This window comes from Enterobacter sp. DTU_2021_1002640_1_SI_PRY_ASU_LCPMC_013 (genome assembly GCF_032389435.1).
GTDB classification, from domain to species: Bacteria; Pseudomonadota; Gammaproteobacteria; order Enterobacterales; family Enterobacteriaceae; genus Enterobacter; species Enterobacter hormaechei_C.
Map to the genome: position 1 here is coordinate 4423674 of NZ_CP135594.1, position 56673 is coordinate 4480346.

Below are 56673 nucleotides of genomic sequence, written 5' to 3' on the forward strand. Positions count from 1 at the left end.
GATAAAAGAAGACGCTTGCCAGTTCATGACCGGCATCAAGCAGCGCATGGGCAAACTGTAGCGCGCTGCTGGCCTGCTGGGTACCGTACGCCGGGCCCGTCACCATTAACGCAAAACGCATTACTTGTCTTGTCCCAGGAAGTCGCCGCTTTTGAACTGGCGAATATAGAGGTAAACCGTGTGTTTGGAGATATTCAGGCGATCGGCCACCTGGTTGATGGCATCTTTGATATCAAAAATCCCTTTCTCATAGAGGTTCAGGACGATCTGACGATTCTTGGCGTTGTTGGATACGTTGCGATCGGCATTCACCTCTTCAATGGTGAACTCCAGCGTCTGGGTCACGAGATCCTCAACCGAAGAAGCAAAGTTCACCGATGAGCCCACGTCCGGCGTTTCGGGCGGGATGAAGGTGCTCATGATTTGCGAGAATGGCACATCAAGGTTCATGTTGATGCACAGCAAACCGATTACCCGGTGTTCGCGATTTCGAATCGCGATCGTTTCTGATTTCATCAGCACGCCACTTTTGGCGCGGGTGAAATAGCATTTTGAGACGCTGCTGTCCGCGCCGGTCATGTCATGCAACATACGCAATGCAAGGTCGGTGATTGGCGAACCAATTTTACGGCCAGTGTGCTCACCATTCGCAATGCGGATAGCGGAACACTTAAGATCTTGCAGGGAATGCAATACGATTTCGCAGTGGGAACCAATGAGCATCGCTAACCCGTCCACTACCGCTTCGTAGGATTTCAGAATATCGAAGTCGGTCTGGTCAAATGGACGTTGATCCAGCAAATCAAGTTCACTGGTTTCGTTGGTTAAAAGCGACCTGGACATGAAAAAAACACTCCTTTTCAGGAGCCTGTCGTTAGGTTTTCAGGGCAGGCTCATTATCTACACGGACAACTAAATTAATACAGCGTGTATAACGCTTTCCAGTGTTAATTATATCTGCCCCACAATAAAAAAACCGCCGCCTGTAAAGGCGGCGGTTTTTTTCAGGATTACTTCTTAGCTGCTGCGGCTTTGTCGTCAGCCGGTGCGTCTGTTTTCGCATCCGCTTTCGGCGCCGGTTTGATGTCCAGCAGTTCTACATCAAATACCAGCGTGGAGTTAGCCGGGATACCCGGAACGCCGGTTTTGCCGTAAGCCAGATCCGGTGGGATGACCAGCTTGATTTTACCGCCTTTCTTGATGTTCTTCAGGCCTTCGGTCCAGCCCGGGATCACACCATCCAGACGGAAGGAGAGAGGCTCACCGCGGGTATAAGAGTTATCGAACTCTTTACCGTCGATCAGCGTACCTTTGTAGTTCACCACAACGGTGTCGCTGTCTTTAGGCGCGTCGCCGGTACCTTCTTTCTCAACTTTATAGATCAGGCCAGTAGAAGAGGTTTTAACGCCTTTCTCTTTAGCGAACTTGTCGCGGTAGGCTTTGCCTTTCGCTTCGTTATCTTTAGCGTCTGCTTCCATCTTGGTCTGAGCGGCGCCTTTCACGCGCGCTTCAAACGCTTGCAGAGTCTGCTCGATTTCCTGGTCAGACAGTTTGCTCTTGTCTGCGAACGCATCCTGAACCCCTGCGATCAGCTGGTTTTTGTCCAGTTTGATGCCCAGTTTCTCTTGTTCTTTCAGAGAGTTTTCCATGTAACGACCCAGAGACGCGCCAAGTGCGTAGGCGGATTTCTGGTCGTCATTTTTGAATGCCGCTTTGCTGTCTGTAGTCGCAGCAGGCTTCGCAGCAGTATCAGCAGCGAAAGACAGCGGCGCATTGAGCGCTACAGCCATAGTGGTCGCCAGCAGCGTAACTTTAAACAGTGATTTCATCCATATCTCCAGGACCTGAGGTCTCTCACCCCAGTGTTAAACGTAAATGAGTGACGTACTATAAAACGTTGTGGAAGAAATCTACAGACAGACTCCCCCGAATGTCGCTTCTTTTCAGACTATTTTTGTTTAAATAAGTTTCTTGTCAGGGAGATGGATACTGTACTTAAGGAAAAAGTCAGCTAAACTTCGCCGCCGCTGGTCCATTATGGCGAATGAGAGATAAACGAGGTGAATGATGAAGGATACAACGATCGAAGCGAGACTGGCTGAGCTGGAAAGCCGCCTGGCTTTTCAGGACATCACCATCGAAGAACTGAACCAGACCGTGACGGCCCATGAGCTTGAAATGGCAAAACTGCGCGATCACATGCGCCTGCTGACGGAAAAGCTGAAGGCCACGCAGCCGTCAAACATTGCCTCTCAGTCAGAAGAGACGCCACCACCTCATTATTGAGGCGTAAAAAAAGCGGGATTATCCCGCTTTTTTATTTTCCGGAGTACGGAATCAGTGGCAACCGCAGCCGCCGTTACCGCAACCACCTTTACCGTGGCCGTGGTCATGACCATGGTCGTGGCCGTGACCACCGCAGCAGCCGTCGTGGCCGTGATCGTGGTCATGGTCGTGACCGTGCGCACCGTGAACGTGGCCATGAGCCAGCTCTTCTTCGGTCGCTTCACGGATCGCAACAACTTCTACGTTGAACTTCAGGTTCTGACCCGCCAGCATGTGGTTGCCGTCAACCACAACGTGGTCGTCTTCCACTTCAGTGATTTCAACCGGAACCGGACCCTGGTCAGTTTCCGCCAGGAAGCGCATGCCAACCTGCAACTCGTCGACGCCCATGAATACGTCTTTAGGAACGCGCTGAACCAGGTTGTCATCATACTGACCGTAAGCGTCGTTCGCGCCTACAGCAACGTCGAATTTGTCGCCAACTTCATGGCCTTCCAGCGCCGTTTCCAGGCCGGAAATCAGGGAACCGTGACCATGCAGGTAGTCCAGCGGCGCACTCACCGGAGACTCATCAACCAACACACCGTCTTCTGTACGTACCTGATAGGCCAGGCTGACCACCAGGTCTTTTGCTACTTTCATGATATCTCCTGAGCGTGGGAAAATTGCTGGCGCAGATTGTAGCGGAAATCTGCACCCGTGTACCCTTAAGCTTAAAAAAACTCAGAGCATATCGCTAGTCTGGATGAAAAATGCCGATCACTTGCTCTTCTTTGCGAACGTGATCGCGGGCTTCTTTGTCGGCCTCACGCATCTGGTGACCGCACTTAACACATTCAACGATATCGATATTATTTTCACGCCACATGGCCAGCGTATCTTGCGCCTGGCAGGAAGGGCATTTTGCGCCCGCGATAAAGCGTTTACGTACAGCCATCTTTCGTTACCCTTTATTCAAATTCATCCCAGCCGTCGAGCTGGCGTCGTTCCTGTTGCATCTCACGCTGGAAGATCTCCTCCAGTTCACGACGCGCTTCCCGCACGCGGGAGATCTGCGCCGTGTCGCTGTGCACGGGCATCAGTTCACGCAGCATTCGCATATCCAGCCGACGGAAATGCATCTGGGCGCGTTGCGCCTGGTGAGGATGCATGCCCAGCGAAACCAGCGCCTTGCGTCCCAGCTCCAGCGCGCTGGAGAAGGTTTCGCGGGAGAAGTGTTTCACACCCGCCTGCAAAAGTTCGTGAGCCTCCACACGTCCACGCGCACGCGCCAGAATATGCAGATGCGGGAAATGCTGCTGGCACAGCTCCACCAGCTTCATCGTGTCTTCCGGATCGTTGCAGGTGATGACGATGGACTCCGCAGCCTCTGCCCCCGCCGAGCGCAACAGCTCAAGCTGTGTCGCATCGCCGTAGTACACCTTATAACCATATTTGCGCATCAGGTTGACGGCGCTGATATCGCGCTCCAGCACCGTGATGCGCATTTTGTTCGCCATCAACAGGCGACCAATCACCTGTCCGAAGCGACCAAAGCCCACGACGATCACCTGCGGTTTATCATCTTCCACCCACGGCGCTTCGTCTTCATCGTCTGCGGGATTCAGGCGGCGCGACAGCAGTTTGTCCACCAGCTTCATCAGCAGTGGCGTGGTCATCATCGACAGCGTGACCGTCACCAGCAGCAGCGCCATCTGGTCATCTTTGAACAGCTTCTGAGACGACGCCGTGGAAAACAGCACAAACGCAAATTCTCCACCCTGGCTTAACACGCTGGAAAACTGCATTCTTTCCGAACTGCGCAGCCCGTAAATCCTCGCGAGGAGATACAGCACCAGCGTTTTGACCGCCACCAGCACGGCGACACTCGCAATAACCCACAGCAGATGGGTATAGAGCACGCCAAGATTAAGCGCCATACCCACCGAGATAAAGAACAGCCCTAGCAGCAGCCCCTTAAACGGATCGATGGCGGTCTCCAGCTCGTGGCGGTACTCGCTTTCCGCAAGCAGCACCCCGGCGATAAACGTCCCAAGCGCCATCGACAGCCCCAGCGCATCCATAAACAGCGCTGAGCCAAGCACCAGCAGCAGCGTTGCGGCGGTGAATACCTCGCGCACGCCGGATGCGGCAATAAACCGGAACACCGGACGCAGTAAAAACCGTCCGCCGATCAGCATCCCCGCGAAGGCCAGCACCTTCATGGAGATCTTCATCCAGTCGAAATGATCGTCTCCGGAGCCCGCCAGCAGCGGCACCAGCGCCAGCGCCGGGATCACCGCTAAATCCTGGAACAGCAGCACCGAAAAACCCAGCTGCCCCGCCTCGTTGCGGTTCATCCCTTTGTCGCGCATCAGCTGAAGCGCCATCGCCGTCGACGACATCGCAAGACCGATCCCGCCAATCACCGCGGCCTGCCAGGAAAACTGCGTCAACATCAGCAGTCCCGCGAGAATGGCCGCGCTGAGTAACACCTGCGCCGCCCCGACGCCAAAAATAGATTGCCGCAGTTGCCACAGCTTGGCGGGGTTCAGCTCCAGCCCGATGATAAACATCAGGAAGACCACGCCCAGCTCGGAGAAGTGGAGAATTTCATCCACATCGCTAATAAACCCAAGCCCCCAGGGGCCAATGGCGATCCCCGCCAGCAAATAGCCCAGCACCGCGCCAATGCCGAGACGCGCGGCAAGCGGGACCGCGACGACGGCGGCAAACAAAAACAGCACCCCGGCAAGGAGTAAATTCGAACCGTCCATTAGCGTCCTCCCGCCGGAATCGGTGACGCCAGCCATTCGCCATAGGCCCTGGCATGGCTCGCCAGCGCTTTCGGATCCTGCCGCCGTGCCCAGTAGATAATAATCGGGCTCATCCAGTGCATACGGCACATCGCCGCCGTCAGCTCAAACGGCCGCAGAATGTCGCTCATGGGGTAACGGTTCAGCCCGTCGTGACGGTAAGCGCTTTCCGGCTCACCGGTGGTAATGACACTCCGCCAGTACTTTCCCGCCAGCTGGTTGCCCCCCACCCCGCTGGAGAAGCCCCGGCTCAGCACGCGGTCCAGCCACTCTTTGAGCAGCGCCGGACAGCTGTAGGTATAAAGCGGATGCTGGAACACAATCACGTCGTGCTGACGCAGCAGTTCCTGCTCGTAAGGGATATCGATAAAAAAATCAGGATAGTGCGCGTAGAGATCGTGCACCGTTACGTTACTGAGCTGTGTGGCCGGCTTAAGCAGCACCCGGTTCGCCACCGAGTCCTGTGATTCCGGATGGGCATACAGCAGCAGCACTTTCGCTGTCTGAGACATCACTCCCCTCCCGGTTCTGTTTTTGTGTATTGTTGTCGTTTTGGGCTACCATGGCGGCCCGGTGGGGAAAATGGCCCACACCTTACATTATCATAATGACAAATTAACATAGTCGGAACATACGGCGCTTCTATGATTGTTTTCTCCTCGTTACAAATTCGTCGCGGCGTGCGCGTCCTGCTGGATAACGCGACTGCTACCATCAACCCGGGCCAGAAAGTGGGGCTGGTCGGCAAAAACGGCTGCGGTAAATCCACCCTGCTGGCGCTGCTGAAAAACGAGATAAGCGCGGATGGCGGTAACTTTACCTTCCCGGGCAACTGGCAGCTCGCCTGGGTGAACCAGGAGACGCCCGCGCTGAGCGAACCCGCGCTCGACTATGTTATCGACGGCGATCGTGAATACCGCAAGCTCGAAGCGGAGCTCAACGCCGCCAACGAACGTAACGACGGCCACGCCATCGCCACCGTCCACGGCAAGCTGGACGCCATCGATGCCTGGACCATTCGCTCCCGCGCCTCCAGCCTGCTGCACGGTCTGGGCTTCAGCAACGAACAGCTTGAACGCCCGGTGAGCGATTTCTCGGGCGGCTGGCGCATGCGCCTTAACCTGGCGCAGGCACTGATCTGCCGCTCCGACCTTTTGCTGCTCGATGAACCAACCAACCACCTCGATCTTGATGCGGTTATTTGGCTGGAGAAGTGGCTCAAGAGCTATCAGGGCACTCTGATTCTGATCTCCCACGATCGCGACTTCCTCGATCCGGTGGTGGATAAAATCATTCATATCGAACAGCAAAGCATGTTCGAATACACCGGCAACTACAGCTCTTTCGAGCGCCAGCGCGCAACGCGCCTTGCCCAGCAGCAGGCGATGTATGAAAGCCAGCAGCAGCGCGTGGCGCACCTGCAAAGCTTTGTGGATCGCTTCAAGGCCAAGGCGTCAAAAGCCAAGCAGGCGCAGAGCCGCATCAAGATGCTGGAACGCATGGAGATGATCGCCCCGGCGCACGTGGATAACCCGTTCCACTTCAGCTTCCGCGAGCCGGAAAGCCTGCCAAACCCGCTCCTGAAGATGGAAAAAGTGAGCGCGGGCTATGGCGATCGCATTATTCTCGACTCTATCAAGCTCAACCTGGTGCCAGGTTCACGCATTGGTCTGCTGGGACGTAACGGCGCCGGTAAATCGACGCTGATCAAGCTGCTGGCGGGCGAGCTTAACCCGGTCAGCGGAGAAATCGGCCTGGCGAAGGGCATCAAGCTGGGCTACTTCGCCCAGCACCAGCTGGAATTTTTACGCGCGGATGAATCGCCGATTCAGCACCTGGCCCGTCTGGCGCCGCAGGAGATGGAGCAGAAACTGCGCGACTACCTCGGCGGCTTTGGCTTCCAGGGCGATAAGGTCACCGAAAACACCGAGCGCTTCTCCGGCGGCGAAAAAGCGCGTCTGGTGCTGGCGCTGATCGTCTGGCAGCGCCCGAACCTGCTGCTGCTCGATGAACCGACCAACCACCTCGATCTCGACATGCGTCAGGCGCTGACCGAAGCGCTAATCGAGTTCGAAGGCGCGCTGGTTGTCGTCTCGCACGACCGCCACCTGATTCGCTCCACCACCGACGATCTCTATCTGGTGCACGGAGGCAAAGTGGAGCCGTTCGACGGCGATCTGGAAGATTACCAGCAGTGGCTGACGGACGTGCAGAAGCAGGAAAACCAACCGGAAGAGTCAGCGAAAGACAACGCCAACAGCGCCCAGGCGCGTAAAGACCAGAAGCGCCGTGAAGCGGAACTGCGCACCCAGACGCAGCCGCTGCGTAAAGAGATTGCCCGTCTCGAAAAAGAGATGGAAAAGCTCAACGCCACGCTTGCTGCCGTCGAAGAGAAGCTGGGCGACAGCGAACTGTACGATCAGAGCCGCAAAGCGGAGCTGACGGACTGTCTGCAAACTCAGGCGAAAACCAAATCCAGCCTCGAAGAGTGCGAAATGGCATGGCTGGACGCGCAGGAACAGCTGGAAGCGATGCTGCAAGCCGACTAACACGCCGGGAGGGTTATGGGCTTCGATACCACGAGCGAGATTACATTCCGTAAGCTCAGCATCTTCATGACGTTCATGGAGAAGGGCAATATCGCACGTACCGCCGAAACGCTCGGCCTGAGCGGTGTCAGCGTGCACCGCGCGCTGCATACCCTCGAAGAGAACGTCCGCTGCCCGCTCTTTGCTCACAAAGGGCGTAACCTGATTGCCCTCCCCTCCGCGTGGACGCTGCTGGAGTATTGTCAGGAGGTGATGCAGGTGATGGAGCGCGGGCTGGAAGAGTCGCGCAAGATCGCCGGTATCGGCCAGGGACGGTTGCGCGTCGGCACGCTCTACTCGCTGACGCTGGAAACTGTGCCGCGCCTGATAATGGGCATGAAGCTGCGCCGTCCGGATCTGGAGATGGATCTGACGATGGGCTCGAACGAAACCCTACTCCATATGCTGGATGAGGGATCGCTGGATGCGATTTTAATCTCTATTTCCGAAAGCGATATCGACCGTAACAGCCTCGAAGTGCTTCCTCTGTTCCATGACGATATTTTCCTTGCCGCACCGGCCTCTGCCACGCTGAATACCAGCGGCCCCGCCGATCTGCGTGATTATAAAGATCAGAAGTTTGTCGCCCTCGCGGAAGGGTTCGCCACTTACGCCGGGTTTCAGGAAGCGTTTCATATCGCCGGTTTCGAGCCGGAGATTGTGACGCGCGTGAACGATATCTTCTCGATGCTGAGTCTGGTGCAGGCGGGGGTCGGGTTTACGCTGATGCCGGGCAGGATGAAGAAGGTCTACGAGAATTCGGTGCAGCTACTGAAGCTGGCGGAGCCGTACCAGATGCAGCAGCTGATTGCGATCGTCTTTGCCCGCAACCGCGAGCAGGATCCGAGCCTGCGGGCATTGGCCGCGGAAGGGCGGATGTATGCCAGAAGTTTGCAGGACGGAGCCTGAGGCCTTGCCGGGTGGCGACGCGTTGCGTCTTACCCGGCCTACAAAATAATACAACCGAACCCGTAGGCCCGGTAAGGCGCAGCCGCCACCGGGCAAAAAAACTCATGCACGAAGCCGACCCGCCAGATGTACCGCCACGTCTACCCCGCTGCGCTCCAGCGAAATGGATTCGCCTTCCCACGCCGCCTGCCGCGTCAGACAGGTCAGGATGCCCCCTGGCGGCATCTCAATCGCCAGCCGCGCTTCACGCTCATTAGCGGAAATCACCGCCTCCTGCCAGCGCACGGTTCGCGCCATATTCATCGCCAGATCGTCGGCAATTTTCTCCGGCTGCCAGAGCACGCGTCCGGTACTGCCGCTCAGGTACGCACAGCGCGGACGTGAAAGCGTGACCGAATTAAATGCTGCCACCAGCTTCTGCGCCGGTTCCGCCAGCAGTTCACAGTGCGACGGTACGCTCACCGCCAGCCGCTTAGCCTTGCTCGCGCCTTTTGCCAGGGCGCGCTCCGCCACCTGCGCCATGCCGTCATCGGTTCCGGCAATCACGATCTGCGTTTCGGCGTTCAGGTTAGCAATATAGGTTCCTGTCCCCTGAATCAGGTTTTCCACCTGGGGCAGGGTCAACCCCATAATCGCCGTCAGGCCGTAACCGTGCGGGTAAGCCTGCTCCATCAGATCGCCGCGCAACGCCACCAGCTTCAGCGCGTCCGTAAAGTCCAGCGCACCGGCGATAACCGCCGCAGGATAAGCGCCAATGGACAGCCCGCTGACGATATCCGGCGACACGCCGCGACGTTCCAGCTCGCGCGCCCACGCCACGCCGGCAATCAACAGCGAAAGCTGAACCGCACGGGTGTGGGTTAACGAGCATGCGCTGTCCAGGGTATCGACTTCCGCCCCCAGCACAGCACGGGCCTGCTCCAGCTCCGTTCCCGGCAGGTTTTGCAGCATACCTTCATGCTGTGTGCCCTGCCCCGGAAAGGTAAACAGTATTTTCATTACTCCTCCCTGTGCCATGGATCCGCCACCAGGCGCGGTCCACATTGCGTTTTTAGCAGCGTTTTGCCGTCGCGTAACCATTCCGCCAGCGCGAATCCGCCCTCGGGCGTGTCCACCTGCGTATCCGCCCGGCACAACGCACGGCTGAGCTGAGCCTGCCAGCCAGTAAACGCCTCAGGGGAAACGGCACGCGGGGCGCGGATGAGCAGATCGAGATCGCTGTCGGCGTGGATCACCGGAATGCCGGTCGCCAGCGCGTAACCCGTACTGCCGGTTATCCCCCACGTCCACGGCCACGACTGCTGCGCAAGCTGAAGCGCCACCTGAACCGGCGGCTGAGTGATAAACGGCGAACGCAGCAGGTCGGCGGCAACGCTCAAATCTTCGGGCGACACCACGCGCAACACGTTCTCAGGCTTCACCCATCCGGCCGCCCGCTGGTCGCGGCGCAATCCGCGCACGCCAACGGGAATACGGCCTTCATTATCAACATCACGCCGCACCACTACCGGTAGTCCGGCATGCCAGGCCGCGTCCACCCAGGATTCGGTAATCCCTTCCAGGGCGTCGCGCGCGGTAAGCCAGATGAGGTCGTGTGGGCGTAATGTTGTGGTCATGATTACATTCCTGAAGTCAGCGAGATAAACAGCGGCAGCGACAGGATACACAGTACGGAGCTCAACAGCAGCACGGCTTCAGCATCCGGCGACTGCACGCCAAAGCGGTTACCGAACACCACGCCAAAGAAGCCCGCGGACAGCGCAATCATCAGGATGGCGGTGATCGCCACAGAACCGTGCAGACCGAAGATTAAAACGATACCCCAGGCGATCGCTGGCTGGATCAGCAGCTTGGCGATAGTGGAAGTGATCACCATGGTGTTGATCTGAAGTTTACGCGCGGAGAGGATCACCCCGGTCAGGAACAGCGCCGCAGCGGTCGCAGACAGTCCCAGCGGTTTAATCGCCGCCAGTACCAGCTCCGGCATTTTGATGCCGATAGCGGACAGGATCACACCCAGCAGCGGGCCCATCACGATCGGTTTTTTAATGGAACGCCACATAAGCACCGGCAGCATGGAAAGCGTTGAACCCGAGTTATTGCCTTCGGCGCGGGCTTTCTCACGCTCCAGAATCAGCAGGCAGAACGGGGTCATCAACACTGAACCACAGGCGATGGAGACCGCCACGGACAGTGAGGTTGAAGGGCCTTCGCCTAGCACGCTGCCCAGAATCGGCAGGCCAAGCGCCGCGTAGTTTGGCAGGGCGACGGTAAGCGTCAGCACGGCCGCATCCTGCGGGGATTTTTTAAACACTTTCGTCGCGAGGAAGTAGATGACCGCATAGGTGATCCACATCGCCAGGGTGAGCACCAGGATCAGCGGCGACTGCGCCACGATGCCGGTCCACGGGGTTTGCACGGTGGCGCTGAACAGCGCAGCCGGGAGTGCAAAATCCATCACGAAGATATTCAGCAGGGAAACATTTTTGTTATCGACCATCTTTGCCTTACCGGCCCAGAATCCCAGCAGCATGATGACGAAAATCGGTGCAAGAGCATGAACAATTACGTAAGTCATAAATCACCTGTAGTAAAAAAGTTTAAGCACTGGCGCGATGTTTATTATTTTCAGGATGCAGGTTCCCGCGTGGACGAAACGGGCGCGCCCACGGGGTGATGCATCTGGCAGGTCTCTTTTTACTTACCAGCTGGCTCGCATACGTTCACGTACGAGCGCCGAGCTGCGGCGGTTGTCAGCACCCAGACGGTTTTTCAACGTGGTCTCCTGACGAGCGTCGCTGATGGCCTGTTGCAGGGTGGTTTTCACCCGCGTCAGATCGCTTTCGGTAGGGGCATCCGGATTGCTGATATCCAGCAGGTCGGAAAGCAGCCCCAGCGTGGCGTAGTTGCTGATGTCATACGCCATTGGCGGAATGGTTGCAGCCAGTTTTTCCAGCGCCTCAACGGTACGCAGCGTAATGCGCGCCGCAGACTCTTTGCCCATGGCATGGATCAGCACGCCTTTATCGTTGAAGGCAATCAGACGGTTAGCCTGGTAGCCGTGCGCCAGAAACGCGCCGGACATGGCCTTACCGACGATAAGACCAATCACCGGATGACCCGCCAGCCGCGCATTAGCGTAGGCGGCAGCGGCGCCGGCCAGCGCCTGGTGGATACCAAACGCCTCTTCGCGACGGCCATAGGCCTGGCTTGGGACGTCGATTACCGCCACAATCGGGCGCTTCACGGCTTTATCTGCGTCGGCGGCGACGGTTTCGCTGACCACTTTTGCCAGCGTCCATCCTTCCAGCAGGCCGACTTCACCCTGCGCCGCGCGCGGGAAGTGGTTGTTGGCGTCCGGCACCACGGCGACAAAACGCACCGTTTCACCGTTTAGCTCGCCGTCTGCGGCCTGCACGGACGGGCATAACCCCTCCAGACGTTTCGCGTTCGGGGCCAGAGTTTCCAGCCAGAGTTCGCCACGGCTAATTGCGTTAGTCATCATTTCACCTCCCGGGCAAAAAGCGCTTTAATCTGTTCGGCATCGGCCTGTTTGCGGGTGTCGAAATTCGTCAGACGGTTCAGGTAATCGTCGTAGTTATCGGTGCGATGTTTCGCCGGTACGCCTTTGGCGATGGCTTCGTTCATCGCGGCTTTCACCGCGTTCACGCCGTCGCCCACCAGCGCGTCCACCAGCCCGCTTTCAAAGCGTACTTCGCCGCCGGTCATGCTCCAGATAAACGGACGGTCGCGGGAGTCATACTCTTCAATGCCCGCTTCCTGCTCGATAACCTGCGGACCGTTGAGGCCGAGCCGCGCTTCGCGGGTCACAATCAGGTAGCTGCACAGCGCCGCGGCGATAGACATCCCACCGAAGCAGCCCACGGTCCCGGCGACAATCCCGACGACCGGAGTATAGCGACGCAGGTCAACGATCGCGGCGTGGATATCGGCAATCGCCGCCAGGCCGAGGTTGGCTTCCTGCAAACGTACGCCGCCGGTTTCGAGGCACAGCACCGCCTGAGTCGGAATGCCGTTGCGGTTATCTTCCGCCGCCAGCTCCAGCGCTGCCGCCATTTTGGCGCCGGACACTTCGCCCATGCTGCCGCCCTGGAAGGTGCCTTCAATCGCCACCACCACCGCAGGCTGGCCGTTGATGGTCCCTTTCGTGACCACCATGCCGTCATCGGCCTGAGGAACAATCCCCTGTGGCCCAAGCCACGGAGAGATAATGCCTTCAAACGGATCCAGCAGTTCGCGGTAGCTGCCGTCGTCGAGCAGCGCCTGCGCACGCTGGCGCGCTTTTAATTCGATAAAGCTGCTGTCATCACGCATGGTTCACCCCTTCAAAAACCTGTTCGATACGAATGCGTGCCACGCCCGGCGTCGCGCCGAAGTCGTGGATGGTCAGCTTACCTGCGGGCAGGCTGCTGACGGTTTGCAGGCGGTTGAACAATGCCTCCCAGCGCCCGCGGCTGTTGTCGACGGAGGTGGTGATATCAATGGTTAAGGTCTGGCCCGGTTCGGCGGTGAAAAGCACCTCCATATCCCCGGAACCGACGACCCCTGCCAGCGCCCTGCCGCTTACTTCGCGGCTGGCGGGCACGGTCAATGTGATTTTTTCCATAACATCCTCTTAATGCTTTGAATAGGGCGTTTCGGCGCGGTCAAGAAACAGCGTGGCGGCAAGCAGGTCTGCGGCTCCGCCCGGCGAGGCGTTAAGCGCCAGCATCTGACGGTCTAACCGCGCCAGCGCCTGCTGCCCGGCGAGGGTTGCGCATCCTCCGGCGTTCAGCACCGCACGGGCGCCGTTCTGCATGGCGTCCAGCCCCTCCATGCCGGCGCGCGACAGCACGCAGGTGTCGGTGAGCGAGGTCATGATCGCCATCAGCGCGTCGAGTCTGGCCTGCGTTTCGCTGCTGCCGTTGAGACGGCTGAGGCGAAGCTGCGGCAGCGCGCGCTGCATGATGTGCGGAAACGCCTGCTGAGCCTCTTCACGCGCGCCCGGCACACGGTAGCGGTGCGTAACGCGTAACCCCTTGCTGAACACTTTCGGCGCCGCGTCATCCGGCAGCTTCGCCAGCTGAGCGGCGGTGTTCGCGACGGTTTGCGCCCGGGCATCGCCGCCCAGCATCGCCACCGCGCTCACCAGCAATCCCAGCGCCCAGATCGCGCCACGGTGCGTGTTCACGCCGTCGGTAGCGGCCATCATCTGCCGTTCACCTTCGCGACCAAGGCGGCCAACGGTTTGCCTGAGGGCAATATCCGCCGGACGCTGCCAGCTCTGCTGCGCCAGCGCCTGAAACGTGGGGGTCAGGCTGTGAGCGGAGCGCTCCATCAGCGCAAGCGATAAATCGTGGTGCGCGCCGTTCCCCCGGCTGTCCACCAGACCGGGCTTCGGGCTTAAACGTGCTTCGTCAATCAGACACTGCGTGGCGGTTCGCGCCAGCCATTCGGCACCGCCTTCAACCTGGATCTGGGGCAGAAGTTTCATTACCAGCTCCGGAATTTCGCAGGTGGGTTGTAAAGACCGCCGGACCATTCCACCAGGTCCGCGACGCTACCGGCCGCCAGCAGCGAACGGGTGGCATCGGTGCGGCGAATGCCCATATCTTCCGGATACACAACCTTGCCGCTCTGGCGCAGTTCCGCCACGCGTTTGGCGTCAACGCCCAGACCGATATCGGTGATACCCGCCACGGCGGCGACCATGGCACGACGCTCTTCAAGATCTTTCGCCCGGTAGAGGTAAGCAATCCCCTCTTCCGTCAGCACGTGGGTGACGTCATCGCCGTAAATCATGACCGGCGCCAGCGGCATACCGGAGGCTTTCGCGACCTCAACGGCGTCGAGTTTTTCCACGAAGGTTGGCTTCACGCCCGCCTGGAAGGTTTCCACCATCTGCACAACCAGCTTTTTACCGCGCTGCATCGGGTCAGGCTCGGTGATCATGTTCAGCCAGGCCGGTGTGGCGTGGCGACGACCGTGCGGATCGTGGCCCATGTTTGGCGCGCCGCCGAAGCCGGAAAGACGGCCGCGGGTCACGGTTGAGGAGTTAGCGTAACCGTCGACCTGTAGCGTGGAGCCGATAAACATATCGACCGCGTACTGACCAGCCAGCTGGCAGAAGGCGCGGTTAGAACGCATGGAGCCATCGGCACCGGTAAAGAACACGTCCGGGCGGGCGCGGATATACTCTTCCATTCCCAGCTCGCCGCCGAAGCAGTGGACGCTCTCCACCCAGCCGCTTTCGATGGCCGGGATCAGCGTTGGATGCGGGTTCAGGGTCCAGTGTTTACAGATTTTGCCTTTGAGTCCGAGCTGTTCGCCGTAGGTTGGCAGCAGCAGCTCGATCGCTGCGGTGTTAAAGCCAATCCCGTGGTTCAGGGACTGCACCTGGTGTTCAGCATAGATGCCTTTAATCGCCATCATCGCCATCAGGATATGTTCCTGTTTGATCAGGCGCGGGTCGCGGGTGAAGAGCGGTTCGATAAAGAACGGCTTATCGGCAACCACCACAAAATCAATCCACGAGCCCGGAATATCCACACGCGGCAGGTCGCACTCGTCGTCCACCAGCTCGTTCACCTGCGCGATGACGATGCCGTCGTGGAACGCGGCGGCTTCCACCAGCGCCGGAGTATCTTCGGTACTCGCCCCGGTATAGAGGTTGCCTTTGCGGTCCGCTTTAAAACCGGCAATCAGCGCCACGTTTGGCGATAGGTCGACGTATAAACGTGAGTAGAGTTCGATGTAGGTGTGAATCGCCCCGATTTCGAGCTGACCATCCTCCAGCAGTTGGGAGATTCGCAGGCTTTGCGTACCGGAGAAGGAGAAGTCCAGCTTGCGGGCGATGCCTTTCTCAAAGATGTCCAGATGTTCGCTGCGGCCCACGCTCGGCATGATCATATGCAGATCGTGCACGATTTGCGGGTTCACTTCCGCCAGTGAACGGGAAAGGAAATCCGCCTGCTTCTGGTTGTTGCCTTCCAGAACGACTTTGTCGCCTGGTGCGATCAGTTTTTCCAGCATGGCGACAAGATCGCCGGTTGGCAGTACCTTGCCCTGCACCGGTACGGACGCCAGACGACGCGCTTTCTCACTGCGTCGGGTGTTCCATTGCCGGGTGGGTGTTTGCCCAGATAACATTATTAACCTCCTGATTCAGCACATCATTCTGATTTGCTTAACGTTGAGTAAAGTGTGCGCTCTGGTGAGAAAGGCATCAATTAAGCGTAGAGCCAAATCATTAGCCTGAGAGTAATAATCAAGGTAAATATTTGTGATCGGGATCAGTTCATGTTTCGGAAAAACGGGCTAAACGGGGTACAATTCGGAAGGTATAGTTAATTTCTGACAAGAATCAGCATCGCCCTTATGACCCAAATCATTCCCTCAGACTTCGACATTGCAGCCGAAGAGAGCGCAGAGTTCGTGCCCATGCGCGGTGTGGCTAACCCTCACCTGCAAACCATGCTGCCGCGCCTGATCCGCCGCAAGGTACAGTTCACCCCGCACTGGCAACGGCTGGATTTGCCGGACGGCGATTTTTTGGATCTCGCCTGGAGCGAAGATCCGGATCGGGCCAGACATAAACCCCGTCTGGTGGTGTTTCACGGTCTGGAAGGCAGCCTGCACAGCCCTTACGCACACGGTCTCATTGAGGCGGCGAAAGCCCGCGGCTGGCTTGGGGTAGTGATGCATTTTCGCGGATGCAGCGGCGAGCCTAATCGTCAGAAACGTATTTATCACTCGGGTGAAACCGAGGACGGTACCTGGTTCCTGCGCTGGCTAAGAGACAATTTCGGCGAGGCGCCAACGGCAGCGGTGGGGTATTCGCTGGGCGGCAATATGCTGGCCTGCCTGCTGGCGAAGGAGAGCGACGCCGTACCGCTGGATGCGGCGGTGATCGTCTCTGCGCCCTTTATGCTGGAGCAGTGCAGCTATCATATGGAAAAGGGGTTTTCGCGAGTGTACCAGCGCTACCTGCTCAACCTGCTGAAAGCCAACGCCGCGCGCAAGCTGAAGGCCTATCCGGATACGCTGCCTGTGACGCTGCAACAGCTCAAACGCGTGAAGCGCCTGCGCGAGTTTGATGATTTGATCACCTCGAAAATTCACGGCTTTGCCGATGCGATTGACTATTACCGTCAGTGCAGCGCCATGCCTTTACTGAACCAAATCACGAAACCTACGCTGATTATCCACGCCAAAGATGATCCGTTTATGGATCACCACTCGATTCCGGAGCCCGATCATCTGCCGGCCAACGTGGAGTATCAGCTCACCCAATTCGGCGGACACGTCGGCTTTGTTAGCGGCACGCTGCGTCGGCCCAAAATGTGGCTTGAGACGCGAATTCCCGACTGGTTAACGGCTTATCTGGACGGTAAATAATGATTATTCCCTGGCAGGATCTCTCTCCCGACACGCTCGATAATCTGATTGAAAGCTTTGTCTTGCGCGAAGGCACCGATTATGGTGAACATGAACGTTCGCTTGAACAAAAGGTCAACGATGTTAAGCGCCAGCTTAAAAGCGGCGACGTGGTGCTGGTATGGTCCGAACTGCATGAGACGGTCAATATCATGCCCCGCAACGCGTTTCACGGCTGATCTTTACACTTTTCCAGTCAGGGAGTTGCTATGTCTGCCAGACATCCGGTTATTGCCGTTACGGGTTCGAGTGGGGCGGGAACCACTACCACCAGCCTCGCCTTCCGCAAGATCTTCGCCCAGCTTAACTTACGGGCGGCAGAGGTAGAAGGCGACAGCTTTCACCGCTACACGCGCCCGGAGATGGATATGGCCATCCGCAAAGCGCGCGATCTGGGTAAACACATCAGCTACTTCGGCCCGGAGGCGAATGACTTCGGCCTGCTTGAGCAAACCTTCCGTGAATACGGGCAAAGCGGTACCGGGCAGTCCCGCAGGTATCTCCACACCTACGATGAAGCCGTGCCCTGGAACCAGGTCCCCGGCACGTTCACGCCCTGGCAGCCGCTGCCGGAACCGACTGACGTTCTGTTTTACGAAGGTTTGCACGGCGGCGTGGTGACGCCTCAGCACGACGTGGCGCGCCACGTGGATTTGCTGGTGGGGGTGGTGCCGATTGTTAACCTTGAGTGGATCCAGAAGCTGACGCGTGACATGAGCGAGCGCGGCCATTCGCGAGAGGCGGTCATGGACTCGGTGGTGCGCTCCATGGAAGATTACATCAACTTCCTGACGCCGCAGTTCTCCCGAACCCACATTAACTTCCAGCGCGTCCCCACCGTGGACACCTCCAACCCGTTCGCGGCAAAAAGCATCCCTTCCCTGGACGAGAGCTTTGTGGTGATCCACTTCCGCAACCTGGAAGGCATTGATTACCCCTGGCTGCTGGCGATGCTACAGGGTTCGTTTATTTCGCACATGAATACGTTAGTGGTGCCCGGGGGAAAAATGGGGCTGGCAATGGAGCTGATCATGACACCGCTGGTGCAGCGGCTGATGGAAGGAAAGCAGATCGCGTGAATTGTTTTGCCCGGTGGCGCTGCGCTTACCGGGCCTACGGGCGTGCTTTTGTAGGGCGGGTCAGCGAAGCGCCACCCGCCAAAAAATTAAGCCGCGATCACTTCATACGAATGGGTGATTTTTACCGCTTTCTCCAGCATTAACGCCACAGAGCAGTATTTCTCCGCAGACAGGTCAACCGCACGCGAGACCGCCGCATCCTTCAGTTCTTTGCCAGTGACGATAAAGTGCAGATTAATATGCGTGAACAGGCGGGGCGCCTCCTCGCGACGTTCTGACGTCAGCTTCACTTCACAATCGGTCACGTCATGACGGCCTTTTTGCAGGATCGACAACACGTCGATCGCACTGCATCCGCCCGCCGCCATCAGCACCATTTCCATTGGGCTTGGCGCTTTATCGCCGGAGTTGCCATCCATCAAAACCTGGTGCCCGGAAGCAGACTCGCCCAGGAACGTTAACCCTTCAACCCATTTCACACGCGCTTGCATATTCACTCACTCCAACGTTGCATTTTTTATGACAGATTACGTGTACGTTACATTTCTCGCAACGGAAGGCGACCTGCGTCATGCTGAAGCGAGACACCAGGAGACACGCGGCGAAAGCTATGCTAAAACACTCTGGATGCTACAGTAATACATTGACGTTACACATGTATGCAGAGGACATCAAACTTTACTGGCTGCGAAACGTTACGACAGCCGACTTCCCAGGTATGGGTAAGAATTCGATTGCAACCCCAGAGTCCGGATGCATCTTATGACTCTGGTGACAGCTTATAACAGAGGATAACAGCGCATGGTGCTTGGCAAACCGCAAACAGACCCGACTCTCGAATGGTTCTTGTCTCATTGCCACATTCATAAGTACCCATCAAAGAGCACGCTGATTCACCAGGGTGAAAAAGCGGAAACGTTGTATTACATCGTTAAAGGCTCGGTGGCCGTGCTGATCAAAGATGAAGAAGGGAAAGAGATGATCCTTTCTTATCTGAACCAGGGCGATTTTATCGGTGAACTGGGCCTGTTTGAAGAAGGCCAGGAACGTAGCGCCTGGGTTCGTGCAAAAACAGCATGTGAAGTGGCTGAAATTTCTTACAAGAAATTCCGTCAGCTGATTCAGGTCAACCCTGACATCCTGATGCGTCTTTCTTCCCAGATGGCACGCCGTCTGCAAGTGACCTCTGAGAAGGTGGGTAACCTCGCCTTCCTGGACGTGACCGGTCGTATCGCGCAGACGCTGTTGAACCTGGCGAAACAGCCAGACGCCATGACCCACCCTGACGGTATGCAAATTAAAATTACCCGTCAGGAAATCGGTCAGATCGTCGGCTGCTCCCGTGAAACAGTGGGCCGTATCCTGAAGATGCTGGAAGACCAGAACCTGATCTCTGCCCACGGTAAAACTATCGTGGTCTACGGAACCCGTTAATTTCGGTCAAACGGCGTGCCGCCGCAGGGTGGCACGCCGTTTTTGTCTCTACTCCTCATGTGGCGCAGGCTGATCTATCACCCGGAAGTTAACTACGCACTACGACAAACGCTGGTGTTGTGTCTTCCCGTGGCCGTGGGCCTGATCCTCGGACATCTTCAGCAAGGCCTGCTGTTTTCCCTCGTGCCCGCCTGCTGCAACATTGCCGGTCTGGATACGCCGCATAAACGCTTTTTTAAACGTCTGATTATTGGCGGCTGCCTGTTTGCCGGCTGTAGCCTTGCCGTACAACTCTTACTGGCCCGCGACATTCCTCTGCCGCTGATCCTGACCGTGCTGGCGATGACGCTCGGCGTCACCGCCGAAATCAGCTCGCTGCACGCCCGGCTGCTTCCCGCGTCGCTGATTGCCGCCATCTTCACCTTAAGCCTTGCGGGCAATATGCCGGTGTGGGAGCCATTGCTGATCTACGCCCTCGGCACGCTGTGGTACGGGCTGTTTAACTGGTTCTGGTTCTGGCTGTGGCGGGAACAGCCGCTGCGCGAATCCCTGAGCCTGCTCTACGTGCAGCTTGCTGAATACTGCGAAGCAAAATACACCCTGCTCACTCAACATACCGACCCGGAAAAATCCCTGCCGCCGCTGCTGGCGCGCCAGCAAAAAGTGGTGGATCTGATCAGCCAGTGCTATCAGCAGTTGCACATGCTTGCCGCCAACAAAAATCATGAATACAAGCGGCTGCTGCGAACCTTCCAGGTCGGGCTGGATTTGCAGGAGCATATCTCCGTCAGCCTTCATAATCCGGAAGAGGTGCAAAAGCTGGTGGAGCGCAGCCATGCGGAAGCGGTGATCCGCTGGAACGCGCAGACCGTCGCGGCGCGCCTGCGTGTGCTGGCTGACGATATCCTCTATCACCGCTACCCGACGCGCTTTAACATGGACAAACAGCTCGGCGCGCTGGAAAAGATTGCGCGTCAGCACGCGGATAACCCGGTCGGGCAATTTGCTGCCTGGCATTTCAGCCGCATCGCCCGGGTGTTGCGCACCCAGCGCCCGCTTTATGCCCGGGACCTGATGGCCGATAAGCAAAAACGGCTGCCGCTGCTGCCCGCGCTCAAAAGCTATCTTTCACTGAAATCTTCCGCCCTGCGCAATGCCGCGCGGATCAGTGTGATGCTGAGCATCGCCAGCCTGATGGGAATGGCCCTGCACCTGCCGAAACCCTACTGGATCTTAATGACCGTGCTGTTTGTCACCCAGAACGGCTATGGCGCCACGCGGGTGCGCATTCTGCACCGGGCGGGCGGTACGATGGCGGGGCTGATTATCGCGGGCGTGACGCTGCACTTCCACGTGCCGGAAGGCTACACCCTGGCCGGTATGCTGGCGATCACGCTGGTGAGCTACCTGATCATCCGCAAAAACTACGGCTGGGCGATGGTGGGCTTTACGGTGACGGCGGTGTATACCCTGCAACTGCTCACGCTTAACGGGGAACAGTTTATTATTGCCCGGCTGGTCGATACGCTAATTGGCTGCCTGATCGCCTTTGGCGGCATGGTCTGGTTGTGGCCGCAGTGGCAGAGCGGGCTGCTGAGGCAGAACGCCCACGACGCGCTCGAAGCTGACCAGCAGGCCATTCGTCTTATTCTGAGCGATGACCCGCAGCCCTCTCCGCTGGCCTACGAGCGCATGAAGGTCAACCAGGCGCATAACGCCCTGTTCAACTCCCTTAACCAGGCCATGCAGGAGCCGGGCTTTAACGCGCACTATCTGGCTGACATGAAGCTGTGGGTCACGCACAGCCAGTTTATCGTCGAGCACATCAATGCCATGACGACGCTGGCGCGGGAGCACACGATGCTGACGCCGGATCTGGCGCAGCGCTATTTGCAGTCGTGTGAAATTGCGTTGCAGCGCTGTCAGCAGCGTCTGGAGTATGACGCGCCGGGCGAGTCAGGGGATTCGAACATTCTGGAAGCGCCGGAGACGCTGACCCACGGGCCGATGAGCACCCTTGAGCAGCATTTACAGCGCGTTCTCGGGCACCTGAACACCATGCACACCATTTCGTCGGTGGCATGGCGTCAGCGCCCGCATCACGGGATTTGGTTAACGCGCCGGTTAAAACGAACCGCGTATTAGCCGCTGACGATCTTCGCGACCGCCGCGGCAAAACGGGTTAATCCGTCTTCGATGTCTTTGTCTTCCACCACCAGCGATGGCGCAAAGCGCATCACGTCCGGCCCGGCGTTGAGCACCATGACGCCTTCGTGCGCGGCGGCGTGCAGGAAATCGCGCGCGCGGCCTTTGTACTGCGGCTTCAGTTCGGCGCCGATCAGCAGCCCCATCCCGCGGATGTCGCTGAAGACATCATATTCATCGTTAATCTGCTGTAGATGTTTCACGAACAGCTCACGCTTCGCGCTAACGCCGTTCAGCACCTCCGGGGTGTTAATGATATCGAACGCCGCACCCGCCACGGCGCACGCCAGCGGATTACCGCCGTAGGTGGAGCCGTGTGAGCCCACATGAAATGCGGAAGCGATATCCTGGGTGGTGAGCACCGCACTGACCGGGAAACCGCCGCCGAGCGCTTTCGCGCTGGTCAGAATATCCGGCGTTACGCCGTAGTGCATATAAGCAAACAGGTCTCCGGTACGCCCCATCCCACACTGCACTTCATCAAACACCAGCAGCGCCTGGTGCTCGTCGCACAGCTCGCGCAGCCCTTGCAGAAATTCCGGGGTGGCCGCCGTGACGCCGCCTTCCCCCTGAATGGGCTCGACCACCACGGCACAGGTGTGATCGTCCATCACCGCTTTCACGGCGTGCAGATCGTTAAACGGCACGTGGATGATATCCGCAGGTTTCGGACCAAAGCCGTCGGAATACTTCGGCTGGCCGCCAACGGAAACGGTAAAGAAGGAGCGTCCGTGGAAGGCGTTATGGAAGGCGATGATTTTGGTTTTGTACGGGCTATGACGCGTGGTTGCGTAGTAGCGCGCCAGCTTAAAGGCGGTTTCGTTGGCTTCGGTGCCGGAGTTCATAAACAGCACGCGTTCGGCGAAGGTGGCATCGATGATCTTACGCCCCAGACGCAGCGCCGGTTCGTTGGTGAACACGTTGCTCGTGTGCCACAGCGTTTCGCCCTGCGTTTTCAGCGCGTCCACCAGCGCAGGATGGCAATGGCCCAGCGCCGTCACCGCAATACCGCCTGCGAAATCAACATACTCGTTGCCCTGCTGATCCCAGACGCGGCTGCCTCTCCCTTTCACCGGGATAAACTCAGCCGGTGCATAAATCGGCAGGATCACTTCATCGAATGTCGCGCGGGTAATTGCTGGTTGTTCAGTTGCCATGTCATGACCATCCATTTTTATGTCACATTGATTGTGAAAATATAATCAAAAAATATGCATAAAAAATCACAACAAGGCAACAGATATTCAGCGATTAAGGAAATTGGCCAGCAGCGCGTGCCCCTGTTCGCTGAGAATGCTTTCCGGGTGGAACTGCACGCCTTCCAGATCGTACTCACGGTGACGAATGCCCATGATCTCCTGCGTCTCGCTCCAGGCGGTGACCTCAAAGCAGGCCGGCAGGGTCGGCGGATCAATGATCAGAGAATGGTAGCGCGTCACGGTTAACGGATTGTTTAGCCCCAGGAATACGCCGGTACCGGTGTGCGTGACCGGAGAGGTTTTGCCGTGCATGACTTTCGCGGCACGGACAATGGTGGCGCCAAAGACCTGCGCAATGGCCTGATGACCCAGGCAGACGCCCAGAATCGGCAGTTTGCCCGCATAATGGCGGATCGCCTCCAGCGAGATACCAGACTCCGAAGGGGTACACGGCCCCGGCGAAATCACGATTTTCTGGGGCGCCAGCGCGTCAATGTCAGCCAGCGCGATCTCATCGTTACGGCGGACAACCACCTCTGCCCCCAGCTCACAAAAATACTGGTAAAGGTTCCAGGTAAAGGAATCGTAGTTATCAATCAGCAGAATCATGGCGGCTCCTGAAAAAATGGCCGCCCTATTTTACGCAGATTCCCGCGCTTCGCTCACAACTTTGGCAAAGATGGCGTTCAGGGCGGTCAAATCCCCCATTGCCCCGCTCTGATTGGCGGCTGCCCAGTCGTTCGGGTCGATCCCCTGCCAGTTCAGCACATAGCCCGCATGAATAGCCAGTTGTTCAAAGAAGATCCGCTGGGCCACGCCATTACCGCTTATAAACGGATGTAGCATGTTGATTTCACAGTAGTAATGACTGATTCTGTCTGTAAACTCTTCTTTCTGAAGGCCCACCAGATATTTATCACTTTCCAGCGAAGCCATCAGCTCATTACCCACTTTCTCGATGTACTCGAAATGGCAAAAAGGAATGTCGCCCTTAGAAATATCGGCGGTGCGCAGCTCGCCCGCGCCTTTCATTTCGTTGCGGAATAAATGGCGGTGAATAAGACACAGATGGGGTAAACCCGGTGCGGAAGGCCCCAGTTCCAGCGTCTCGATATCGGGTTCAGCGGGACCCTTACCTTTTTCAAGGAGGCAGCTGGCCTGAAAATTGACCTTACGTTGTTGCTCCCAGAGACGGGATTTTTGCTTGTCGGTGAGTTTTTTCACTACGCCTCCCTGAATAGTCCGTTTGCCACAAGTATAAGCAGCAAAACGCGCTTTCGCAGGGAGGGTGGAAAGACACGGGCAAGATGTGCCCGTGTGGGGGAACGATTACGGCAGCACTTTCGCGGAGAGAATGACGACTGGCTTAGACGGCACATTCTGGTATGGACCGACATCGTGAGTCTGAACCTGAGAGATCTTATCCGCAACGTCCATGCCTTTCACCACTTTGCCAAACACCGCGTAGCCAAAGTCGCGCTGACCGTGGTCCAGGAAGGCGTTATCAGCCACGTTGAGGAAGAACTGGCTGGTGGCACTGTCTTTGTCCGCCGTACGCGCCATGGAGATGGTGCCGCGCTTGTTCAGCAGGCCGTTGTCTGCTTCATTTTTGATGGGCGGGTTGGGCTGTTTCTGCTGCATCTGCTCGTTAAAACCGCCACCCTGAATCATAAAGCCCGGGATCACGCGGTGAAACGTGGTGTTGTTATAAAAACCGCTGTTCACGTAGTCGAGGAAGTTTTTCACCGAAACAGGGGCTTTCTGGCTATCCAGCTCCAGCTCAATATTCCCCGCAGAGGTAGTCAGCAGGACGTGGGGGTCTCCTTTGGCTGCCAGCGCAGCAGGGGAAACGGCAGAAAGAGCAAACACAGCTGCGACAGCCGCCAGTGTTGATTTGAGCATGAGAATTCCTTAACAAAGCGCAGTATAAAAAGCGAATGGCTTGATTCTAAAGAGCAGTATGAACCCAGACCAGTCTTTTACCTAATTTTACCAAATTGAAACAATTATTACCGCGCAAACGATTGTTCACCCCGCAACGTAATGTGATCTACATCACGTTAAAACCTGCAATTGTGCTCAAAATTTTCTGAAAAGATTTAATTAGATCACTTTCGCGACTAAAATCTGCCCGCTCAAACGCAGTCATTGCGTTTTTCTTTACTTTTAACAGGCCAGACATGACTAACAGCAATCGCATCAAGCTCACATGGATCAGCTTCTTCTCTTACGCCCTGACCGGCGCGTTGGTGATCGTCACCGGGATGGTGATGGGAAATATCGCAGACTACTTCCAGCTGCCCGTTTCCAGCATGAGTAACACCTTCACCTTCCTGAACGCGGGGATCCTGATCTCTATTTTCCTTAATGCCTGGCTGATGGAAATCGTGCCGCTGAAAACGCAGCTGCGTTTCGGCTTCGTGCTGATGGTTGCCGCCGTGGCGGGCCTGATGCTGAGCCACAGCATCGCCCTCTTCTCTGCCGCCATGTTCGTGCTGGGCCTGGTGAGCGGGATCACCATGTCGATCGGTACATTCCTGATTACGCACATGTATGAAGGCCGCCAGCGCGGCGCGCGTCTGCTGTTCACCGACTCCTTCTTCAGCATGGCCGGGATGATTTTCCCGATGGTCGCCGCGTATCTTCTGGCGCGCAGCATTGAGTGGTACTGGGTGTACGCCTGCATTGGTCTGGTTTATGTCGCGATCTTTGTTCTCACCTTCGGCTGCGAGTTCCCGGTGCTGGGCAAAAAAGCGCAGACTACGTCCGAGCCGGTTGCGAAAGAAAAATGGGGTATCGGCGTACTGTTCCTCTCCATCGCCGCGCTGTGTTACATCCTCGGTCAGCTGGGCTTTATCTCCTGGGTTCCTGAATACGCGAAAGGTCTGGGCATGAGCCTGAACGATGCGGGTAAACTGGTGAGCGATTTCTGGATGTCTTACATGTTCGGCATGTGGGCGTTTAGCTTTATCCTGCGCTTCTTCGACCTGCAACGGATCCTGACCGTTCTGGCGGGTCTGGCAACCGTGCTGATGTATCTGTTCATCAACGGTTCCCCGGAGCATATGCCGTGGTTCATCCTGACCCTGGGCTTCTTCTCCAGCGCGATTTATACCTCGATCATCACCCTTGGCTCTCTTCAGACCAAAGTGGCCTCGCCAAAGCTGGTGAACTTCGTGCTGACCTGCGGCACCATCGGCACCATGCTGACCTTCGTGGTCACGGGCCCGATTGTTGCGCACAGCGGCCCGCTGGCGGCGCTGCATACCGCTAACGGTCTGTACGCCGTGGTGTTCATCATGTGCTTCGTGCTGGGCTTTGTGACCCGTCACCGTCAACACAACCCGGCAACAGCTACCCACTAATCGCCGTAACCCCTTTGCGTACTGCAAAGGGGTTTTCCCCTGCTCACCCGCCCTGCCCGCCGATGGGTAAAAAACCCCACTATATTTGTGCAAAAAATAAGCAAGCACAAAAATCAAACAATATCCGTCACTTATAAAAATCCTGACAAATCATAGATATACCCACTAAGGGGTAGGTGAAGGCGTATTTGATTTGCATCAATAAGTGCCCCTGCTGAATCGTTAAGGTAGGCAGTAATAGAAAAGAAATCGAGGCAAAAATGAGCAAAGTCAGACTCGCTATCATCGGTAACGGCATGGTCGGCCACCGCTTTATTGAGGATCTTCTCGATAAAGCCGATGCTGAGCAGTTCGATATTACCGTGTTCTGTGAAGAACCCCGCAAGGCGTACGACCGTGTGCACTTGTCTTCCTACTTCTCTCACCATACCGCCGAAGAGCTCTCTCTTGTGCGTGAAGGGTTCTACGAGAAGCATGGCGTAAAAGTGCTGGTGGGCGAACGCGCTATCACCATCAACCGTCAGGAGAAAGTGATCCACTCCAGCGCCGGACGTACGGTTTTTTACGATAAGCTGATCATGGCGACGGGCTCGTATCCGTGGATCCCGCCTATTAAAGGGTCGGAAACCCAGGATTGCTTCGTTTACCGTACCATTGAAGACCTCAACGCCATTGAATCCTGCGCACGTCGAAGCAAACGCGGCGCGGTTGTCGGCGGTGGTCTGCTGGGTCTGGAAGCGGCAGGCGCACTGAAAAACCTCGGCGTTGAAACCCACGTCATCGAATTTGCCCCGATGCTGATGGCGGAACAACTGGACCATATGGGTGGCGACCAGCTACGCCGTAAAATCGAAAGCATGGGCGTGAAGGTTCACACCAGCAAGAACACCAAAGAGATCGTGCAGGAAGGCACCGAAGCGCGTAAAACCATGCGCTTTGCCGACGGCAGCGAGCTGGAAGTGGATTTCATCGTCTTCTCCACCGGTATTCGCCCGCGCGACAAGCTGGCCACCCAGTGCGGTCTGGCCGTTGCGCAGCGCGGCGGGATCATGATCAACGATACCTGCCAGACCTCCGATCCGGATATCTACGCCATCGGCGAATGCGCCAGCTGGAATAACCGCGTATACGGTCTGGTTGCACCAGGGTACAAAATGGCGCAGGTCGCCGTTGACCATATCCTCGGCAGCGAAAACGCCTTCACCGGCGCAGACATGAGCGCCAAGCTGAAACTGCTGGGCGTGGACGTGGGCGGTATTGGTGATGCGCATGGCCGCACCCCGAACTCCCGCAGCTATGTTTATCTGGACGAAAGCAAAGAAGTCTACAAACGTCTCATCGTCAGCCAGGACAACAAAACCCTGCTAGGTGCAGTGCTGGTGGGCGATACCAGTGACTTCGGCAACCTGCTCCAGCTGGTGCTGAACGCCATTGAGCTGCCGGAGAACCCGGACGCGCTGATCCTCCCGGCGCACGCCTCCAGCGGTAAGCCGTCCATCGGCGTGGATAAACTGCCGGACAGCGCGCAGATTTGCTCCTGCTTCGACGTGACCAAAGGCATGCTGATCTCCGCCATTAACAAAGGCTGCCACACCGTGGCGGCGCTGAAGGCGGAAACCAAAGCCGGGACCGGCTGCGGCGGCTGTATTCCTCTGGTCACTCAGGTGCTGAACGCCGAGCTGGCAAAACAGGGCATTGAAGTGAACAACAACCTGTGCGAGCACTTCGCTTACTCTCGCCAGGAGCTGTATCACCTGATCCGCGTGGAAGGCATTAAGTCCTTCGACGAACTGCTGGAGAAACACGGCCAGGGCTATGGCTGTGAAGTATGTAAGCCTACCGTCGGTTCCCTGCTGGCGTCCTGCTGGAACGAATATGTGCTCAAACCAGAACACACTCCGCTTCAGGACACCAACGATAACTTCCTGGCCAATATTCAGAAAGACGGGACTTACTCGGTGATCCCGCGTTCTGCCGGAGGGGAAATCACCCCGGAAGGGCTGGTCGCCGTGGGTCGTATCGCCCGTGAGTTTAACCTGTACACCAAAATCACCGGCTCCCAGCGTATCGGCCTGTTCGGTGCGCAGAAAGATGACCTGCCGGAAATCTGGCGTCAGCTGATTGAAGCGGGCTTTGAAACCGGTCACGCGTACGCCAAGGCGCTGCGCATGGCGAAAACCTGCGTGGGCAGCACCTGGTGCCGCTACGGCGTGGGCGACAGCGTGGGCTTCGGCGTAGAGCTGGAAAACCGCTACAAAGGCATCCGTACGCCGCACAAAATGAAGTTCGGCGTCTCAGGGTGTACCCGTGAATGTGCAGAAGCACAGGGTAAAGACGTGGGTATCATTGCCACCGAGAAAGGCTGGAACCTGTACGTGTGCGGTAACGGCGGGATGAAACCTCGCCACGCGGATCTGCTGGCCGCCGATCTCGATCGCGATACGCTGATCAAATACCTCGACCGCTTCATGATGTTCTACATTCGTACCGCCGATAAGCTGACCCGTACCGCGTCCTGGCTGGATAATCTCGAAGGCGGCATCGACTACCTGAAGTCGGTCATCATCGACGACAAGCTGGGTCTGAATGAACAGCTGGAATCCGAGATGACTCGCCTGCGCGAGGCGGTGATCTGCGAGTGGACCGAAACCGTGAACACGCCAGCGGCGCAGACGCGCTTCAAACACTTTATCAACAGCACCCAGCGCGACCCGAACGTGCAGGTGGTGCCGGAGCGCGAACAGCACCGTCCAGCGACCCCGTATGAACGTATTCCGGTGATGCTGGTGGAGGAAAACGCATGAGCCAGTGGGTAAACATCTGCAACATTAACGACATTCTGCCAGCAACCGGCGTCTGTGCCCTGCTGGGCAACGAGCAGGTGGCGATTTTCCGCCCTCGCCACGATGAACAGGTCTATGCCATCAGCAATATCGACCCGTTCTTCGAGGCCAGCGTGCTCTCCCGCGGTCTGATTGCGGAGCACCAGGGCGAGCTGTGGGTTGCCAGCCCACTGAAAAAGCAGCGCTTCCGCTTAACCGACGGACTCTGCATGGAAGATGAAAGCTTCTCGGTCAAACACTACGACGTCCGCGTGAAGGACGGCGAGGTGCAGCTGAAAGCGTAACCTCTCGCCTTTTCAATAGGAAAGGCTTATGACCCCTTATGGGTAACGGCAGGAAAAACCGTATGTTCTGTACGATTCCTGCTGTTATCCTGACGTCAATTCTTCCCCCGCCATGAATGCTGTGAGGTAACGTCGTGGATCACCTGCCGATTTTTTGTCAATTACGCAACCGCGACTGCCTGCTCGTGGGCGGCGGCGATGTGGCTGAACGCAAGGCACGCCTGTTGTTAGAGGCGGGTGCCCGGCTGACCGTCAACGCCCTCACTTTTGCCCCACAGTTTGACGTCTGGGCGCAGGAAGGGATGCTCACCCAGGTGCAGGGCGAATTTGATGAATCCCTGCTGGATACCTGCTGGCTGACCATCGCCGCAACGGATAACGATGACGTTAACCAGCGCGTCAGCGACGCCTGCGAAGCGCGCCGCATCTTCTGTAACGTTGTGGATGCGCCGAAAGAGGCGAGCTTTATCATGCCGTCGATTATTGACCGTTCACCGCTGATGATTGCGGTGTCGTCCGGCGGGCGCTCGCCCGTTCTTGCCCGTCTGCTGCGGGAAAAACTGGAAGCCGTGCTGCCGCAGCATCTTGGTCAGATTGCCCAATACGCCGGGGAGCTGCGCTCCCGCGTGAAGCAAACCTTCGCAACCGTGGGCGAACGCCGTCGCTTCTGGGAGAAGTTCTTTGTCAACGACAGGCTGGCGCAGTCCCTTGCCAATCAGGACACCAAAGCCGTTGAAGAGACGACCGAACAGCTCCTGAGCGAGCCGCTGGACCATCGCGGTGAAGTGGTGCTGGTGGGCGCAGGTCCCGGCGATGCGGGCCTGCTGACGCTGAAGGGTCTCCAGCAGATCCAGCAGGCGGACATCGTGGTGTATGACCGTCTGGTCTCTGATGACATCATGAATCTGGTGCGCCGCGATGCTGACCGCGTGTTCGTCGGCAAACGGGCAGGTTATCACTGCGTGCCGCAGGAGGAGATCAATCAGATCCTGCTGCGGGAAGCGCAAAAAGGAAAGCGCGTGGTGCGCCTGAAGGGTGGCGATCCGTTTATCTTTGGTCGTGGCGGCGAAGAGCTGGAAACCCTGTGCAACGCGGGTATTCCGTTCTCCGTGGTGCCGGGCATTACGGCGGCGTCCGGCTGTTCTGCCTATTCCGGCATTCCGTTAACCCATCGCGACTATGCCCAGAGCGTGCGCCTGGTGACGGGCCACCTGAAAACCGGCAGCGAACTGGACTGGCATAATCTGGCCGCTGAAAAGCAGACGCTGGTGTTCTATATGGGGCTAAATCAGGCAGCCACGATCCAGGCGAAACTGCTGGAGCACGGCATGGAAGCAGATATGCCGGTCGCGCTGGTGGAAAACGGCACCGCCATTACGCAGCGCGTGGTCGATGGCGTGCTGACGCAGCTGGGCGAGCTGGCGCAGCAGGTTGAAAGCCCGGTGCTGATCGTGGTGGGTCGCGTGGTAGCCCTGCGCGAAAAACTGAACTGGTTCTCCAGCCACTAACGCATAATCTCTCCCGGGAGTAGTCTTTAAGCGGACTACTCCCTTCTTACCTCAGTCGATAACATACCGCCCGCATAATGGAACTTTTCCATTTATTCCCTCGTGTTACATCCAATTTTCGATTTATTGACAAGGAATGCGTATGTTCAAACTGGCAAAAGCTGCCGTTCTGGTCGGCCTGTTATCAACTCTGACGGCCTGCACCGGTCACGTTCAAAATACTAAAAATAATTGCAGCTACGATTACCTGCTTCACCCGGCGATCTCCATTTCGAAGATCATCGGCGGTTGCGGCCCGGCGGCACAGCAGTAAGCGTTTTTCAGGCGTAAAAAAACCGGGGATGTCCCGGTTTTTTTGTTTCGTCAGTTTTGTCGGGTGGCGGCTCCGCCTTACCCGACCTGCACGGTCCCGTAGGCCGGGTAAGCGTAAGCGCCACCCGACAAAGCGGCTTAAGGTTTCGCCACAAACCCAATCGCGTCGTACACCGCTTTCAGAGTTTCGGAGGCGCGCGCGCTGGCTTTTTCCGCGCCCTCTTTCATCACTTTTTGCAGGAAAGCTTCGTCGTTACGGTAACGGTGATAGCGCTCCTGCAACTCGGTCAGCATGCCGGAAACGGCGTCTGCCACTTCGCCTTTCAGGTGGCCGTACATCTTGCCTTCAAAGTGTTTTTCCAGCTCAGGGATGCTCTGTCCGGTCACACCGGAGAGAATGTCCAGCAGGTTAGACACGCCCGCTTTGTTCTGCACGTCGTAGCGCACCACTGGCGGCTCGTCGGAGTCGGTCACCGCACGCTTGAGCTTTTTCACCACCGATTTCGGATCTTCCAGCAGGCCGATAACGTTGTTGCGGTTATCGTCAGACTTGGACATCTTTTTGGTCGGCTCCAGCAGCGACATCACGCGCGCACCGGATTTCGGAATAAACGGCTCAGGCACTTTGAACACGTCACCGTAAAGCGCATTGAAGCGCTGGGCAATATCGCGGCTCAGCTCCAGGTGCTGCTTCTGGTCTTCACCCACCGGCACCTGGTTGGTCTGGTACAGCAGAATGTCGGCCGCCATCAGCACCGGATAATCAAACAGACCGGCGTTGATGTTTTCAGAGTAGCGCGCAGACTTATCCTTGAACTGGGTCATGCGGCTCAGCTCGCCGAAATAGGTGTAGCAGTTCAGCGCCCAGCCCAGCTGCGCGTGCTCTGGGACGTGAGACTGAACGAAAATGGTGCTCTTCTCTGGATCGATACCGCACGCCAGGTACAGCGCCAGCGTATCGAGCGTTGCTTTGCGCAGCTTCTCGGGATCCTGACGCGCGGTGATAGCATGCAAATCCACGATGCAGTAAATGCAGTGGTAGTCATCCTGCATGCTCACCCACTGACGTAACGCACCCATGTAGTTACCAATGGTCAGTTCACCTGAAGGCTGTGCGCCACTAAAAACGATGGGCTTAGTCATTATTCAATTCCTGATGTTCACTGTGCGAGAGCCCGAGTGCGGGCAACAAATCTTTGAAGTGGTCGAACACAACGTCCGGTTCACTCAGCGTAATGGCTTCACCGTAGTTGTAGCCGTAGGTCAACCCAACCGACGGGCAACCTGCCGCTCTGGCAGCCAGAATATCATTGCGGGAATCCCCGACAAAGAGCAGCTCCTCAGGCGCTAAGGATAATTTTCCTGCCACCAGCAATAGCGGTTCCGGATGCGGCTTTTTATTCTGCACGTCATCGCCGCCCACAATTACGGAGAAGTATTTCGCGATATCCAGCGCTTCCAGCAGAGGCGCAACGAACGGTGTCGGCTTGTTAGTCACCAGCCCCAGCGGGATGCCTTTTGCATGTAGCGCGCTCAGCGTTTCAGCGACATCCGGGAACAGGAAGCTGCCCTCTTCGACGGTCTCTTCGTAGAAACGGTCGAACAGTTTGCGCAGAATACGCTGCTGCTCCTCCTGGGGAATATCCGCGTGGTCAACACTCGGTTTCCCTTGCGCGGAACGCTGAGAGGCACGCTCCTGACGAGCCCAGGTCAGCGCGCGCTCCATCAGCACGTCTGCACCGTTACCAATCCACGTCACGACGCGCTCTTCGCCTGCAACGGGGAGTTCAAGGGCATACAGCGCCTGATCGACGGCGCGGGTTAATCCTGGCGCGCTGTCGACCAGCGTGCCGTCGAGGTCAAATGCTACACCCCGAATAGCCTGCAATTTATCCATGACTTACCTTCGCCAGTTCACGGCGCATTTCATCAATGACTTTTTTGTAATCCGGTTGATCGAAGATGGCGGAGCCTGCGACGAACATATCCGCTCCTGCCGCCGCAATCTCACCGATGTTATTGACCTTCACGCCGCCGTCCACTTCCAGACGAATATCATAGCCAGACTCATCAATACGGCGGCGCACTTCACGCAGTTTGTCGAGGGTCTGAGGGATAAATGACTGACCACCAAAGCCCGGGTTGACGGACATCAGCAGGATCACGTCCAGCTTGTCCATCACGTAGTCGAGATAGCTCAGCGGGGTCGCCGGGTTAAAGACCAGTCCCGCCTTACAGCCGTTCTCTTTGATCAGCTGTAGCGTGCGGTCAACGTGTTCGGAGGCTTCCGGGTGGAAAGTGATGATGCTGGCACCCGCCGCGGCGAAATCAGGCACGATGCGGTCAACCGGTTTCACCATCAGATGCACGTCAATGGGCGCGGTGATCCCGTAGTTACGCAGTGCTTTAAGCACCATCGGACCGATGGTCAGGTTGGGAACGTAGTGGTTATCCATAACGTCGAAATGGACGACATCCGCGCCAGCCGCGAGAGCTTTGGCAGTGTCTTCACCCAGGCGGGCAAAATCGGCCGACAGAATTGAGGGGGCAATCAAAAACTGTTTCATCCGCATCTCCTTGAAATGTGTTTACCGGCGGGCAAAGGCTCAGGGTCGATAAAGCGCCAGAAGTTCGTCCACCTTTTTACGTGTGCCGCCGTTGCTGCTAATGCTACGCCGCACTTTTACCTGAAAATGCTTCGCGGCTTTGTACCATTCGCGCGTATCAGGCGTGTCGTGATTCGAAATTAACACCGGAATTCTTTTGCTGACCAGCTTTTCCGCCATCTCAGCCAGACGAGCCTGCTCGGCCGGGCTGAAGCTATTAGTGTGGTAGGCGGTGAAATTTGCCGTGGCAGACAGCGGCGCGTAAGGCGGGTCGCAGTAGACCACCGAGTTTACGCCCGCCAGATCCATGCACTCTTCATAGGAGAGACAGTAGAACTCGGCATTCTGCGCTTTTTCAGCAAAGTGATACAGTTCGTCCTGTGGGAAATAGGGACGCTTATAGCGGCCAAACGGCACGTTAAACTCGCCACGCAGATTATACCGGCACAGACCGTTGTAGCCATGGCGGTTGAGATAAAGAAACAACAGCGCGCGACGGAACGGGTCCTGGCTTTGATTAAACTCAGCGCGGAACTGATAGTAGACGTCCGGGTTGTTGTTCTCTGGCGTAAACAGCTTCCGCGCCTCTTCCACATACTCATCGGTACGCAGTTTGACGATGTTATAGAGGCTGATAAGGTCGCTGTTGATATCCGCCAGGATATAACGAGAAAAATCGGTATTCAGGAACACCGATCCAGCACCCACGAAAGGCTCGATAAGACACTCGCCTTTCGGCAGGTGCTTTTTAATATCGTCGAGCAGGGGGTATTTCCCCCCTGCCCATTTCAGAAAAGCGCGATTTTTTTTCATGCTGACTAACTGATTACACCTTCTCCGGCTGTGGAGAAAGCTCCGACAGCATCCTGCGCTTTAAACATTACTTCAGATCGGCCTGCACCTGATGAATCGGCTTCGCCCACGGGTTTTTCGCCTGCACGTCGGCTGGCAGCGTGGAAACGGCACGTTTTGCTTCATCTTTGGAAGCATAAATACCACTCACCAGCACATACCACGGTTGACCGTTACGGGTCGTCTGATAAACCACGTAGTTTTTCAGATTCGATTTCTTCGCCCAGGCGTTGAGGTTGTCATAGTTAGACGAACTGCTCAGCTGAAGGGTGTAGTTGCTGGAAGAGGCCGACTGCAAAGAACCCACGTTGCCCGTCGTTTTACCTGATGCAGCGCCCGTTTTGGCTGCGGGAGCCGCAGTTGTTGTTGCAGAAGGTGTTGTTGCAGCAGGCGCGGTTGTGGTCGCCGTTGCTTTCGGTGCAGTGGTTGCCGCAGGCGTTGGCGCTTTAACCGGCTGGCTCACCGCAGGTTTTGTCTGCGCTGGCGCTTTCGTTTCTGGCGCTTTTGCCACGGTCTGCGGTTTCGTCTCACGCTTCGGCTCAATCACAGCCTGCTTACGCTCCTGGCGTGGCGCAGTCTGCGTCTGGCGCGGTTTGGTTTCCGTTGTCGCCGTTTGCTGCTGGGCATTGCTGCCATGAACTGGCGCAACGGTGGCTGGTTCAGTTGGCAGCGTGGAGTTCACCACGGCAGCGTTAACCTGCTCCTGATTCTGCGGCTGCATCAGCGCGTTATTCAGATCGCCCTGAACTTCAACACGCTGCTGGCCTTCAGGCGTCGCAGGCGCCTGGCCCTGAGTCGGGGTCGCAGAGACAGGCGGCAGAGAGATATCCTGACCAGCGCTGGTGTTACCTGCGGTCTGCTCTGCGGAAGTGGTGCCCGGCGCAGGCTGAGCGCCATTCGCCTGGTTGCTCGCATCGTTACCAGACAGGTCGATGCTCTTCTCGGCAGACGCCGTCTGCTCGGTAGAATTGGTAGAAGGTGCTTTTAGCGCGGACCCAATGCCGACAATCAGCAAGACCAGCACCAGAACGCCAAGGCCCATCATGATGTACTGACGGGAGGCCGGTTTTGCCGCTACCGCTTTTTTACGTTTGCGCGGACGACGTTCAACAGGCTGTTCATCCATTAACTCTTCTTCGGATTCATACTCCTCGTCTTCACGCTCATTTCGCGCGTTACGGCTACGCGAAGGGCGACGATCGTCTGCATCCAGTTCGACATCGTCAAAATTGATCTGCGGCTCGTTATCACGTTCTGAAGATTGACGAGAACGACCAGTACGACGATCGCTGGGATCGGGTTTCAGCTCGTCTTCTGGTTTGAATTCATCCATTTAACACCCCACTCAAAGGCTTCTGCCAACGACTCTGCATTTACCTGAAGCTAAAACGACCACCTGTTACAGCGGTCTGACCTTTCTAGTTGTTACGCCTGCTGACAATCAGCAATAGCGCCAAGTACGACTTCGTGCGGCACTCCGCCGCGCACTTCACTTTTCCCTATTGCAAGCGGGAGTACCAGACGCATCTCACCTGCCAATACTTTTTTATCGCGCATCATGTGAGGAAGGTACGCCTGCGCAGACATTTCCTGCGGACCACTCATCGGCAAGCCAGCACGTTTAAGCAACGCGATGATACGTGCTGTCTCTTCCGGCCTGAACTGCCCCAGACGTTCAGAGACCCGCGCCGCCATAACCATTCCGGCAGCGACAGCTTCACCGTGAAGCCAGTTACCGTAGCCCATTTCGGCTTCGATCGCATGACCAAACGTATGCCCCAGATTCAGTAAAGCACGTAAGCCGGTTTCACGCTCATCTGCGGCAACGACTTCTGCTTTCAGCTCACAACAACGGCGAATACAGTAGGCCATTGCCTGCCCGTCGAGGCGCAGCAGCGCATCCATATTCTCTTCCAGCCAGGTGAAGAACTCCCCGTCAAGAATAATGCCGTATTTGATCACTTCTGCAAGGCCGGACGCCAGTTCGCGCGCTGGCAAGGTTTTCAGACAGTCGAGATCCACCACCACCGAGGCAGGCTGGTAGAACGCGCCAATCATGTTTTTGCCGAGCGGATGGTTAACCGCCGTTTTACCGCCCACAGAAGAATCGACCTGTGAGAGCAACGTGGTTGGAATTTGAATAAAGCGCACGCCGCGCTGATAGCTGGCGGCTGCAAAACCGGTCAGATCGCCCACAACGCCGCCGCCCAGGGCAAGCAATGTTGTATCACGACCGTGCGGTTTTTGCAGAAGTGCGGTAAAGACGGTATCCAGTACCGTCAGGCTTTTGTACTGCTCGCCATCGGGCAGAATCACACTGTCGACCTTCACGCCCGCCTGCTCAAGCAGGTGACGTACACGGTCGAGATAAAGCGGAGCCAGCGTCTCGTTGGTGACCAGCATCGCCTGATCACCCGCTTTCAGTGGTAAGAAGGAAGCTGGATCGTTAAACAAACCAGCCGCGATGGTGATAGGGTAACTACGTTCCCCGAGAGTAACTGTAATCCTCTCCATGACGCGACATCCACCTTAAATGCTTTTACCCGCAGGCGAGTGTATATAAAGCCAGAATCAGTTGCTTTCCAGCATATGAATAATCTGGTTTGCAACCACTTTAGCGCTTTGATCGTCAGTACGAATGGTCACATCAGCAATCTCTTCGTACAGAGGATTGCGTTCATCGGCCAAAGCTTCCAGAACTTCACGTGGCGGTGTTTCAACCTGCAACAACGGGCGCTTTTTATCACGCTGCGTGCGTGCCAGCTGTTTTTCGATGGTCGTCTCAAGATAGACCACTACGCCACGGGCGGAGAGACGGTTGCGGGTTTCGCGAGATTTTACAGAGCCGCCGCCAGTTGCCAGCACAATGCCCTGTTTTTCCGTGAGTTCGTTGATCACTTTTTCTTCTCGGTCACGGAAACCTTCTTCGCCTTCTACGTCGAAGACCCAGCCCACATCCGCTCCGGTTCGTTTCTCAATCTCTTGATCAGAATCGTAAAATTCCATATTGAGTTGTTGAGCTAACTGACGCCCAATAGTGCTTTTGCCGGCACCCATAGGCCCAACCAGAAAGATATTGCGTTTCTCTGCCATTTTTTCGGTACTACTAAGACTATTCGTTAATGGTAATCCCCGCTGCGCAGACACCCGGCGTAGCAGGACATGAACTGAAACCTCATTTGCAATAGAGCGAGAGTCAGACGAAAAATTATCTCAATACTCCGGCTTGTTTGGCAACTGATTAAATCACCGTTCCCGGCGCATAAGGAAATAAGACGTAAGTCCAACTCAAATCGGTACTCCTTGTATGCTAATTCATGCCCCACGTCAAACATCTGCAACAAACTGAATGCAAAATCATTGCGGGGATCGTTACCCATTACTGAATACTGACCAGACGTGGCGTGATAAACACCACTAACTCGCGCCGTTCGTTATCTTTTCCATCATGGCGGAACAGCTGACCCAGCCACGGAATGTTGCCCAGCACGGGCACGCTGTCGCGTCCGGTTTTATTCTTTTGCGAAAAGATCCCGCCCAGCGCGAGCGTTTCCCCACTTTTTACCTCAACCTGCGTTTCGATCTCCTGCTTATCGATCGCCAGCGTTTCGCCGTCTGCCTGTTGCAGCACCTGGCCAGGCATATTTTCACTGATATGCAATTTCAGGCGCACGCGGCCGCCCGGCAGGACCACTGGCGTGACCTCCATGCCTAACACAGCCTCTTTAAATTCAACGGATGTCGCCCCGCTCTCGCCGCTGGAAACCTGATACGGAATTTCGCTGCCCTGCTTGATGCTGGCCGGCTGCATGTGCGACGCCAGCAGCCGCGGGCTGGCGATGATATCCACCTGCTGCTTTTGCTCAAGCGCCGACAACTCAAGATCCAGCATCCTGCCGTTGATGCGCCCGATGTTAAACCCTGCGTGGGTGGTTGCACTGGCCACCGACAGATCCGCCCCCAGCGTCGTGACCTGACCCACCTTACCGGCCTCCGTTGCGTCAGCGAGGTTCCATTTCACCCCCAGTTCACGCAGGCTTTTTTCACTGATGGTCACAATCTGCGCCGCCAGTTCCACCTGCTCGACGGGCAAATCCATCTGCACAGCCCAGCGCTGGAGCATATCCACCACCGTCTGGTTATCCCTGACCAGAAAACGGTTGGTGCGCTTGTCGACGGAGAGACTGCCTTTCGGGCTTAAGAGCTTTTCCGCCGCTTTTTGCAATTCGGCCGCATCCGCATAAGCAAACGGAATGCTGTGAGAGTGCAGCGGGGCGTCGAGCAGACGCTGGGCCCGCTCCTGCTCTTTACGCGTCTGTTGCTCCCGTTGCCAGGCCGCCGTATGCACATAAAAAATGCCGCCTTCTTCCCGCAATACCAGCCCGGCGCTGTTCACTACCGTCTGAAGCGCCTGCCTCCAGGGCACCCGCGTTAAATTCAGCGAAAGCGAACCGCTGACATCCGGCGACACCACCAGATTGCGATCCTCCTGCGCTACCAACGCCTGTAATATCTGCACCACCGGGACATCATCCACCAGCAGGGTGACCGGTTTTGGCGTCGCGGCCCACAGAGGCTGGCTGATTGCCACCAGTAACAGCCCTATCCTTATCTTCACTTTTTTTCGTTCCTTCTCGTTGCCATGTCCATCGCTTCGGCTCGCACATGTCGCCGACATCAACGGTCAGTTGTTGTTTATCTATTGCGCTCACCCGCCAGCCTGTCGGTAACCACATCTGCGTTTTTACCCGGTGCCAGCGTTTCTGCCCGTCCTGTATAAGGCCGATATCCCTGCTGCCGCTGACTACCCCCTGATACCGCCACTGGCTGAGCTGCCCGGCTGCGCAACGCTCTTCCGGCACAGAGAAGGGATCCCGCATTCCGGTCAGGAAAAGCGGAGAAAGCAGGATCAGCAAACGGGCTTTACTGCGCATGACCGATCTCCAGTTGCAGGCTGAGGCGTAGGCGTTTGCCCTGTGGGGTGATGGAAAACGCACTCACCCGCGCGTTCTCAAGCGCCAGCCGGGAAAAGAGCGCCGGAACCGCGCCCCAGGAGGCATCCAGCGCCAGCTCTCCCCCACGCTGCTGCGGCTTCCAGTACACCAGCCTTGCGCCCTCACGCTGAAAAGCCAGGGGAGAAAAGGGCTGCGAGGGCGTCACTTGCGTAACCACTACTCGCCGTCCGGCCTCTGGCCACAGCGAGGCGTTGATTCGCTTCGCACTGATGGCCTGCGCCTGAATATCGGCGTAACGCAGAGCAGCGGGCCTGAGCAGCAGTCCCCAAATTGCCCACGCAACAAGCCCCGATGCGATCAACCAGCAAAGGACGCGCCGGGAAGGACGTGCATCAGTCCAGCGTTGATACCAGATACCCACCGGCTACCTCCGGCTATGCAGTTGAAAAGAGAACATCCATCGCCCCTGGCTATCCTGTTGCAGTTCGCCTGCCGGTCCGGGGTTAAATCCCGCCACCCTTTTCAGGGCATCGGTCATGGCGGAGAGCGCTGGCAGTGAGGTGGTATAGCCGGTCAGGGTCAGCGAGGGTGGCTGATAACGCAGCGCCGTCAGCCACGCCTGCCGGGGCATTGCGCTGGCAAGGGACTCCAGCGCAGGTTGCCATGCCGGATCAGACGGCGGCGAGGGGGTTTTCTGCCCCGCTGACTGCGGCTGACGGGCTCTCAATACTTTCTGCACCGCACGTGTCCCCGCCAGTTCGCTCTGCAACGCCTGTAACGCGAGAGACTGCGTCGCCCGCAGGCTTACGCCTCCCGCCAGCATCACCAGCAATGAGGCGGCAAAGAGCAGCCCCCAGAAACGCAGGCGCTGATTACGTTGCTGTCGACGCCAGGGTAAAAGATTGGGCATGCTCATTACGGCGCCTCGCTCATGGCCAGCGCCAGGGCGACGGTGTAATCAGCACCGCATTCCGGCAACGGCGGCTGGCACAGCGTCACCGCTTCCCAGGGATCGCGGGCAGCATCAAACACGGCGATATCAGAAGGAGAAAGCGCAAGCAGCGCCGCCAGTTCATTCACCGTCGCCGCTTCTGTGGTATAGCGCCGCCCCCACTGGTGACGCATCGCCCATAGCCACTGGTGTTGATCTCTCCAGGCGACGCACCGGGCGGGGGCAACAGCAGAGATAAGATTAGCCAGCGCGCCGGCATCCGGGGCGATTGCTGCCAGACGCAAACGCAGCGCGTTCGCCAGCGTCAACAGGGTATCGACCTCTCTGTTTTGCGCTGCGGTAACCTGAAAAGTGTTGCTGAACGTATCCTGCGTGTAGTCAAAACAGAGCGTATCGGCGGGCATCTCCAGCTCACGCGCTAATGCGGCGCCTACCCAGGTGAGCTGTTCGCTGTCACGCAAGGTAACGGATGGACGGGGCAACGCGCGTTGCAGAAAGCGCGTCGCCGGAAATGAGAGAAATACCCGATGCGAGTGCGGCAATGTTTTCCGCCAGCCACGTAATGCGTTAACCAGCTGTTCTGGCTTAAGTATTTTGCCTTCCCCGATAACGCCGTCCGGCAGCGGCACCGCCCACCAGCGCCGTAAACGCCATCCGGCCCGCTCTCTGGTCAGCGCTACCGCAACCACCTTATCCTGTTGAATATGAACGCCTGTTTGCCACGTTTTAAAAGCCATGCTTCACGATCTCCTTATCGCCCGTCGGAGTGACGGCTATATCAATGAATCAGGCTTGCCTTTATACTACCGCGCGATTGTTTAGAAACTGCCCAGGCTAAACCAAATGGGAAATCTCCGGTGAAGTTCGTAAAGTATTTATTGATCCTTGCAGTCTGTTGCATTCTGCTGGGAGCAGGCTCGATTATTGGTTTGTACAAATATGTCGAGCCGCAACTCCCTGATGTCGCCACGCTTCGTGATGTGCGGCTTCAGATCCCTATGCAGGTCTATAGCGCCGATGGTGAACTGATGGCGCAATACGGCGAGAAACGTCGTATCCCTCTGACCTTAAATCAAATTCCACCCGTGATGGTGAAGGCTTTTATCGCCACCGAGGACAGCCGTTTTTACGAGCACCACGGTGTCGATCCGGTCGGTATTTTCCGTGCGGCAAGCGTGGCGCTGTTCTCCGGTCATGCCTCTCAGGGGGCAAGTACCATTACCCAGCAGCTGGCGCGTAACTTCTTCCTCAGCCCGGAAAAGACGCTGATGCGTAAGATCAAAGAGGTGTTCCTCGCGATCCGCATTGAGCAACTGCTGAGCAAAGACGAGATCCTTGAGCTTTACCTCAACAAGATCTATCTGGGCTACCGCGCCTATGGCGTAGGGGCTGCGGCTCAGGTCTATTTTGGTAAGCCGATCGATCAGCTCACGCTGAGCGAAATGGCGACCATTGCCGGCCTGCCAAAAGCGCCATCCACGTTTAACCCGCTCTACTCGCTGGACCGCGCCACCGCGCGCCGTAACGTGGTGCTGTCGCGTATGTTGAGCGAAGGCTACATCAGCCAGTCTGAGTACGATAAGGCGCGCAGCGACGTTATTGACGCCAATTACCATGCGCCGGAAATCGCCTTCTCTGCACCGTATCTTACTGAAATGGTTCGCCAGGAGATGGTGAGTCGCTACGGTGATAAAGCGTATGAAGATGGTTATCGCGTCTATACCACCGTGACACGCAAGGTGCAGCAGGCTGCCCAGCAGGCGGTGCGTAATAACGTGATGGATTACGATATGCGTCACGGCTATCGCGGCCCGTCCAACGTGCTGTGGAAAGTGGGTGAAGGCGCATGGGACAGTAAAAAAATCACGGATTCCCTGAAAGCGCTGCCGACCTATGGCCCGCTGCGTCCGGCGGTCGTCACCCAGGCCGATCCACAGGAAGCAGTGGCGATGATGGCCGATGGCACATCCGTTTCGCTGCGCATGGAAGGTATCCGCTGGGCGCGTCCGTACCGTTCTGACACCCTTCAGGGACCTACGCCACGTAAAGTGACCGATGTCGTACAAACCGGACAACAAATCTGGGTGCGCCAGGTAGGCGATGCCTGGTGGCTGGCGCAGGTGCCGGACGTAAACTCTGCGCTGGTCTCCATCAATCCGCAGAACGGCGCCGTGATGGCGTTGGTTGGCGGGTTCGATTTCAACCAGAGCAAATTTAACCGCGCGACCCAGGCGCTGCGTCAGGTTGGTTCGAACATCAAACCGTTCCTGTATACCGCGGCGATGGATAAGGGGTTGACTCTCGCCAGCATTCTCAACGACGTGCCAATTTCCCGCTGGGATGCCGGTGCGGGCTCTGACTGGCAGCCGAAGAACTCTCCGGCGCAATACGCTGGCCCTATCCGTCTGCGTCAGGGCCTTGGCCAGTCGAAGAACGTGGTCATGGTTCGCGCGATGCGTGCGATGGGCGTTGATTACGCGGCAGAGTATCTGCAACGCTTCGGCTTCCCGGCGCAAAACATCGTTCATACTGAATCTCTGGCGCTCGGCTCCGCGTCCTTTACGCCGCTCCAGGTCGCGCGAGGCTACTCGGTGATGGCGAACGGCGGCTTCCTGGTCGATCCGTATTTCATCAGCAAAATAGAGAACGATCAGGGCGGCGTACTGTTTGAAGCGAAACCGAAAATTGCCTGCCCTGAATGCGATATTCCGGTGATTTACGGCGACACGCCAAAATCCAATGTCCTGGAAAACAAGGATATGGAAGATGTGGCGATCTCTCAGGAACGTCAGAATCTGGCGGTGCCGCAGCCCCAGCTGGAACAGGCCAATCAGGCGCTGGTCGCCCAGAGTGGCGCGCAGGAGTATGCCCCGCACGTGATCAGCACGCCGCTGTCGTTCCTGATTAAGAGCGCACTGAACACCAACATCTTTGGTGAACCGGGCTGGCAAGGCACCGGCTGGCGAGCGGGCCGCGATTTGCAGCGCCACGACATCGGCGGCAAAACCGGGACAACCAACAGTTCAAAAGATGCCTGGTTCTCAGGTTATGGCCCGGGGGTTGTCACCTCCGTCTGGATTGGTTTTGACGATCACCGCCGCGATCTGGGGCGCACGACCGCCTCTGGCGCGATTAAAGATCAGATTTCCGGTTACGAAGGCGGCGCGAAGAGTGCGCAACCTGCCTGGGATGCATACATGAAAGCCGTTCTCGAGGGCGTACCAGAGCAGCCGCTAACGCCTCCGCCGGGCGTGGTGACGGTGAATATCGACCGCAGTACCGGACAGCTCGCGAATGGCGGTAACAGCCGTGCCGAGTATTTCATCGAGGGCACTCAGCCAACCACGCAGGCAGTGCATGAGGTGGGTACGGAATTGATTGATAACGGCGAAACGCACGAGCTGTTCTGACGCCAACAAAAAAGCCGGGTGGCGACTTCGCCTGACCCGGCCTACAACGTCAATGCAAAACGGCAACCTTCGGTTGCCGTTTTTAATGGTGGCGCTACAAACGCCCCTGCCCCTTGAGCCATTCCCGCACCAGGAACAACGCGCTCACGTTGCGCGCCTCGTTAAAGTCAGGATCTTCCAGCAAATCCATCAGATGAGCCAGCGGCCAGCGAACCTGCGGCAGCGGTTCCGGCTCATCTCCTTCCAGCGATTCAGGATAGAGATCTTCCGCGACAACGATGTTCATTTTGCTGGAGAAATAGGACGGCGCCATGCTCAGCTTTTTCAGGAACGTCAGCTCTTTCGCGCCAAAACCGACCTCTTCTTTCAGCTCCCGGTTTGCCGCTTCAAACACCGTTTCGCCCGGGTCGATCAGTCCTTTGGAGAAGCCCAGCTCGTAGGATTCTGTGCCCACGGCGTATTCACGAATGAGGATCAGGTGCTCGTCGACGATGGGCACAATCATCACCGCTTCACGCGAGGAGGGGCGCATACGCTCATAAACACGACGCACACCGTTGCTGAACTCCAGATCCACGCTTTCGACATTAAACAGACGCGATTTCGCGACGGTTTCAACATTCAGAATGGTGGGCTTTTGTAAGGGTTTGGTCATCTTGACGGGTCTTTGCTGGGTGAACTGGCTTTATTGTGCGATACGCCGCACGGTTTCGGCAATGTCAATTGCTCTTTATTTACATTTATGCAACGTAACTGTAGGCGATTCTCATTTCAAAACAAATGTCAAGAGGTTGAAATGTTTCCAGGAATTTGCTGATATCGCGCCGGAACAGGCTTTGTTATCATTACTGGTCACTGGGATGCGCGTCAACATGCTCAAGTTAGACTCCATACTTGCCGATAGCCGACCACAGAATCTCATTCATTGTACAAAAGGTGCGACTGACAACACCTGTAAGAAGATAAGTAAGATGGGGAAAGCATGAGCACCATTTTGATTTTTCTCGCTGCTGTGCTGGCCTGCGCGTCGATTGCGGTGTGGGTATTCAGGCGCCGCGTACATCGCCGTTATCGGCTGCCCTTTTTGAACGCGTTTGCCGGGGCAAACACGCGCAAGCTTTCGCCAGAGGAACGCAGCACCGTTGAGCAGTATCTCGACACGCTGAACCGATCCCGGCTTTCGCCTGGCCCTACCGGCGCCAGCGCCGCCCCCGTATCGCTCAACCTGAACGCCCAAAGCGACACCGTTCTGTGCGTGACGCGCTCCATTACCCGCTACGGCATTACAACCGACGATCCCAACAAGTGGCGTTACTATCTCGACTCTGTTGAAGTGCACCTGCCTCCCTTCTGGGAGCAATATATCAACGACGAAAACAGCGTCGAGCTCATCCATACCGATACGCTGCCGCTGGTTATCTCCCTGAATGGTCATACTCTGAGCGAATATGTTCAGGAAGCGCCACGCTTTGCGCTGGAACGCGCAAGCGGAACGCAGGCCTCTATTCGCGGTGAAGAGACAGAGCAGATTGAACTACTGAACATCCGCCAGGAGACGCATGAAGAGTACGTCCTGAGCCGCCCGGATGGCATTCGCGAAGCGGTGCTGATTGTCGCCTCGTTCCTGCTCTTTTTCATCTGCCTGCTGACGCCGGACGTGTTTGTTCCGTGGCTCGCGGGTGGCGCAGTACTGCTTCTGGCCGCCGGGCTGTGGGGCATATTTGCCCCGCCGGCAAAAACGTCATTACGCGAAATTCACTGCCTGCGCGGAACCCCAAAACGCTGGGGACTGTTCGGTGAGAACGATCAGGAACATATCAACAATATCTCGCTCGGGATCATCGATCTTATCTATCCGCGCCACTGGCAGCCGTGGATTGCGCAGGACCTTGGCCACAAAACGGATATTGATATCTATCTTGACCGCCACGTTGTACGCCAGGGGCGCTACTTATCCCTGCACGACGAAGTGAAAAACTTCCCGCTTCAGCACTGGCTCCGCAGCGCGGTGATTGCCGGTGGCGCCGCGTTAATCTTCGTCATGCTGCTGCTCTTCGTGCCGCTGGATATGCCGATTAAATTTACCCTGTCGTGGATCAAAGGGGCGCAAACTGTGGAAGCCACCAGCGTACAGCAGCTCGAAGAAGCGGGTGTACGCGTGGGGGATACGTTGCGCCTCAAAGGCACCGGGATGTGTAATATCCACACGCCGGGCGCCTGGAACACGCGCCAGAACTCGCCGTTCGCGCCGTTCGACTGCTCTCAGATCATCTGGAATGACGCCTCTCCGCTGCCGCTGCCGGAATCGGATGTGGTCAATAAGGCCACTGCGCTCACCCAGACGATTAATCGCCAGCTCCATCCCAAACCGGATGATGATTCTCGCGTCAGCCCTGCCCTGCGTTCGGCTATTCAGAAGTCGGGCATGGTACTGCTGGATGACTTTGGCGAAATCGTCCTGAAAACAGAGGATCTCTGTTCCGCCCAGGATGACTGTATCCGGCTCAAGAACGCGCTGGTCAACCTCGGCAACAGCAAAGACTGGGACGCGCTGGTGAAACGCGCCGAAGCGGGACGCCTGGACGGAGTGAACGTGCTTCTGCGTCCGGTCAGCGCCGAGTCGCTGGATAACCTGGTGGCGACCTCTACCGCCCCCTTCGTGATGCGTGAAACCACCCGTGCCGCCCAGGCGCTTAACAGCCCGGCGCCCGGCGGTTTTGTGATTGCCAGCGATGAAGGCAGCGACCTGGTGGATCAACCTTATCCGCAGGTTTCGCTCTATGACTATCCTGCCCAGGAGCAGTGGAGCGAATTCCAGCGTCTGGCGCAGATGCTGATGCAGACGCCATTCAGCGCGGAAGGGATCGTCACCACCCTCTTTACCGACGCCAACGGCACGCGTCATATTGGCCTGCACCGTATGCCGGATAGCGCTGGCCTGTGGCGCTATATAGGGACATCCCTGCTGCTGATTGCAATGCTGGCGTGCATTGTCTGGAACGGTTATCAGGCCGTACGCCGCTATCAGCGTTCCCGCACTCGGCTGGCAGAAATCCAGGCCTACTACGAAAATTGCCTGAACCCGAAACTGATCTCCTCTTCCGAGAGCCTGATCGGATAACGTCCCTGCGCGACAAGTTGTGCTACCCTGTCGCGCACGTTTCTTCTGGCTGGAGTTCCCCCTTATGCATCTTAATATCGACTGGCAGGCGGTCGATACCGTCCTGCTTGATATGGACGGCACGCTGCTTGATCTCGCCTTTGATAACTATTTCTGGCAAAAGCTGGTCCCGGAAACATACGGTGAACAGCAGGGGATCTCCCCGGCGGAAGCGCAGGAATTCATTCGTTCGCAATATAGCGCGGTGCAGCATACGCTAAACTGGTACTGTCTTGACTACTGGAGCGAGCGACTCGGTTTGGATATTTGTGCCATGACCACCGCCCAGGGCGCACGCGCCGTACTGCGCGACGATACGGTCCCGTTCCTGGATGCGCTGAAAGCCTGCGGTAAGCGCCGCATTTTGCTGACGAATGCGCATCCCCATAATCTGGCCGTGAAGCTGGAACATACCGGTCTTGCTTCACACCTTGATTTATTGCTTTCCACCCACACATTTGGTTATCCGAAAGAGGATCAGCGGTTGTGGCATGCTGTGGTGGAAGAGACCGGTTTACAGCCGGAACGCACGCTGTTTATTGACGACAGCGAGCCGATTCTGGATTCTGCGGCCGCTTTTGGCATTCGCTATTGTCTGGGCGTGACCAATCCGGATTCCGGCCTGGCTGAAAAAAGCTATCTGCGACATCCGGGGCTGAACGACTATCGCCGGATGATCCCCTCACTCACCGTGAAGGAGACGCCATGAAAGAAAAACCCTCTGATGGGGTAAGACTGGATAAATGGCTGTGGGCCGCCCGTTTTTACAAAACGCGCGCCCTTGCCCGTGAAATGGTTGATGGCGGAAAGGTGCATTACAACGGTCAGCGCAGCAAACCGAGCAAGCTGGTTGAACTGAATGCCACGTTAACGCTTCGCCAGGGCAACGATGAGAAAACGGTGGTGGTGAAAGCCATTACCGAGCAGCGGCGGCCCGCAACCGAAGCCGTTTTGCTGTATGAAGAGACGGCCGAAAGCATAGAGAAGCGCGAGAAAACCGCGCTGGCGCGCAAGATGAATGCGCTGACCATGCCTCACCCGGACCGGCGACCGGATAAAAAAGAGCGCCGCGATCTGATGAAATTTAAACACGGTGAGAGCGAGTAACCCTCACCTGCACGAGAGATGAAAATGGCCCAACACGACCAATTACACCGCTATCTGTTTGAACAATTCGCCGTGCGCGGCGAGCTGGTCACCGTATCCGAAACCTGGAAACAGATTCTGGAAAACCACAACTACCCGCTGCCGGTGAAAACCCTGTTGGGCGAACTGCTGGTTGCCACCAGCCTGCTGACCGCCACGCTGAAGTTCGCTGGCGATATTACCGTTCAGTTGCAGGGTGATGGCCCGATGTCGCTGGCGGTGATCAACGGCAATAACCAGCAGCAGATGCGCGGCGTGGCGCGCATTCAGGGCGATATTCCTGAAAATGCGGATCTGAAAACGCTGGTCGGAAATGGCTACCTGGTTATCACGATCTCGCCTGAAGAGGGTGAGCGCTATCAGGGCGTTGTCGGTCTGGAAGGCGACACGCTTGCCGCCTGCCTGGAAGATTACTTCATGCGTTCCGAACAGCTGCCAACCCGCCTGTTCATCCGCACCGGTGAAGTGGATGGTCAGCCTGCTGCCGGTGGTATGCTGCTTCAGGTTCTGCCTGCGCAGGATGCGCAGACCAATGATTTCGAGCATCTGGCAACGCTGACGGAAACCATCAAAGCGGAAGAGCTGTTCACCCTGTCGGCGACCGACGTGCTGTGGCGTCTGTACCACGAAGAAGAAGTGACGGTTTACGATCCGCAGGATGTGGAATTTAAGTGCACCTGCTCTCGCGAGCGTTGTGCTGGCGCCCTGAAAACGCTGCCGGATGAAGAGATCGACAGCATCATGGCGGAAGACGGTGAGATCGATATGCACTGTGATTACTGCGGTACGCACTACGTGTTCAATTCCATGGATATCGCGGAGATCCGCAATAACGCCTCTCCGGCGGACCCGCAGGTTCACTAAACCTCTTTCCCCTCCCCCTCTCCCCAACGGGGAGGGGGAACTTGAACACCCTCATCCCTGTGGGGTGAGGGGTAAAAACGCCACCCAAGCTGAATCGTTTTCCCAATGTAACCCTTACGTAATTTTCTTACATGTATGCGATTACATTCACATTCTTCTGGATAAATTCACCAGAGATTAACCTTTTAAGAACATTTTCCCCATCCAAAAAGCGATTCCTGCGATAATCTGCCCGCCCTGTGACTGGAGTCGCAGCGTTTTCCGTTAGTAAGGGTTTTGACCAGATACGTAAATCTATGAGCCCCGTCGCGGTTAACATCCCCAGAAAAACCCTACAATTTTAGGCAGTACATATTGGCTAAGGAGCAGTGATATGCGTGTTAATGGTTTAACCCCGCAAGATCTCAAGGCTTATGGTATTCACGACGTCCAGGAAGTGGTCTACAACCCCGATTACGATACGCTGTATCAGGAAGAGCTCAATCCGGCACTGGAAGGATACGAGCGCGGTGTGTTGACGAACCTGGGTGCTATCGCCGTCGATACGGGTATTTTTACCGGTCGTTCGCCTAAAGATAAGTATATCGTCCGAGACGACACCACCCGCGATACGCTGTGGTGGGCTGATAAGGGCAAAGGGAAGAACGATAACAAACCGCTCTCCCCGGAAACCTGGCAGCATCTGAAAGGACTTGTCACCCATCAGCTTTCCGGCAAGCGTCTGTTTATTATTGATGCGTTCTGCGGCGCTAACGCCGACACCCGTCTCTCCGTACGGTTCATTACTGAAGTGGCCTGGCAGGCGCATTTCGTGAAGAACATGTTCATTCGTCCGACCGATGAAGAACTGCAAGACTTCACCCCTGACTTTATCGTGATGAACGGCGCGAAATGCACCAACCCGCAGTGGAAAGAGCAGGGTCTGAACTCCGAAAACTTCATCGCCTTCAACCTGACCGAGCGTATCCAGCTGATCGGCGGTACCTGGTACGGCGGCGAAATGAAGAAAGGGATGTTCTCAGTCATGAACTACCTGCTGCCGCTGCGCGGTATCGCCTCCATGCACTGCTCGGCGAACGTCGGGGAAAAAGGCGATGTAGCAGTGTTCTTCGGCCTTTCCGGCACCGGTAAAACAACGCTGTCCACCGATCCAAAACGTCGTCTGATTGGCGACGATGAACACGGCTGGGATGATGACGGCGTGTTTAACTTTGAAGGCGGCTGCTACGCGAAGACCATTCGCCTGTCGGAAGAGGCAGAGCCGGATATCTACCACGCGATTCGCCGCGATGCGCTGCTGGAAAACGTCACCGTGCGTGCCGATGGTTCTATCGACTTCGACGATGCCTCGAAAACGGAAAACACCCGCGTCTCTTACCCGATCTACCACATCGAGAACATCGTCAAGCCGGTATCGAAGGCGGGTCATGCCACGAAGGTGATTTTCCTGACCGCGGATGCGTTCGGCGTGCTGCCACCGGTTTCCCGCCTGACCGCCAGCCAGACGCAGTACCATTTCCTCTCCGGCTTTACCGCTAAACTGGCGGGTACCGAGCGCGGTGTGACCGAGCCAACCCCAACCTTCTCCGCCTGCTTCGGCGCGGCGTTCCTGTCGCTGCACCCAACGCAGTACGCGGAAGTGCTGGTGAAACGCATGCAGGCATCCGGCGCCCAGGCGTACCTGGTGAACACCGGCTGGAACGGTACGGGCAAACGTATCTCCATCAAAGATACACGCGCCATCATCGACGCGATTCTGGATGGTTCGCTGGATAACGCTGAGACCTTTACGCTGCCGATGTTCGATCTGGCGATCCCAACAGCGCTGCCGGGCGTGGATACGCGTATCCTGGATCCGCGTAACACCTACGGTTCACCGGAACAGTGGCGTGAGAAGGCTGAATCGCTGGCGAAACTGTTTATCGAAAACTTCGAGAAGTATACCGACACCCCGGCCGGTGCTGCGCTGGTGAGTGCGGGACCAAGGTAAAAGCAAAAAGGCAACGAAAGTTGCCTTTTTTAATGTTTTCTCCCTCTCCCCGTGGGAGAGGGCCGGGGTGAGGGCATCAGGCCCCCCCTTTTTTAACTCTCTTTCACCTGCCCCCGTAAAACCGGCACCGGTAACCACGCACGAATGCTCAAACCGCCCCGCTCGCTGGTGCCAATTTCCAGCAGTCCGTTATGGTTATCAACAATACGCTGCACAATCGCCAGGCCTAAGCCGGTTCCGCTGGTGCTGCGCGCGCTGTCGCCGCGCACGAACGGCTGGAACAGGTGCTTACGCTGCTCAGGCTTGATGCCCGGGCCATCGTCTTCCACCTGGAACCAGGCGCGGTTGAGTTCCGTACCGCTGCTGACTTTGATCCAGCCGTTGCCGTACCGCGCCGCGTTGACTACCATATTCGCCACCGCGCGTTTAATGGAGAGCGGGTGCATACGTACCTGAATCTCGCCTGCCTGAAGGTCGGTCGCAATTTCACGTTCGTAGCCGCTTTCGGCGGCAACCACTTCGCCCAGAACCGCATTCAGATCCGCCATCTCCATCGGCATCTCCTGCCCGGTGCGCAGGTAGTCGATAAACTGCTCGATGATGGCGTTACACTCTTCGATATCCTTGTTGATGGACTCTGCAAGATAACCATCCTGCTCGCCCATCATCTCTGTTGCCAGCCGGATACGCGTCAGCGGGGTGCGAAGGTCATGGCTGACTCCCGCCATCAGCAGCGTACGGTCGTCCGCCAGCTGTTTAACGCCTGCCGCCATGTGGTTAAACGCACGCGTTACCGAGCGCACTTCCGATGCGCCATACTCGCGCAGCGGCGGAGGGATAATACCTTTACCGACCTGCAATGCCGCATGCTCCAGATCGACCAGCGGTCGGTTCTGGATACGAATAAACAGCCATGCGCCGCCGATGGCCAGCAGCATGATCGCCAGGGTGTATCGGAACAGCGGCGAGAAGTCGCCCTGATGAATCTCGGTGAGCGGAACGCGCACCCAGATGTTGGGTGACAGCCAGGTTTTCAGCCAGACAACCGGCGAGCTTTTATTGACCTCAACGCGCACTTCCGTCGGGCCGCCAAGCTGCTGCGCCATCTGCTGGCTAAGGAATTCATAGTGCTGCGCCCAGCGCAGGCCGGCATCTTCCGCCGCTTCGTTCGAGTAGAGAGAAATGCCCAGCTCACGGTAGATTTCCCGACGGAACGCCGGGGGAACAACCAACTGCGTGCCGTCCTCCAGTTGCAGTTTGTCGGTCATCAGCATACGCACTTCGTATGCCAGCACCTTATTAAACTGCTGAAGGCTCGGCAGGATTGCAAAGTTCAGCACCACCAGGTAGGTCGTCACCAGGCTGACAAACAGCAGGGTGACGATCAATAACAGCGTGCGGGCAAACGAACTTCGCGGCGAGAAGCGCATTCGCCTCATGCTTTAGAGCCGTCCGGGACAAACACGTAGCCCAGACCCCACACGGTCTGAATATAACGAGGATGCGCCGGATCTTCTTCCACCATACGGCGCAGACGAGAGATCTGCACGTCGATAGAACGCTCCATCGCGGAGTATTCACGACCACGCGCCAGGTTCATCAGCTTGTCACGGGAGAGCGGCTCACGTGGGTGGCTGACCAGCGCTTTCAGCACCGCGAACTCACCGCTGGTGAGCGGCATTGGCTCATCTTCACGGAACATTTCACGGGTGCCGAGGTTCAGCTTGAACTTACCGAATGCAATGACGGCCTCTTCCTGAGATGGCGCGCCCGGCAGCTCGTTCGCCTGACGACGCAGCACGGCGCGAATACGCGCCAGCAGTTCACGCGGGTTGAACGGCTTTGGAATGTAGTCATCAGCGCCAATCTCAAGGCCGACAATGCGGTCGACTTCTTCACCCTTCGCCGTCACCATGATGATCGGCATCGGGTTGCTCTGGCTGCGCAGACGGCGGCAAATAGAGAGCCCATCTTCGCCAGGCAGCATCAGGTCCAACACCATCAGGTGGAAGGATTCACGCGTCAGCAGACGATCCATCTGTTCCGCGTTCGCGACGCTACGAACCTGGAAGCCCTGCTCGGTCAGATAACGTTCCAGCAGCGCACGCAGGCGCATGTCGTCATCTACGACCAGAATTTTGTAGTTCTCTTGCATTGTGTGTACTCCCAAAGGTTCGGATAAGCCTGGAACAGCGTATTCTAAAAAAGTGCACGGGTTCGACCAGCAAATTCTGGTATAAATTCTAGACGAAATTGTTACAAAGCATATTTAACAGCAGCTTATCTGTTCATTTCATCACATAAATCATTATTAATCTTGTCTGTTACACTGTGCGCTACGTATTGTGCGCAAAGACAGTTAACCGGCATTAAAGGCTGCACCATGAAAACGCCTCTGATCACCCGTGAAGGGTACGAGAAACTCAAAAAAGAGATGGATTACCTGTGGCGCGAAGAGCGTCCGGAAGTGACCAAAAAAGTCACCTGGGCAGCAAGCCTGGGCGACCGCAGCGAGAATGCGGACTACCAGTACAATAAAAAGCGGCTGCGCGAAATCGATCGCCGGGTACGCTACCTGACGAAGTGCCTCGAGAATCTCAAAATTGTCGATTACTCCCCGCAGCAGGAAGGTAAAGTCTTCTTCGGCGCGTGGGTCGAAATTGAAAACGACAGCGGCGACACCCTGCGTTTTCGTATCGTCGGCTACGATGAAATTTTCGGTCGTAAGGATTACATTTCTATCGACTCACCCATGGCCCGCGCCCTGCTGAAAAAAGAGGTAGGCGATTTAGCCGTTGTCCAGACGCCTGCGGGTGAAGCAAGCTGGTACGTCAACGAAATCGAGTATGTTAAATAGTCCGAGAGCGCCCTCCCCGGCTGGCATTTTTTGGTGTCAGCCCGTATAACTATCCCCCTGATTTTCGATCCACAAGATGAACTGACCATGATGAAAGAGTCGCTCTGCCGCATTATTGCGGGTGAACTTCAGGCCAGAGCCGAACAGGTAGAAGCTGCCGTTCGCCTGCTTGATGAAGGGAACACCGTGCCGTTTATTGCACGTTATCGTAAGGAAGTCACCGGCGGTCTGGATGACACGCAGCTGCGAAACCTGGAGACCCGTCTGGGCTATCTGCGCGAGCTGGAAGACCGACGTCAGGCGATCCTCAAATCTATCGGCGAGCAGGGCAAGCTGACCAGTGACCTGGAAAAAGCCATTAACGGTACCCTGAGTAAAACCGAGCTCGAAGACCTCTATCTGCCGTACAAACCGAAGCGCCGCACGCGCGGGCAGATTGCGATCGAAGCCGGCCTTGAGCCACTGGCCGATCTGCTGTGGAACGAGCCGTCTCACGATCCGGAAACCGAAGCCGCCAAATTTATCGACGCCGATAAAGGCGTAGCGGACACCAAAGCCGCGCTGGACGGCGCGCGCTATATTCTGATGGAGCGCTTCGCCGAAGACGCGGCGCTGCTGGCCAAAGTGCGTGATTACCTGTGGAAGAACGCGCATATCGTCTCCACCGTGGTGTCCGGCAAAGAGGAAGAAGGCGCGAAATTCCGCGACTACTTCGATCACCACGAACCCATTTCTACCGCGCCGTCTCACCGCGCGCTGGCGATGTTCCGCGGCCGTAACGAAGGCGTGCTGCAACTCTCCCTGAATGCCGATCCACAGTTTGACGAGCCGCCAAAAGAGAGCCACTGCGAGCAGATCATTATCGATCATCTCGGCCTGCGCCTGAACAACGCCCCGGCGGACAGCTGGCGCAAAGGCGTGGTGAGCTGGACCTGGCGCATCAAGGTGCTGATGCACCTCGAAACCGAGCTGATGGGCACCGTGCGCGAGCGCGCCGAAGACGAAGCGATCAACGTCTTCGCCCGTAACCTGCACGACCTGCTGATGGCGGCGCCAGCTGGCCTGCGCGCCACCATGGGTCTCGATCCGGGTCTGCGTACCGGCGTGAAGGTGGCCGTGGTTGACGGCACCGGCAAGCTTGTCGCCACCGACACCATTTACCCGCACACCGGTCAGGCAGCGAAAGCGGCTGTCGTCGTCGCCGCGCTGTGCGAGAAGTACAACGTTGAGCTGGTTGCCATCGGTAACGGTACGGCGTCCCGAGAAACTGAACGTTTCTATCTCGACGTGCAGAAGCAGTTCCCGAAAGTGACGGCGCAGAAAGTGATCGTCAGTGAAGCGGGGGCATCTGTCTATTCCGCCTCGGAACTGGCAGCGCAGGAGTTCCCGGATCTGGACGTTTCCCTGCGCGGCGCGGTCTCTATCGCCCGTCGTTTGCAGGATCCGCTGGCGGAGCTGGTGAAGATTGACCCGAAATCCATCGGCGTGGGCCAGTATCAGCACGACGTGAGCCAGACGCAGCTGGCGCGCAAGCTGGATGCGGTAGTGGAAGACTGTGTTAACGCCGTCGGCGTGGACCTGAACACCGCTTCCGTTCCCCTGCTGACCCGCGTGGCGGGCCTGACCCGTATGATGGCGCAGAATATCGTCGCCTGGCGTGATGAGAACGGTCAGTTCCAGAACCGCCAGCAGTTGCTGAAGGTGAGCCGTCTGGGGCCGAAAGCATTTGAGCAGTGCGCGGGCTTCCTGCGCATCAACCACGGCGATAACCCGCTGGATGCCTCTACCGTTCACCCGGAAGCGTACCCTGTTGTTGAGCGCATCCTGGCCGCCACCCGGCAAGCGCTGAAAGACCTGATGGGCGACAGCAGCGCGCTGCGTAACCTGAAAGCGGTGGATTTCACCGACGAACAGTTCGGCGTGCCGACGGTGACCGACATCATCAAAGAGCTGGAAAAACCGGGCCGCGATCCGCGTCCTGAGTTTAAAACCGCGACCTTTGCTGAGGGCGTAGAAACCATGAACGACCTGCTGCCGGGCATGGTGCTGGAGGGGGCGGTAACCAACGTCACCAACTTTGGCGCATTTGTGGATATCGGCGTGCATCAGGATGGTCTGGTGCATATCTCTTCCCTCGCCGACAAGTTCGTTGAAGATCCGCACACCGTGGTCAAAGCGGGCGACATCGTGAAGGTGAAAGTGCTCGAAGTGGATCTCCAGCGCAAGCGTATTGCCCTGACCATGCGTCTGGACGAGCAGCCGGGCGACACTAACGCGCGCCGTGGCGGTAATGGCGGTGGCCGTGAACAGCAGCGTCCGGCAGCGAAAGCCGCGAAGCCACGCGGACGTGACGCACAGCCGGCGGGCAACAGCGCGATGATGGATGCGCTGGCAGCGGCGATGGGTAAGAAACGCTAATGCTGTAAATGCCCGGTGGCGCGACGCTTACCGGGCCTACGGTTTTGTAGGCCGGGCAAACGCAGTGCCGCCCGGCAAGCAGGCCGCAGGGAATTAAAATAAATATGTTGTATCCATATTTAAACCAAGAATTATCACCTCATTAACAAATAGCCTTCTTTTTATTTTCACCTCAATTTCGCAAATATTGAGCAAGGTCAAGCAGACCGCAAATTAATAC

56 protein-coding genes (1 of these 56 cut by a window edge) are annotated in these 56673 nt (G+C 57.0%); 21 read left to right on the plus strand and 35 right to left on the minus strand.

All coding sequences use genetic code 11. The features are described from left to right. The 3 genes from tusD to fkpA all read right to left on the minus strand — a co-directional run. Positions 1-121, minus strand: partial view of a sulfurtransferase complex subunit TusD gene (gene tusD, locus RS584_RS21235; protein ID WP_315748587.1) — the start only. Its footprint begins 266 nt before the window's first position; 121 of the gene's 387 nt are visible here — the first part of the coding sequence; its start codon is at positions 119-121; its stop codon lies off the left edge, out of view. Then, positions 121-843 (minus strand): transcriptional regulator, encoded by a 723-nt coding sequence (locus RS584_RS21240; protein WP_003861697.1) that lies wholly within the window; start codon positions 841-843, stop codon positions 121-123. Before RS584_RS21240 ends, tusD begins: the two co-directional genes overlap by 1 nt. Positions 844-1010: 167 nt before the next feature. After that, complete coding sequence (fkpA, locus tag RS584_RS21245; RefSeq protein WP_003861695.1) at positions 1011-1829, minus strand: FKBP-type peptidyl-prolyl cis-trans isomerase; 819 nt, start codon at positions 1827-1829, stop codon at positions 1011-1013. Between the two features lie 238 nt (positions 1830-2067). Between fkpA and RS584_RS21250 the strand changes: the two genes are divergently transcribed. Beyond that, the gene (locus tag RS584_RS21250; protein ID WP_003861693.1) at positions 2068-2286 is read left to right on the plus strand and encodes a protein SlyX; all 219 of its coding nucleotides are present in this window, start codon (positions 2068-2070) and stop codon (positions 2284-2286) included. A 51-nt stretch (positions 2287-2337) separates the two neighbouring features. Here the strand turns inward: RS584_RS21250 and slyD are convergent, their stop codons facing one another. The 4 genes from slyD to kefG all read right to left on the minus strand — a co-directional run bounded on the left by slyD (position 2338) and on the right by kefG (position 5593). Further along, the gene (slyD, locus tag RS584_RS21255; protein ID WP_003861691.1) at positions 2338-2928 is read right to left on the minus strand and encodes a peptidylprolyl isomerase; all 591 of its coding nucleotides are present in this window, start codon (positions 2926-2928) and stop codon (positions 2338-2340) included. 94 nt (positions 2929-3022) lie between these two features. Beyond that, positions 3023-3223, minus strand: coding sequence for a YheV family putative zinc ribbon protein (locus RS584_RS21260; RefSeq protein ID WP_003861689.1), 201 nt, complete (start codon positions 3221-3223; stop codon positions 3023-3025). Between the two features lie 13 nt (positions 3224-3236). Beyond that, positions 3237-5042, minus strand: a complete 1806-nt coding sequence (gene kefB, locus RS584_RS21265; protein ID WP_032103994.1) for a glutathione-regulated potassium-efflux system protein KefB — start codon at positions 5040-5042, stop codon at positions 3237-3239. After that, complete coding sequence (gene kefG / locus RS584_RS21270; RefSeq protein WP_003861686.1) at positions 5042-5593, minus strand: glutathione-regulated potassium-efflux system ancillary protein KefG; 552 nt, start codon at positions 5591-5593, stop codon at positions 5042-5044. The genes kefB and kefG overlap by 1 nt, the downstream gene beginning before the upstream one ends. A 132-nt stretch (positions 5594-5725) precedes the next feature. On the opposite strand from kefG, the gene RS584_RS21275 reads away from it, so the two are divergent. Together RS584_RS21275 and RS584_RS21280 are read left to right on the plus strand one after the other, a co-directional pair. Beyond that, positions 5726-7630: an ABC transporter ATP-binding protein gene (locus RS584_RS21275; protein WP_017693878.1), complete on the plus strand. Its 1905-nt coding sequence runs from the start codon at positions 5726-5728 to the stop codon at positions 7628-7630. 15 nt (positions 7631-7645) lie between these two features. Beyond that, positions 7646-8578 carry a LysR substrate-binding domain-containing protein gene (locus tag RS584_RS21280; protein WP_062933383.1) on the plus strand — a complete coding sequence of 311 codons (933 nt, stop codon included), beginning with the start codon at positions 7646-7648 and terminating at the stop codon, positions 8576-8578. A gap of 102 nt (positions 8579-8680) precedes the next feature. On the opposite strand, the gene mdcH is transcribed toward RS584_RS21280, so the two are convergent. The 8 genes from mdcH to mdcA form a co-directional block, all read right to left on the minus strand. Further along, positions 8681-9577, minus strand: a complete 897-nt coding sequence (gene mdcH / locus RS584_RS21285; protein ID WP_032649703.1) for a malonate decarboxylase subunit epsilon — start codon at positions 9575-9577, stop codon at positions 8681-8683. Further along, a complete protein-coding gene (locus RS584_RS21290; RefSeq protein WP_017693876.1) occupies positions 9577-10194 on the minus strand; it encodes a malonate decarboxylase holo-ACP synthase in 618 nt (205 codons plus the stop codon). The genes mdcH and RS584_RS21290 overlap by 1 nt, the downstream gene beginning before the upstream one ends. A gap of 2 nt (positions 10195-10196) precedes the next feature. Beyond that, positions 10197-11156 carry an AEC family transporter gene (locus RS584_RS21295; protein ID WP_000222846.1) on the minus strand — a complete coding sequence of 320 codons (960 nt, stop codon included), beginning with the start codon at positions 11154-11156 and terminating at the stop codon, positions 10197-10199. Between the two features lie 123 nt (positions 11157-11279). After that, complete coding sequence (gene mdcE / locus RS584_RS21300) at positions 11280-12080, minus strand: biotin-independent malonate decarboxylase subunit gamma (RefSeq protein ID WP_193041618.1); 801 nt, start codon at positions 12078-12080, stop codon at positions 11280-11282. Next, positions 12080-12913: a biotin-independent malonate decarboxylase subunit beta gene (locus RS584_RS21305; RefSeq protein WP_193041608.1), complete on the minus strand. Its 834-nt coding sequence runs from the start codon at positions 12911-12913 to the stop codon at positions 12080-12082. Before RS584_RS21305 ends, mdcE begins: the two co-directional genes overlap by 1 nt. Next, positions 12906-13205: a malonate decarboxylase acyl carrier protein gene (mdcC, locus tag RS584_RS21310; RefSeq protein ID WP_000411786.1), complete on the minus strand. Its 300-nt coding sequence runs from the start codon at positions 13203-13205 to the stop codon at positions 12906-12908. The genes RS584_RS21305 and mdcC overlap by 8 nt, the downstream gene beginning before the upstream one ends. A gap of 9 nt (positions 13206-13214) precedes the next feature. Next, complete coding sequence (locus RS584_RS21315; protein ID WP_017384166.1) at positions 13215-14072, minus strand: triphosphoribosyl-dephospho-CoA synthase; 858 nt, start codon at positions 14070-14072, stop codon at positions 13215-13217. Next, entirely contained in the window at positions 14072-15727 is a 1656-nt protein-coding gene (gene mdcA, locus RS584_RS21320; RefSeq protein WP_015571421.1) for a malonate decarboxylase subunit alpha, read from the minus strand. Before mdcA ends, RS584_RS21315 begins: the two co-directional genes overlap by 1 nt. 228 nt (positions 15728-15955) lie before the next feature. Here mdcA and RS584_RS21325 point away from each other — a divergent pair, with 228 nt between their 5' ends. Genes RS584_RS21325 through RS584_RS21335 form a run of 3 tightly spaced genes read left to right on the plus strand, consistent with a single transcriptional unit; the run spans position 15956 to position 18093 of the window. After that, positions 15956-16975 (plus strand): hydrolase, encoded by a 1020-nt coding sequence (locus RS584_RS21325; RefSeq protein WP_315748588.1) that lies wholly within the window; start codon positions 15956-15958, stop codon positions 16973-16975. After that, complete coding sequence (locus tag RS584_RS21330) at positions 16975-17193, plus strand: YheU family protein (protein ID WP_014171926.1); 219 nt, start codon at positions 16975-16977, stop codon at positions 17191-17193. Before RS584_RS21325 ends, RS584_RS21330 begins: the two co-directional genes overlap by 1 nt. Positions 17194-17223: 30 nt before the next feature. Then, the gene (locus RS584_RS21335) at positions 17224-18093 is read left to right on the plus strand and encodes a phosphoribulokinase (RefSeq protein WP_315748589.1); all 870 of its coding nucleotides are present in this window, start codon (positions 17224-17226) and stop codon (positions 18091-18093) included. Between the two features lie 86 nt (positions 18094-18179). Here RS584_RS21335 and RS584_RS21340 read toward each other — a convergent pair whose 3' ends face one another. Next, a complete protein-coding gene (locus RS584_RS21340; RefSeq protein ID WP_315748590.1) occupies positions 18180-18584 on the minus strand; it encodes an OsmC family protein in 405 nt (134 codons plus the stop codon). Positions 18585-18894: 310 nt separating this feature from the next. Here RS584_RS21340 and crp point away from each other — a divergent pair, with 310 nt between their 5' ends. After that, on the plus strand, positions 18895-19527 hold the full coding sequence (crp, locus tag RS584_RS21345; protein ID WP_000242758.1) for a cAMP-activated global transcriptional regulator CRP: 633 nt from the start codon (positions 18895-18897) through the stop codon (positions 19525-19527). 57 nt (positions 19528-19584) lie between these two features. Further along, a complete protein-coding gene (locus RS584_RS21350) occupies positions 19585-21672 on the plus strand; it encodes a YccS/YhfK family putative transporter (protein ID WP_006812214.1) in 2088 nt (695 codons plus the stop codon). Here RS584_RS21350 and RS584_RS21355 read toward each other — a convergent pair. The 4 genes from RS584_RS21355 to ppiA all read right to left on the minus strand — a co-directional run bounded on the left by RS584_RS21355 (position 21669) and on the right by ppiA (position 24833). Further along, entirely contained in the window at positions 21669-22889 is a 1221-nt protein-coding gene (locus tag RS584_RS21355; RefSeq protein WP_315748591.1) for an aspartate aminotransferase family protein, read from the minus strand. The two genes, RS584_RS21350 and RS584_RS21355, sit on opposite strands and share 4 nt — an antisense overlap. Positions 22890-22976: 87 nt before the next feature. Continuing rightward, on the minus strand, positions 22977-23540 hold the full coding sequence (pabA, locus tag RS584_RS21360) for an aminodeoxychorismate synthase component 2 (protein ID WP_017384162.1): 564 nt from the start codon (positions 23538-23540) through the stop codon (positions 22977-22979). A 30-nt stretch (positions 23541-23570) separates the two neighbouring features. Further along, positions 23571-24155, minus strand: coding sequence for a putative adenosine monophosphate-protein transferase Fic (locus RS584_RS21365; RefSeq protein ID WP_252058960.1), 585 nt, complete (start codon positions 24153-24155; stop codon positions 23571-23573). 105 nt (positions 24156-24260) lie between these two features. Continuing rightward, positions 24261-24833, minus strand: coding sequence for a peptidylprolyl isomerase A (gene ppiA, locus RS584_RS21370; protein ID WP_000920483.1), 573 nt, complete (start codon positions 24831-24833; stop codon positions 24261-24263). Between the two features lie 278 nt (positions 24834-25111). Here ppiA and tsgA point away from each other — a divergent pair, with 278 nt between their 5' ends. The 5 genes from tsgA (at position 25112) to RS584_RS21395 (ending at position 31244) form a co-directional block, all read left to right on the plus strand. Then, positions 25112-26296 carry an MFS transporter TsgA gene (gene tsgA / locus RS584_RS21375; protein ID WP_015571426.1) on the plus strand — a complete coding sequence of 395 codons (1185 nt, stop codon included), beginning with the start codon at positions 25112-25114 and terminating at the stop codon, positions 26294-26296. Between the two features lie 260 nt (positions 26297-26556). Continuing rightward, positions 26557-29100, plus strand: a complete 2544-nt coding sequence (nirB, locus tag RS584_RS21380) for a nitrite reductase large subunit NirB (RefSeq protein WP_017384160.1) — start codon at positions 26557-26559, stop codon at positions 29098-29100. Continuing rightward, complete coding sequence (nirD, locus tag RS584_RS21385; protein ID WP_015571429.1) at positions 29097-29423, plus strand: nitrite reductase small subunit NirD; 327 nt, start codon at positions 29097-29099, stop codon at positions 29421-29423. Before nirB ends, nirD begins: the two co-directional genes overlap by 4 nt. Before the next feature lie 134 nt (positions 29424-29557). Further along, a complete protein-coding gene (cysG, locus tag RS584_RS21390) occupies positions 29558-30931 on the plus strand; it encodes a siroheme synthase CysG (protein WP_315748592.1) in 1374 nt (457 codons plus the stop codon). Between the two features lie 142 nt (positions 30932-31073). Further along, on the plus strand, positions 31074-31244 hold the full coding sequence (locus RS584_RS21395) for a YhfL family protein (protein WP_008503029.1): 171 nt from the start codon (positions 31074-31076) through the stop codon (positions 31242-31244). 137 nt (positions 31245-31381) lie between these two features. Here RS584_RS21395 and trpS read toward each other — a convergent pair whose 3' ends face one another. From trpS to RS584_RS21455, 12 genes are all read right to left on the minus strand, one after another. Continuing rightward, entirely contained in the window at positions 31382-32386 is a 1005-nt protein-coding gene (gene trpS / locus RS584_RS21400) for a tryptophan--tRNA ligase (protein WP_015571430.1), read from the minus strand. Next, positions 32379-33140 (minus strand): phosphoglycolate phosphatase, encoded by a 762-nt coding sequence (gph, locus tag RS584_RS21405; protein ID WP_315748593.1) that lies wholly within the window; start codon positions 33138-33140, stop codon positions 32379-32381. The genes trpS and gph overlap by 8 nt, the downstream gene beginning before the upstream one ends. Then, positions 33133-33810, minus strand: coding sequence for a ribulose-phosphate 3-epimerase (rpe, locus tag RS584_RS21410; protein ID WP_003861634.1), 678 nt, complete (start codon positions 33808-33810; stop codon positions 33133-33135). The genes gph and rpe overlap by 8 nt, the downstream gene beginning before the upstream one ends. A gap of 39 nt (positions 33811-33849) precedes the next feature. Continuing rightward, positions 33850-34662, minus strand: a complete 813-nt coding sequence (gene dam / locus RS584_RS21415; protein WP_015571432.1) for an adenine-specific DNA-methyltransferase — start codon at positions 34660-34662, stop codon at positions 33850-33852. A gap of 67 nt (positions 34663-34729) precedes the next feature. Then, positions 34730-36034 carry a cell division protein DamX gene (gene damX / locus RS584_RS21420; RefSeq protein ID WP_315748594.1) on the minus strand — a complete coding sequence of 435 codons (1305 nt, stop codon included), beginning with the start codon at positions 36032-36034 and terminating at the stop codon, positions 34730-34732. Positions 36035-36126: 92 nt separating this feature from the next. Beyond that, on the minus strand, positions 36127-37215 hold the full coding sequence (aroB, locus tag RS584_RS21425) for a 3-dehydroquinate synthase (RefSeq protein WP_315748595.1): 1089 nt from the start codon (positions 37213-37215) through the stop codon (positions 36127-36129). A 57-nt stretch (positions 37216-37272) separates the two neighbouring features. Beyond that, complete coding sequence (gene aroK, locus RS584_RS21430) at positions 37273-37794, minus strand: shikimate kinase AroK (protein ID WP_003861630.1); 522 nt, start codon at positions 37792-37794, stop codon at positions 37273-37275. 286 nt (positions 37795-38080) lie between these two features. Then, positions 38081-39319 (minus strand): DNA uptake porin HofQ, encoded by a 1239-nt coding sequence (hofQ, locus tag RS584_RS21435; RefSeq protein ID WP_315748596.1) that lies wholly within the window; start codon positions 39317-39319, stop codon positions 38081-38083. Continuing rightward, positions 39231-39635 (minus strand): HofP DNA utilization family protein, encoded by a 405-nt coding sequence (locus RS584_RS21440; RefSeq protein ID WP_315748598.1) that lies wholly within the window; start codon positions 39633-39635, stop codon positions 39231-39233. The genes hofQ and RS584_RS21440 overlap by 89 nt, the downstream gene beginning before the upstream one ends. Then, a complete protein-coding gene (locus tag RS584_RS21445; protein WP_023304547.1) occupies positions 39625-40077 on the minus strand; it encodes a hypothetical protein in 453 nt (150 codons plus the stop codon). Before RS584_RS21445 ends, RS584_RS21440 begins: the two co-directional genes overlap by 11 nt. A 3-nt stretch (positions 40078-40080) precedes the next feature. After that, positions 40081-40572 carry a PilN domain-containing protein gene (locus RS584_RS21450; RefSeq protein ID WP_315748599.1) on the minus strand — a complete coding sequence of 164 codons (492 nt, stop codon included), beginning with the start codon at positions 40570-40572 and terminating at the stop codon, positions 40081-40083. After that, positions 40572-41345 carry a DNA utilization protein HofM gene (locus tag RS584_RS21455; protein ID WP_315748600.1) on the minus strand — a complete coding sequence of 258 codons (774 nt, stop codon included), beginning with the start codon at positions 41343-41345 and terminating at the stop codon, positions 40572-40574. The genes RS584_RS21450 and RS584_RS21455 overlap by 1 nt, the downstream gene beginning before the upstream one ends. A gap of 120 nt (positions 41346-41465) precedes the next feature. On the opposite strand from RS584_RS21455, the gene mrcA reads away from it, so the two are divergent. Continuing rightward, entirely contained in the window at positions 41466-44018 is a 2553-nt protein-coding gene (gene mrcA / locus RS584_RS21460) for a peptidoglycan glycosyltransferase/peptidoglycan DD-transpeptidase MrcA (RefSeq protein ID WP_315748602.1), read from the plus strand. 94 nt (positions 44019-44112) lie between these two features. Here the strand turns inward: mrcA and nudE are convergent, their stop codons facing one another. After that, positions 44113-44673 (minus strand): ADP compounds hydrolase NudE, encoded by a 561-nt coding sequence (gene nudE / locus RS584_RS21465; protein ID WP_003861622.1) that lies wholly within the window; start codon positions 44671-44673, stop codon positions 44113-44115. 327 nt (positions 44674-45000) lie between these two features. Between nudE and RS584_RS21470 the strand changes: the two genes are divergently transcribed. The 5 genes from RS584_RS21470 to pckA all read left to right on the plus strand — a co-directional run bounded on the left by RS584_RS21470 (position 45001) and on the right by pckA (position 51178). Next, positions 45001-47139: an intracellular growth attenuator family protein gene (locus RS584_RS21470; RefSeq protein ID WP_017384151.1), complete on the plus strand. Its 2139-nt coding sequence runs from the start codon at positions 45001-45003 to the stop codon at positions 47137-47139. A gap of 64 nt (positions 47140-47203) precedes the next feature. Next, positions 47204-47887 (plus strand): GMP/IMP nucleotidase, encoded by a 684-nt coding sequence (gene yrfG / locus RS584_RS21475; RefSeq protein WP_000550486.1) that lies wholly within the window; start codon positions 47204-47206, stop codon positions 47885-47887. Then, positions 47884-48285, plus strand: a complete 402-nt coding sequence (gene hslR, locus RS584_RS21480; protein ID WP_003861618.1) for a ribosome-associated heat shock protein Hsp15 — start codon at positions 47884-47886, stop codon at positions 48283-48285. Before yrfG ends, hslR begins: the two co-directional genes overlap by 4 nt. 24 nt (positions 48286-48309) lie before the next feature. Further along, positions 48310-49188 (plus strand): Hsp33 family molecular chaperone HslO, encoded by an 879-nt coding sequence (gene hslO / locus RS584_RS21485; RefSeq protein ID WP_026094339.1) that lies wholly within the window; start codon positions 48310-48312, stop codon positions 49186-49188. Positions 49189-49561: 373 nt separating this feature from the next. Then, positions 49562-51178: a phosphoenolpyruvate carboxykinase (ATP) gene (gene pckA, locus RS584_RS21490; protein WP_015571439.1), complete on the plus strand. Its 1617-nt coding sequence runs from the start codon at positions 49562-49564 to the stop codon at positions 51176-51178. Positions 51179-51270: 92 nt separating this feature from the next. Here the strand turns inward: pckA and envZ are convergent, their stop codons facing one another. Continuing rightward, positions 51271-52617, minus strand: a complete 1347-nt coding sequence (gene envZ, locus RS584_RS21495; protein WP_003861615.1) for a two-component system sensor histidine kinase EnvZ — start codon at positions 52615-52617, stop codon at positions 51271-51273. Continuing rightward, positions 52614-53333, minus strand: coding sequence for a two-component system response regulator OmpR (ompR, locus tag RS584_RS21500; protein WP_001157751.1), 720 nt, complete (start codon positions 53331-53333; stop codon positions 52614-52616). Before ompR ends, envZ begins: the two co-directional genes overlap by 4 nt. Before the next feature lie 228 nt (positions 53334-53561). On the opposite strand from ompR, the gene greB reads away from it, so the two are divergent. Next, complete coding sequence (greB, locus tag RS584_RS21505; RefSeq protein WP_017384149.1) at positions 53562-54035, plus strand: transcription elongation factor GreB; 474 nt, start codon at positions 53562-53564, stop codon at positions 54033-54035. Between the two features lie 87 nt (positions 54036-54122). Further along, a complete protein-coding gene (locus tag RS584_RS21510; protein ID WP_015571440.1) occupies positions 54123-56453 on the plus strand; it encodes a Tex family protein in 2331 nt (776 codons plus the stop codon). The last annotated feature ends 220 nt before the right edge of the window (positions 56454-56673 follow it).

What these genes read in the sequence shown, in the direction of transcription:
- RS584_RS21325 (WP_315748588.1), top strand. Translation starts at nt 15,956, where the DNA reads ATGACCCAAATCATTCCCTCAGACTTCGACATTGCAGCCGAAGAGAGC.
- aroK (WP_003861630.1), bottom strand. Translation starts at nt 37,794, where the DNA reads ATGGCAGAGAAACGCAATATCTTTCTGGTTGGGCCTATGGGTGCCGGC.
- kefG (WP_003861686.1), bottom strand. Translation starts at nt 5,593, where the DNA reads ATGTCTCAGACAGCGAAAGTGCTGCTGCTGTATGCCCATCCGGAATCA.
- mdcC (WP_000411786.1), bottom strand. Translation starts at nt 13,205, where the DNA reads ATGGAAAAAATCACATTGACCGTGCCCGCCAGCCGCGAAGTAAGCGGC.
- RS584_RS21440 (WP_315748598.1), bottom strand. Translation starts at nt 39,635, where the DNA reads ATGCGCAGTAAAGCCCGTTTGCTGATCCTGCTTTCTCCGCTTTTCCTG.
- RS584_RS21455 (WP_315748600.1), bottom strand. Translation starts at nt 41,345, where the DNA reads ATGGCTTTTAAAACGTGGCAAACAGGCGTTCATATTCAACAGGATAAG.
- RS584_RS21305 (WP_193041608.1), bottom strand. Translation starts at nt 12,913, where the DNA reads ATGCGTGATGACAGCAGCTTTATCGAATTAAAAGCGCGCCAGCGTGCG.
- crp (WP_000242758.1), top strand. Translation starts at nt 18,895, where the DNA reads ATGGTGCTTGGCAAACCGCAAACAGACCCGACTCTCGAATGGTTCTTG.
- mdcE (WP_193041618.1), bottom strand. Translation starts at nt 12,080, where the DNA reads ATGACTAACGCAATTAGCCGTGGCGAACTCTGGCTGGAAACTCTGGCC.
- RS584_RS21295 (WP_000222846.1), bottom strand. Translation starts at nt 11,156, where the DNA reads ATGACTTACGTAATTGTTCATGCTCTTGCACCGATTTTCGTCATCATG.
- pckA (WP_015571439.1), top strand. Translation starts at nt 49,562, where the DNA reads ATGCGTGTTAATGGTTTAACCCCGCAAGATCTCAAGGCTTATGGTATT.
- RS584_RS21240 (WP_003861697.1), bottom strand. Translation starts at nt 843, where the DNA reads ATGTCCAGGTCGCTTTTAACCAACGAAACCAGTGAACTTGATTTGCTG.
- RS584_RS21250 (WP_003861693.1), top strand. Translation starts at nt 2,068, where the DNA reads ATGAAGGATACAACGATCGAAGCGAGACTGGCTGAGCTGGAAAGCCGC.
- nirB (WP_017384160.1), top strand. Translation starts at nt 26,557, where the DNA reads ATGAGCAAAGTCAGACTCGCTATCATCGGTAACGGCATGGTCGGCCAC.
- pabA (WP_017384162.1), bottom strand. Translation starts at nt 23,540, where the DNA reads ATGATTCTGCTGATTGATAACTACGATTCCTTTACCTGGAACCTTTAC.
- greB (WP_017384149.1), top strand. Translation starts at nt 53,562, where the DNA reads ATGAAAACGCCTCTGATCACCCGTGAAGGGTACGAGAAACTCAAAAAA.
- RS584_RS21340 (WP_315748590.1), bottom strand. Translation starts at nt 18,584, where the DNA reads ATGCAAGCGCGTGTGAAATGGGTTGAAGGGTTAACGTTCCTGGGCGAG.
- rpe (WP_003861634.1), bottom strand. Translation starts at nt 33,810, where the DNA reads ATGAAACAGTTTTTGATTGCCCCCTCAATTCTGTCGGCCGATTTTGCC.
- slyD (WP_003861691.1), bottom strand. Translation starts at nt 2,928, where the DNA reads ATGAAAGTAGCAAAAGACCTGGTGGTCAGCCTGGCCTATCAGGTACGT.
- nirD (WP_015571429.1), top strand. Translation starts at nt 29,097, where the DNA reads ATGAGCCAGTGGGTAAACATCTGCAACATTAACGACATTCTGCCAGCA.
- RS584_RS21510 (WP_015571440.1), top strand. Translation starts at nt 54,123, where the DNA reads ATGATGAAAGAGTCGCTCTGCCGCATTATTGCGGGTGAACTTCAGGCC.
- ppiA (WP_000920483.1), bottom strand. Translation starts at nt 24,833, where the DNA reads ATGCTCAAATCAACACTGGCGGCTGTCGCAGCTGTGTTTGCTCTTTCT.
- mdcA (WP_015571421.1), bottom strand. Translation starts at nt 15,727, where the DNA reads ATGTTATCTGGGCAAACACCCACCCGGCAATGGAACACCCGACGCAGT.
- RS584_RS21470 (WP_017384151.1), top strand. Translation starts at nt 45,001, where the DNA reads ATGAGCACCATTTTGATTTTTCTCGCTGCTGTGCTGGCCTGCGCGTCG.
- mdcH (WP_032649703.1), bottom strand. Translation starts at nt 9,577, where the DNA reads ATGAAAATACTGTTTACCTTTCCGGGGCAGGGCACACAGCATGAAGGT.
- RS584_RS21335 (WP_315748589.1), top strand. Translation starts at nt 17,224, where the DNA reads ATGTCTGCCAGACATCCGGTTATTGCCGTTACGGGTTCGAGTGGGGCG.
- RS584_RS21395 (WP_008503029.1), top strand. Translation starts at nt 31,074, where the DNA reads ATGTTCAAACTGGCAAAAGCTGCCGTTCTGGTCGGCCTGTTATCAACT.
- tsgA (WP_015571426.1), top strand. Translation starts at nt 25,112, where the DNA reads ATGACTAACAGCAATCGCATCAAGCTCACATGGATCAGCTTCTTCTCT.
- envZ (WP_003861615.1), bottom strand. Translation starts at nt 52,617, where the DNA reads ATGAGGCGAATGCGCTTCTCGCCGCGAAGTTCGTTTGCCCGCACGCTG.
- RS584_RS21280 (WP_062933383.1), top strand. Translation starts at nt 7,646, where the DNA reads ATGGGCTTCGATACCACGAGCGAGATTACATTCCGTAAGCTCAGCATC.
- trpS (WP_015571430.1), bottom strand. Translation starts at nt 32,386, where the DNA reads ATGACTAAGCCCATCGTTTTTAGTGGCGCACAGCCTTCAGGTGAACTG.
- RS584_RS21315 (WP_017384166.1), bottom strand. Translation starts at nt 14,072, where the DNA reads ATGAAACTTCTGCCCCAGATCCAGGTTGAAGGCGGTGCCGAATGGCTG.
- RS584_RS21450 (WP_315748599.1), bottom strand. Translation starts at nt 40,572, where the DNA reads ATGAGCATGCCCAATCTTTTACCCTGGCGTCGACAGCAACGTAATCAG.
- RS584_RS21330 (WP_014171926.1), top strand. Translation starts at nt 16,975, where the DNA reads ATGATTATTCCCTGGCAGGATCTCTCTCCCGACACGCTCGATAATCTG.
- aroB (WP_315748595.1), bottom strand. Translation starts at nt 37,215, where the DNA reads ATGGAGAGGATTACAGTTACTCTCGGGGAACGTAGTTACCCTATCACC.
- fkpA (WP_003861695.1), bottom strand. Translation starts at nt 1,829, where the DNA reads ATGAAATCACTGTTTAAAGTTACGCTGCTGGCGACCACTATGGCTGTA.
- kefB (WP_032103994.1), bottom strand. Translation starts at nt 5,042, where the DNA reads ATGGACGGTTCGAATTTACTCCTTGCCGGGGTGCTGTTTTTGTTTGCC.
- RS584_RS21290 (WP_017693876.1), bottom strand. Translation starts at nt 10,194, where the DNA reads ATGACCACAACATTACGCCCACACGACCTCATCTGGCTTACCGCGCGC.
- RS584_RS21350 (WP_006812214.1), top strand. Translation starts at nt 19,585, where the DNA reads ATGTGGCGCAGGCTGATCTATCACCCGGAAGTTAACTACGCACTACGA.
- dam (WP_015571432.1), bottom strand. Translation starts at nt 34,662, where the DNA reads ATGAAAAAAAATCGCGCTTTTCTGAAATGGGCAGGGGGGAAATACCCC.
- gph (WP_315748593.1), bottom strand. Translation starts at nt 33,140, where the DNA reads ATGGATAAATTGCAGGCTATTCGGGGTGTAGCATTTGACCTCGACGGC.
- RS584_RS21275 (WP_017693878.1), top strand. Translation starts at nt 5,726, where the DNA reads ATGATTGTTTTCTCCTCGTTACAAATTCGTCGCGGCGTGCGCGTCCTG.
- hslR (WP_003861618.1), top strand. Translation starts at nt 47,884, where the DNA reads ATGAAAGAAAAACCCTCTGATGGGGTAAGACTGGATAAATGGCTGTGG.
- RS584_RS21260 (WP_003861689.1), bottom strand. Translation starts at nt 3,223, where the DNA reads ATGGCTGTACGTAAACGCTTTATCGCGGGCGCAAAATGCCCTTCCTGC.
- damX (WP_315748594.1), bottom strand. Translation starts at nt 36,034, where the DNA reads ATGGATGAATTCAAACCAGAAGACGAGCTGAAACCCGATCCCAGCGAT.
- RS584_RS21355 (WP_315748591.1), bottom strand. Translation starts at nt 22,889, where the DNA reads ATGGCAACTGAACAACCAGCAATTACCCGCGCGACATTCGATGAAGTG.
- ompR (WP_001157751.1), bottom strand. Translation starts at nt 53,333, where the DNA reads ATGCAAGAGAACTACAAAATTCTGGTCGTAGATGACGACATGCGCCTG.
- yrfG (WP_000550486.1), top strand. Translation starts at nt 47,204, where the DNA reads ATGCATCTTAATATCGACTGGCAGGCGGTCGATACCGTCCTGCTTGAT.
- hslO (WP_026094339.1), top strand. Translation starts at nt 48,310, where the DNA reads ATGGCCCAACACGACCAATTACACCGCTATCTGTTTGAACAATTCGCC.
- nudE (WP_003861622.1), bottom strand. Translation starts at nt 44,673, where the DNA reads ATGACCAAACCCTTACAAAAGCCCACCATTCTGAATGTTGAAACCGTC.